The 48,197-nt window shown below is 69.1% G+C and carries 47 protein-coding genes; 17 read left to right on the plus strand and 30 right to left on the minus strand.

All coding sequences use genetic code 11. The features are described from left to right. The 4 genes from AC3WQR_RS24225 to AC3WQR_RS24240 form a co-directional block, all read left to right on the plus strand. Window positions 1-2,601, plus strand: a 2,601-nt coding sequence (locus tag AC3WQR_RS24225; protein ID WP_492744164.1) for a tannase/feruloyl esterase family alpha/beta hydrolase, incomplete at its 5' end; no start/stop codon positions are given. Continuing rightward, on the plus strand, window positions 2,598-3,950 hold the full coding sequence (locus AC3WQR_RS24230; RefSeq protein ID WP_492744168.1) for an alpha/beta hydrolase family protein: 1,353 nt from the start codon (window positions 2,598-2,600) through the stop codon (window positions 3,948-3,950). The genes AC3WQR_RS24225 and AC3WQR_RS24230, both read left to right, overlap by 4 nt. Before the next feature lie 29 nt (window positions 3,951-3,979). Continuing rightward, window positions 3,980-4,954 (plus strand): tripartite tricarboxylate transporter substrate-binding protein, encoded by a 975-nt coding sequence (locus AC3WQR_RS24235; protein ID WP_492744170.1) that lies wholly within the window; start codon window positions 3,980-3,982, stop codon window positions 4,952-4,954. Window positions 4,955-5,236: 282 nt separating this feature from the next. Beyond that, entirely contained in the window at window positions 5,237-5,650 is a 414-nt protein-coding gene (locus tag AC3WQR_RS24240) for a hypothetical protein (RefSeq protein ID WP_159275580.1), read from the plus strand. A gap of 82 nt (window positions 5,651-5,732) precedes the next feature. Here the strand turns inward: AC3WQR_RS24240 and AC3WQR_RS24245 are convergent, their stop codons facing one another. Next, entirely contained in the window at window positions 5,733-6,377 is a 645-nt protein-coding gene (locus AC3WQR_RS24245; RefSeq protein ID WP_492744174.1) for an O-methyltransferase, read from the minus strand. Window positions 6,378-6,458: 81 nt separating this feature from the next. Here AC3WQR_RS24245 and AC3WQR_RS24250 point away from each other — a divergent pair, with 81 nt between their 5' ends. Next, window positions 6,459-7,091, plus strand: a complete 633-nt coding sequence (locus AC3WQR_RS24250) for a TetR/AcrR family transcriptional regulator (RefSeq protein WP_492744176.1) — start codon at window positions 6,459-6,461, stop codon at window positions 7,089-7,091. Window positions 7,092-7,140: 49 nt separating this feature from the next. Here the strand turns inward: AC3WQR_RS24250 and AC3WQR_RS24255 are convergent, their stop codons facing one another. The 3 genes from AC3WQR_RS24255 to AC3WQR_RS24265 form a co-directional block, all read right to left on the minus strand. Next, a complete protein-coding gene (locus tag AC3WQR_RS24255; RefSeq protein WP_307694872.1) occupies window positions 7,141-8,298 on the minus strand; it encodes an alpha-hydroxy acid oxidase in 1,158 nt (385 codons plus the stop codon). Between the two features lie 137 nt (window positions 8,299-8,435). Beyond that, window positions 8,436-9,329: a LysR substrate-binding domain-containing protein gene (locus AC3WQR_RS24260; RefSeq protein ID WP_070062186.1), complete on the minus strand. Its 894-nt coding sequence runs from the start codon at window positions 9,327-9,329 to the stop codon at window positions 8,436-8,438. Window positions 9,330-9,361: 32 nt separating this feature from the next. After that, on the minus strand, window positions 9,362-9,943 hold the full coding sequence (locus AC3WQR_RS24265; RefSeq protein ID WP_062478023.1) for a TetR/AcrR family transcriptional regulator: 582 nt from the start codon (window positions 9,941-9,943) through the stop codon (window positions 9,362-9,364). Between the two features lie 88 nt (window positions 9,944-10,031). Here AC3WQR_RS24265 and AC3WQR_RS24270 point away from each other — a divergent pair, with 88 nt between their 5' ends. Both AC3WQR_RS24270 and cynS read left to right on the plus strand, forming a co-directional pair. Further along, window positions 10,032-10,454: a nuclear transport factor 2 family protein gene (locus AC3WQR_RS24270; RefSeq protein ID WP_492744179.1), complete on the plus strand. Its 423-nt coding sequence runs from the start codon at window positions 10,032-10,034 to the stop codon at window positions 10,452-10,454. A gap of 73 nt (window positions 10,455-10,527) precedes the next feature. After that, window positions 10,528-10,971: a cyanase gene (cynS, locus tag AC3WQR_RS24275; RefSeq protein ID WP_095949618.1), complete on the plus strand. Its 444-nt coding sequence runs from the start codon at window positions 10,528-10,530 to the stop codon at window positions 10,969-10,971. Between the two features lie 14 nt (window positions 10,972-10,985). Here cynS and AC3WQR_RS24280 read toward each other — a convergent pair whose 3' ends face one another. The 4 genes from AC3WQR_RS24280 to AC3WQR_RS24295 form a co-directional block, all read right to left on the minus strand. Beyond that, window positions 10,986-11,750: an SDR family oxidoreductase gene (locus tag AC3WQR_RS24280; RefSeq protein WP_492744181.1), complete on the minus strand. Its 765-nt coding sequence runs from the start codon at window positions 11,748-11,750 to the stop codon at window positions 10,986-10,988. Between the two features lie 161 nt (window positions 11,751-11,911). Beyond that, window positions 11,912-12,514 carry a Pr6Pr family membrane protein gene (locus AC3WQR_RS24285; protein ID WP_492744184.1) on the minus strand — a complete coding sequence of 201 codons (603 nt, stop codon included), beginning with the start codon at window positions 12,512-12,514 and terminating at the stop codon, window positions 11,912-11,914. 13 nt (window positions 12,515-12,527) lie between these two features. Further along, a complete protein-coding gene (locus AC3WQR_RS24290; protein ID WP_492744186.1) occupies window positions 12,528-12,887 on the minus strand; it encodes a DUF1161 domain-containing protein in 360 nt (119 codons plus the stop codon). Between the two features lie 154 nt (window positions 12,888-13,041). Then, a complete protein-coding gene (locus AC3WQR_RS24295; RefSeq protein WP_492744189.1) occupies window positions 13,042-15,276 on the minus strand; it encodes an NADP-dependent isocitrate dehydrogenase in 2,235 nt (744 codons plus the stop codon). Between the two features lie 167 nt (window positions 15,277-15,443). Here AC3WQR_RS24295 and AC3WQR_RS24300 point away from each other — a divergent pair, with 167 nt between their 5' ends. Next, the gene (locus AC3WQR_RS24300) at window positions 15,444-16,250 is read left to right on the plus strand and encodes a hypothetical protein (protein ID WP_492744192.1); all 807 of its coding nucleotides are present in this window, start codon (window positions 15,444-15,446) and stop codon (window positions 16,248-16,250) included. A 19-nt stretch (window positions 16,251-16,269) separates the two neighbouring features. On the opposite strand, the gene AC3WQR_RS24305 is transcribed toward AC3WQR_RS24300, so the two are convergent. From AC3WQR_RS24305 to AC3WQR_RS24335, 7 genes are all read right to left on the minus strand, one after another. Further along, entirely contained in the window at window positions 16,270-17,583 is a 1,314-nt protein-coding gene (locus tag AC3WQR_RS24305; protein ID WP_492744194.1) for a CynX/NimT family MFS transporter, read from the minus strand. A gap of 5 nt (window positions 17,584-17,588) precedes the next feature. Beyond that, entirely contained in the window at window positions 17,589-18,269 is a 681-nt protein-coding gene (locus tag AC3WQR_RS24310) for a FadR/GntR family transcriptional regulator (protein ID WP_095949614.1), read from the minus strand. A gap of 112 nt (window positions 18,270-18,381) precedes the next feature. Next, entirely contained in the window at window positions 18,382-19,860 is a 1,479-nt protein-coding gene (locus tag AC3WQR_RS24315; RefSeq protein WP_492744196.1) for a TPM domain-containing protein, read from the minus strand. After that, window positions 19,857-22,085, minus strand: a complete 2,229-nt coding sequence (pbpC, locus tag AC3WQR_RS24320) for a penicillin-binding protein 1C (protein WP_492744198.1) — start codon at window positions 22,083-22,085, stop codon at window positions 19,857-19,859. The genes AC3WQR_RS24315 and pbpC overlap by 4 nt, the downstream gene beginning before the upstream one ends. Window positions 22,086-22,158: 73 nt before the next feature. Next, window positions 22,159-24,561, minus strand: coding sequence for an ATP-binding cassette domain-containing protein (locus AC3WQR_RS24325; RefSeq protein WP_492744200.1), 2,403 nt, complete (start codon window positions 24,559-24,561; stop codon window positions 22,159-22,161). 86 nt (window positions 24,562-24,647) lie between these two features. Continuing rightward, complete coding sequence (locus AC3WQR_RS24330; protein WP_492744202.1) at window positions 24,648-25,058, minus strand: VOC family protein; 411 nt, start codon at window positions 25,056-25,058, stop codon at window positions 24,648-24,650. A 31-nt stretch (window positions 25,059-25,089) separates the two neighbouring features. Next, a complete protein-coding gene (locus AC3WQR_RS24335) occupies window positions 25,090-25,536 on the minus strand; it encodes a helix-turn-helix transcriptional regulator (RefSeq protein ID WP_095746499.1) in 447 nt (148 codons plus the stop codon). Window positions 25,537-25,718: 182 nt separating this feature from the next. Between AC3WQR_RS24335 and AC3WQR_RS24340 the strand changes: the two genes are divergently transcribed. Then, window positions 25,719-25,925, plus strand: a complete 207-nt coding sequence (locus AC3WQR_RS24340; protein WP_062474353.1) for a hypothetical protein — start codon at window positions 25,719-25,721, stop codon at window positions 25,923-25,925. 91 nt (window positions 25,926-26,016) lie between these two features. Here the strand turns inward: AC3WQR_RS24340 and AC3WQR_RS24345 are convergent, their stop codons facing one another. The 8 genes from AC3WQR_RS24345 to AC3WQR_RS24380 form a co-directional block, all read right to left on the minus strand. Further along, a complete protein-coding gene (locus AC3WQR_RS24345) occupies window positions 26,017-26,643 on the minus strand; it encodes a LysE family translocator (RefSeq protein WP_492744204.1) in 627 nt (208 codons plus the stop codon). A gap of 70 nt (window positions 26,644-26,713) precedes the next feature. Next, window positions 26,714-27,004, minus strand: coding sequence for a DUF2277 domain-containing protein (locus AC3WQR_RS24350; RefSeq protein WP_492744206.1), 291 nt, complete (start codon window positions 27,002-27,004; stop codon window positions 26,714-26,716). A gap of 89 nt (window positions 27,005-27,093) precedes the next feature. Next, window positions 27,094-27,531 carry a hypothetical protein gene (locus AC3WQR_RS24355; protein WP_307694858.1) on the minus strand — a complete coding sequence of 146 codons (438 nt, stop codon included), beginning with the start codon at window positions 27,529-27,531 and terminating at the stop codon, window positions 27,094-27,096. A 176-nt stretch (window positions 27,532-27,707) separates the two neighbouring features. Then, a complete protein-coding gene (locus tag AC3WQR_RS24360) occupies window positions 27,708-28,073 on the minus strand; it encodes a nuclear transport factor 2 family protein (RefSeq protein ID WP_095746497.1) in 366 nt (121 codons plus the stop codon). A gap of 75 nt (window positions 28,074-28,148) precedes the next feature. Further along, entirely contained in the window at window positions 28,149-28,496 is a 348-nt protein-coding gene (locus AC3WQR_RS24365) for an NIPSNAP family protein (RefSeq protein ID WP_159273158.1), read from the minus strand. 25 nt (window positions 28,497-28,521) lie between these two features. Further along, window positions 28,522-28,746, minus strand: coding sequence for a hypothetical protein (locus tag AC3WQR_RS24370; RefSeq protein WP_492740603.1), 225 nt, complete (start codon window positions 28,744-28,746; stop codon window positions 28,522-28,524). A gap of 40 nt (window positions 28,747-28,786) precedes the next feature. Continuing rightward, window positions 28,787-29,047, minus strand: coding sequence for a scabin-related ADP-ribosyltransferase (locus AC3WQR_RS24375; protein WP_492744209.1), 261 nt, complete (start codon window positions 29,045-29,047; stop codon window positions 28,787-28,789). Window positions 29,048-29,072: 25 nt separating this feature from the next. Then, window positions 29,073-29,477 carry a hypothetical protein gene (locus tag AC3WQR_RS24380; protein ID WP_492744211.1) on the minus strand — a complete coding sequence of 135 codons (405 nt, stop codon included), beginning with the start codon at window positions 29,475-29,477 and terminating at the stop codon, window positions 29,073-29,075. Window positions 29,478-29,852: 375 nt separating this feature from the next. On the opposite strand from AC3WQR_RS24380, the gene AC3WQR_RS24385 reads away from it, so the two are divergent. Further along, window positions 29,853-30,233, plus strand: coding sequence for a TetR-like C-terminal domain-containing protein (locus AC3WQR_RS24385; RefSeq protein WP_492744213.1), 381 nt, complete (start codon window positions 29,853-29,855; stop codon window positions 30,231-30,233). On the opposite strand, the gene AC3WQR_RS24390 is transcribed toward AC3WQR_RS24385, so the two are convergent. The 4 genes from AC3WQR_RS24390 to AC3WQR_RS24405 all read right to left on the minus strand — a co-directional run bounded on the left by AC3WQR_RS24390 (window position 30,213) and on the right by AC3WQR_RS24405 (window position 38,167). After that, window positions 30,213-30,896, minus strand: a complete 684-nt coding sequence (locus AC3WQR_RS24390; protein WP_492744215.1) for a VOC family protein — start codon at window positions 30,894-30,896, stop codon at window positions 30,213-30,215. The genes AC3WQR_RS24385 and AC3WQR_RS24390 overlap by 21 nt on opposite strands. Next, window positions 30,893-31,405 carry a phosphatase domain-containing putative toxin gene (locus AC3WQR_RS24395; protein WP_369629841.1) on the minus strand — a complete coding sequence of 171 codons (513 nt, stop codon included), beginning with the start codon at window positions 31,403-31,405 and terminating at the stop codon, window positions 30,893-30,895. The genes AC3WQR_RS24390 and AC3WQR_RS24395 overlap by 4 nt, the downstream gene beginning before the upstream one ends. Before the next feature lie 41 nt (window positions 31,406-31,446). After that, window positions 31,447-32,091: a putative DNA-mimic protein gene (locus AC3WQR_RS24400; protein ID WP_492744219.1), complete on the minus strand. Its 645-nt coding sequence runs from the start codon at window positions 32,089-32,091 to the stop codon at window positions 31,447-31,449. Between the two features lie 85 nt (window positions 32,092-32,176). Next, window positions 32,177-38,167: an alpha-2-macroglobulin family protein gene (locus AC3WQR_RS24405; RefSeq protein ID WP_492744240.1), complete on the minus strand. Its 5,991-nt coding sequence runs from the start codon at window positions 38,165-38,167 to the stop codon at window positions 32,177-32,179. A 183-nt stretch (window positions 38,168-38,350) separates the two neighbouring features. Between AC3WQR_RS24405 and opgC the strand changes: the two genes are divergently transcribed. Both opgC and AC3WQR_RS24415 read left to right on the plus strand, forming a co-directional pair. Continuing rightward, the gene (gene opgC / locus AC3WQR_RS24410) at window positions 38,351-39,493 is read left to right on the plus strand and encodes an OpgC domain-containing protein (RefSeq protein ID WP_492697241.1); all 1,143 of its coding nucleotides are present in this window, start codon (window positions 38,351-38,353) and stop codon (window positions 39,491-39,493) included. Between the two features lie 47 nt (window positions 39,494-39,540). Next, entirely contained in the window at window positions 39,541-40,353 is an 813-nt protein-coding gene (locus tag AC3WQR_RS24415; protein ID WP_492744221.1) for a hypothetical protein, read from the plus strand. On the opposite strand, the gene AC3WQR_RS24420 is transcribed toward AC3WQR_RS24415, so the two are convergent. Genes AC3WQR_RS24420 through AC3WQR_RS24430 form a run of 3 tightly spaced genes read right to left on the minus strand, consistent with a single transcriptional unit; the run spans window position 40,354 to window position 42,521 of the window. After that, a complete protein-coding gene (locus AC3WQR_RS24420) occupies window positions 40,354-41,130 on the minus strand; it encodes an SGNH/GDSL hydrolase family protein (protein WP_492744224.1) in 777 nt (258 codons plus the stop codon). It lies immediately after the preceding gene. A gap of 46 nt (window positions 41,131-41,176) precedes the next feature. Next, entirely contained in the window at window positions 41,177-41,929 is a 753-nt protein-coding gene (locus AC3WQR_RS24425) for an anti-sigma factor (protein ID WP_492744226.1), read from the minus strand. A gap of 16 nt (window positions 41,930-41,945) precedes the next feature. Continuing rightward, complete coding sequence (locus AC3WQR_RS24430; RefSeq protein WP_492744228.1) at window positions 41,946-42,521, minus strand: RNA polymerase sigma factor; 576 nt, start codon at window positions 42,519-42,521, stop codon at window positions 41,946-41,948. A 187-nt stretch (window positions 42,522-42,708) separates the two neighbouring features. Here AC3WQR_RS24430 and AC3WQR_RS24435 point away from each other — a divergent pair, with 187 nt between their 5' ends. The 5 genes from AC3WQR_RS24435 to AC3WQR_RS24455 all read left to right on the plus strand — a co-directional run bounded on the left by AC3WQR_RS24435 (window position 42,709) and on the right by AC3WQR_RS24455 (window position 48,111). Next, complete coding sequence (locus tag AC3WQR_RS24435; RefSeq protein ID WP_492744231.1) at window positions 42,709-43,269, plus strand: DUF3455 domain-containing protein; 561 nt, start codon at window positions 42,709-42,711, stop codon at window positions 43,267-43,269. 97 nt (window positions 43,270-43,366) lie between these two features. Next, window positions 43,367-43,906, plus strand: coding sequence for a hypothetical protein (locus AC3WQR_RS24440; protein ID WP_062474331.1), 540 nt, complete (start codon window positions 43,367-43,369; stop codon window positions 43,904-43,906). Between the two features lie 22 nt (window positions 43,907-43,928). Beyond that, window positions 43,929-45,230: a hypothetical protein gene (locus AC3WQR_RS24445; protein WP_492744235.1), complete on the plus strand. Its 1,302-nt coding sequence runs from the start codon at window positions 43,929-43,931 to the stop codon at window positions 45,228-45,230. 71 nt (window positions 45,231-45,301) lie between these two features. Continuing rightward, on the plus strand, window positions 45,302-47,494 hold the full coding sequence (locus tag AC3WQR_RS24450) for an ATP-binding protein (protein ID WP_492744238.1): 2,193 nt from the start codon (window positions 45,302-45,304) through the stop codon (window positions 47,492-47,494). Further along, complete coding sequence (locus tag AC3WQR_RS24455) at window positions 47,491-48,111, plus strand: response regulator transcription factor (protein ID WP_056572153.1); 621 nt, start codon at window positions 47,491-47,493, stop codon at window positions 48,109-48,111. The genes AC3WQR_RS24450 and AC3WQR_RS24455 overlap by 4 nt, the downstream gene beginning before the upstream one ends. Window positions 48,112-48,197: the final 86 nt, after the last annotated feature.

The raw sequence follows: 48,197 nt of genomic DNA on the forward strand, positions 1-48,197 counted from the left end.
CCGCCCCCGCCCGTGCTGCCCGTCGTGGCCTGCGCCGACCTGGCCGGCAAGAGCCTGCCCGCCGCGCTGATCAGCCTGCCCACGCAGGGCGCCACCGTCACCAGCGCCACGCCCGTGGCCGCCGGCGACGCGGGCAACACGCTGGGCGACTACTGCCGCGTGCGCGGCACCATCGCGCCGGTGGACCCGGCTTCGCAGCTCATCCACTTCGCGGTCAACCTGCCCGAGCAGTGGAACCAGAAGACCATCCACTTCGGCGGCGGCGGCTTCGACGGTGTGCTGATCGACGGCACCGAGGTCATCCGCTTCGGCCCCGCCGGCAAGCCCGCGCCGCTGGCGCTGGGCTACGCGACCTACGGCGACGACTCGGGCCACCAGTCGAGCAGCATCACCGACGGCAAGTTCGCGGCCAATGACGAGCAACTGGCCAACTACGGCGGCCAGTCGCTCAAGAAGACGCGCGACGTGGCGCAGGCGCTGGTGTTCGCGCGCTACGCAGTGCAGCCCAGGCACGCCTACTTCCTCGGCACTTCGACCGGCGGGCGCGACGCGCTGAGCTACATCCAGCGCTGGCCGCAGGACTACGACGGCGTGATCGCCAACGAGCCCGCGCTCAACTACACCGGCACGCGCCTGTCGAACGTGGCGGTGGGCCGCGCGCTGTACAACGACGGCGGCAAGGGCTGGCTCAACCTGACGGAGACGCTGCTGGTGCAGAAGGCCGCGATGCAGGCCTGCGACAAGCTCGACGGCGCGATCGACAACATCGTGAGCAATGTGGAGAGCTGCCGCCAGCTCAACACGCAGATCCTCGCGTCGCTGCGCTGCCCCAACGGCGCGGACACGGCCGACACCTGCCTGTCGGACGCGCAGATCGACACGGTGCACGCCATCGAATCGCCGCTGGAGTTCACGACGTACGCGCTGGCCAACGGCGTGAAGCGCGCGGGCGGCTACAACCTGCTCGAAGGTGCGCTGGTGGCCGGCCCGTACACCACGCGCGACCTCGGCACACGCAAGGTGCCGGGCAACCCTGCCACCTCGGCCGACGCCAACATGTACGTCACCGGCGACCAGTGGGTGAAGTTCTTCGTCACGCGCGATGCCGGTTTCAACACGCTGAGCTTCGATCCGCAGAACCCCGGCACGTACACGTCGCGCGTGGCCGAGGTGTCGAAGCTCACCGACGCGACCGACCCGAACCTCGCGCCCTTCTTCGCGCGCGGCGGCAAGCTGCTCATGTTGCACGGCCTGGCCGACGAGGTGATCAGCCCCAACTCGACCATCGACTACTACCGGCAGCTCGTCGCCACGCTGGGCCAGGCCGCGGTCACGCAGAACGTGCGCTTCTATACCGTGCCCGGCATGGGCCACGGCACCGGAAGCTTCATTCCCAACTGGGACTCGCTTGCCGCGCTCGAAGGCTGGGTCGAGGCCGGCCTGGCGCCCGCCACGCCCGTGGCGGTGGACGCCGTGGCCGGCAGCTACGGCCGCACGCGCCCGCTGTGCCAGTTTCCGTCGTGGCCCAAGTACCGCGGCAGCGGCAGCCTCGATGCGGCCGTCAACTACAGCTGCGTGACCGAGGTCGGCGACCCGTTGGCTTGCCCCAACCTGCCGGCGAGCGCAACGCGCTACAAAGGCGGCAACAGCTTCGGCGAGGAACTGCAGGTGCAGATCGACCCGGCCACCCTGGCCTACACCGTCACCATCGATGCGAGCCACGAACCCACGCGGGTCGGCACGCAGCGCAGCGGCTCGCTCGTGTCGCAGGGCAGCTGCAGCTACGCGAGCGGCGAGAGCGGGGCGGTGTTCAGCTTCGGCGCCGGCGGCGTGTTGCTGGGCGGCGTGAACCCGCCGAGCGGCAGTGGCTTCTCGCCGCTGGTGGCGTTCCAGAACACCTTCCAGAATGTGTCTCCGTCGACGGACTTCCGCAGCGTGTCGCTGATCTTCAACGCGGCCGGCGTGGAACAGCTCGGCGCGGGCACCACGGCGGCGTTCTCATCGGCGGGGCGGCTGCGCAATGCGGGCACCTTCCAGTTCTGCCGCAGCCCGGCGTCGAACAGCTTCATGACCTACGACCAGACCTGCAAGAACACCGAGAAGGGCTACCTCCGCTACAGCACGGCGCGCGGCGCCTTCGACATGTACACGACCTCGACCTCGTCGAGCGGCACCGCCGAGACCGAGGGCGGCACGCTCACCGGCTCGGTGGTGATCGGGCTGGTCAACGGCGTGTCCACGCCGCTGTACCTGCGGCGCGTGGCCACCGCCGTGCCGGCGGGCGACACCAGCAGCGGCGCAGCCACCGTCATCCAGCCGGGCCTGCGCCTGCTGGCGGTGCAGCAGACGCTGATGCCCGGTGCGGCCGACGGCAGCTTTGCCATGGCCAGCGTGAAGGGCGAGAGCCGCGAGGCCACCGTGGTCGGCACGGCCTTCAACCTCGGCGGCGCGGCCACCACGCTGGGCTACGACACGCCGGTGCTCGGCGTGGCGCAGGCCGGCGCCGGCCGGCCGGGCCATCTCATCTTCAACAGCGGCGTCGTGGCCTTCGTCACCACCGATGGGGCGAACGCGACGCTGGACCTCGGAGTACGCCATTGAAAAAATACCTCTCGCAACTTGCCGCCTTCGCTTGGCTGGGCGCCGCGCCGCTGCTGTCCGCGCACGCGGCACCCGCCACCGCGCCCAAGCCCACGGCCTGCCCGTCGCCCGTGCCGGAGAGCGCGCGCTGCTACACCGGTGAAGACGGCGTGGGCTCGTTCTACTGGATCGCCATTCCGAAAGACTGGCAGCGCGGCGTGCTCGTGATGCACGCGCACGGCGGGCCCGAAACCGGCGCACCCAAGCTCGCGCGCAGCGAGGAAGACCTGAAGCGCTGGGCCGTCACCGTGAAGGCCGGCTATGCCTGGGCCGGCTCCACCTACCGGCGCGGCGGCTACGGCGTGACGATGGCGGCGCAAGACACCGAGCGGCTGCGCCAGATCGTCGTGCGCCACTTCGGCACGCCCCAGCGCACGCTGCTGCATGGGCAGAGCTACGGCGCGGGCGTGGCGGCGAAGGCGGCCGAGCTCTATGCGCCGGTGGGCGATGCGAAGTCGCCCTACGACGGCCTGCTGCTCACCAGCGGCGTGCTCGGCGGCGGCAACAGCGCCTACGACTTCCGGCTCGACCTGCGCGTGGTGTACCAGTACGTCTGCCGCAACCACCCCAAGCCCGACGAGCCGCAGTACCCGCTGTGGATGGGCCTGCCGATGGACGCGAAGCTCACGCGCAGGGACCTCGCGGCGCGCGTCAAGGACTGCACCGGCGTCGGCACGCCGGCCGCGCAGCGCACGCCCGAGCAGGCGGCGCGGCTGAAGACGATTCTCTCGGTCGTGAAGATCCCCGAGCGCTCGCTCGTCGGCCATCTCAACTGGGCGACGTGGCTGTTCCAGGACCTCGTGCAGCAGCGCCTGAAGGGCCGCAACCCCTTCGGCAACATCGGCGTGGTCTACAGCGGCTCGAGCGACGATGCGGCGCTCAACGCCGGCGTGCTGCGCTACGCCGCGGACCCGCAGGCCCAGGGCGCGCTCGCGGCCGACAGCCAGCCCACCGGCCGCACCTCGCTGCCCACCGTCGGCCTGCACGCCATCGACGACCCGACGGCGTTTGTCGAACTCGAGAACGCCTACCGCCGCATCCGCGATGCGGCCGGCACCGGCGGGCACCTGGTGCAGAGCTTCAGCGCCGAGCGCGAGCACAGCTACCTCAGCGATTCGGAATACCCCGCGCTCTTCGGCGCATTGCTCGACTGGATCGACAAGGGCGAGAAGCCCACGCCCCAGAGCCTGGCGCAACGCTGCGTGGCGCTCATGCCGCGCTACGACACCGACGGCAAGAACGGCTGCCACATCCAGCCGGAGTGGCAACCACCCACGCTCGAAAGCCGCGTGCCTTCGCGCGCGCCCTGATTTTCTTTTTGACCTTGACGGAGACTTCCATGAAAAAACTGTTCGCCCTCGCGGCGCTGGCCCTTGCTGTATGCGCCCACGCGCAAGACTTTCCCGCAGGCAAGCCCGTGACCATCGTCGTGCCCTTCGCGGCCGGCGGTCCGACCGACCGCGTCGCGCGCGATCTCGCCGAGGCGCTGCGCAAGCCGCTGGGCGGCGCCAGCGTCATCATCGACAACGTGCCCGGCGCGGGCAGTTCCATCGGCGCGGCCAAGGTCGCGCGCGCCAATCCCGACGGCTACACGCTGCTGCTCAACCACATCGCGATGGCGACCGTGCCGACGCTGGTGCGCAACGTGCCGTTCAAGGTCGAGACCGACTTCGAGTACCTGGGCATCGTCAACGACGTGCCCATGACGCTCATCGCCAAGCCCAGCCTGCCGGCCACCAACTACAAGGAACTGACCGCCTGGATCGCCGCCAACAAGGGCAAGATCAACCTGGGCAACGCGGGCATCGGCTCGGCCGCGCACCTGTGCGGCCTGCTCTACCAGAGCGCCACGAAGACCGAGATGACGCCCGTGCCCTACAAGGGCACGGCACCCGCCATCACCGACCTGATCGGCGGCCAGATCGACCTCCTGTGCGACCAGAGCACCAACACCTCGCCGCAGATCGAGGCGAAGAAGGTCAAAGCCTATGCCGTGACCACGCCCAAGCGCCTGACCACGCCGCTCTTGAAAGACCTGCCCACGCTCGACGAGGCCGGCCTGAAGAACTTCCAGGTGACGATCTGGCACGGCCTGTACGCGCCCAAGGGCACGCCCGCGCCGGTGCTCAAGAAGATCAGCGACGCGCTGAAGGCGGCACTGAAGGACGCCGACTTCATCAAGCGCGAGGAAGCACTCGGCGCCGTGGTCGCCACCGACGGCCGCATCGAACCCGAGGGCCACAAGAAGTTCGTGGCGGCGGAGATTGCGAAATGGAGCCCGATCATCAAGGCGGCGGGGGTGTACGCGGACTGAGGTTGTCGGCTGGCGTCAGCCGCCCGGTGCGACGGACTCTCCGCTCCATCGGACGCGCGACGCCTGTAGGTGATGCCGCATGGCCGCGGCTGCCACTTGCAGACCGCGTGTCACCAGCGGGAGGTAGATCGTCTCTTGCTTCACGAACGCCGCTTCCCAGGCCCGCGGGGTTTCCGTGCGTTCGCTCATGTGCGGCGAGATCGGGTTGTGCACGCGCAAGTTGGGGCACCAGCCAATGTGTCACGCTATGCTGTCGCCCCCATAACCAGGAGCGAAGAGCGAATGAAATCTCGTTGGAAGATCTGGGCCTCGATCACGGCCTTGATGGCGATATCGGGCTGCACGCAGTATCCGATCGCAATGACGGCTGAGACGTTCGAGACCATCATCGAGGGGCGCTATGACCCGAGCAAACAAGGGCTTCTCGCCGACTGCATCTTCGACGGATGGGACACGGTGATGAATTACGCAGCGTTTTCTCAGGCAAGGCTCGTCAAGCGTGCATGGGGCTACCGGGTAGATTCCATCTCAATGACCAACAAGCTGATGGCTGCGGAATTGCGAGACGATGGAATCGTCACCATCTCGCGCATGAAGGAGCGGCGCATGGTCACCACGCTGGTACCTGAGACCACCGCCGCAACCGCTTGCCTCACTCGCTATGGCGCGACCTTCTCGAAGATCGGCGGCCCGTAGGATCACGAGAGACCATCGAGCTGCCGACGACCCCTCGTTTTTTTATTGCAATCTCTCTTCGATGGAGGTTGCGAAAAAAGCCTCACCCCAACCGCATCGACAACTCCACGTCACCGCCGAACGGCACCGACAGATACCCGCTGTCAGGCGAGCGCACGCGCGCCAGGTACTCCGGGCTGTGGTCGGCGTTGTCCGCCACGATCAGCACGCCCGGCCGCAGGCGCGGCTCGACCAGCGCCAGCACGTCGGGGTAGAGCGCCTTCGCGCCATCGAGCAGCAAGAGGTCGATGGAGGCTGGCAGGTCGACGGCCAGCGTCTGCAGCGCATCGCCTTCGCGGATCTCGACCAGGTCGGCCACGCCGCCTTCGGCCAGGTGCGCGCGCGCCCTGGCGACCTTCGTGGGCTCGAACTCGCTGCCGATCAGGCGGCCGCCGCCGTTGTCGCGCAGCGCCGCGGCCATGTACAGGGTGGACAGGCCGAAGGAGGTGCCGAACTCCACGATGTGGCGCGCGTTCGTGCTGCGCGCCAACTGGTACAGCAGCACGCCGGTCTCGCGCGACACCGGAAGCCACAGGTCCTTGAGCCGGCTGTAGAGCGCGATGTACTCGGTCTTGCTGTGCATCAGCCGGTGGCGTTCCTCCGGACTGACGTCGGCGATGGCCGGGCTGGCCTCCTGGAACAGGCGGTCCAGCAAGGGCGCCAGGGGTGCGGTGGTCAAGGTGGTCACGGGGTTCTTTCGTGTGAAAAGCAGATGGGAAATACTATGAAGAACCCTTCATGTTTTCCATTCGCGTTCCGCCACGCTCCCATGATCGATCGTCGAAGCACCCCGATCTCCTCTCGCAGGCAGCCCAAGCAGGCGCGCTCGGCCGACCTTCTTGGGGCCATTCTTCAGGCAGCCATTCAGGTTTTGGCGAAAGAAGGCGTGCGCCGCTTCACGACGACGCGCGTGGCCGAACGCGCGGGTGTGAGCGTGGGGTCGGTGTACCAGTACTTCCCGAACAAGGCGTTGATCCTGTTCCGCTTGCAGAGCGATGAATGGCGGCAGACCACGGAGTTGATGCGCGGCATCCTCGGGGACACGCAGCGTCCCGCGTTGGAGCGCCTGCGCCTGCTGACGCATGCGTTCGTGCGCTCCGAATGCGAAGAGGCCGATGTGCGAACGGCGCTCGACGACGCCGCGCCGTTCTACCGCGACGCACCCGAGGCACAAGAGGTGCGCGCCGCCGGTGACGAGATCGTCCGCGTGTTCATGCAGGAGGCGCTGCCAGCGGCTTCCGATGCCACGCGCCAAATGGCAGGCGACCTGATCGTGGCGACGCTCAGCGCCGTGGGGAAAGAGTTCTCGGAGCGCCCCCGCACCGACGCCGAGATCGAGGCCTGGGCGGGCGCGATGGCCGACATGTTCTGCGTCTACATGGAAAGCCTCGCGTCGCGCTGAGCACTCCGCGCCGAATCGGCCCGCCCTCGACGGGGCCTTCAGCCGCCCCTCAGAACGTCCCCGGCAACAGGATGTCCGACTTCACATCGTCGATCTGCGTGCGACCGCAGAAGGCCATCGTGATGTCCAGTTCCTTGTGGATGATCTGCAGTGCGCGCGTCACGCCTTCCTGGCCGTAGGCGCCCAGGCCGTACAGGAAGCTGCGGCCGATCAGCGTGCCGCGCGCGCCGAGCGCGCGGGCCTTGAGCACGTCCTGGCCGCTGCGCACGCCGCCGTCCATCCACACCTCGATCTGGCTGCCCACGGCATCGGCGATGGCCGGCAGCGCGGCGATGGAGGACGGCGCGCCGTCGAGCTGGCGGCCGCCATGGTTCGACACGATGAGCGCGTCGGCGCCGCTGGCCACGGCCAGGCGTGCGTCTTCCGTGTCCATGATGCCCTTGAGGATCAGCTTGCCGCCCCAGCGCTTCTTGATCCATTCGACGTCCGCCCAGCTCAGGGCCGGGTCGAACTGTTCGGCGGTCCACGACGACAGCGACGACAGGTCTTTCACGCCCTTGGCGTGGCCGGCGATGTTGCCGAAGGTGCGGCGCTTGGTGCCCAGCATGCCCATGCACCAGCGCGGCTTGGTCGCCAGGTTGATGAGGTTCTTGATCGTGGGCTTGGGCGGCGTCGACAGGCCGTTCTTGATGTCCTTGTGGCGCTGGCCGAGGATCTGCAGGTCGAGCGTGAGCTGCAGCGCCGACACGTTGGCGGCCTTGGCGCGGTCGATCAGGCGTTCGATGAAGTCGCGGTCCTTCATCACGTAGAGCTGGAACCAGAAGGGGTGGCGGTCGGTGTTCTCGGCAATGTCTTCCAGCGAGCAGATGCTCATGGTCGAGAGCGTGAACGGAATGCCGAAGGCCTTGGCCGCGCGCGCGCCCAAAATTTCGCCGTCGGCGTGCTGCATGCCGGTCAGGCCCGTGGGCGCGATGGCCACGGGCATGGCGACCTCCTGGCCGATCATGGTGGTGCGGGTGGAGCGGCCTTCCATGTTCACGGCCACGCGCTGGCGCAGCTTGATCTTCTGGAAGTCGCTCTCGTTGGCGCGGTAGGTGCCCTCGGTCCAGGCGCCGGAGTCGGCGTAGTCGTAGAACATCTTCGGCACGCGCCGCTGGGCGATCGCCCGCAGGTCTTCGATGCAGGTGATCTTGGAAAGGTCGGGCACGGGGGAGTCTCCTGGCTGGTGTTATGGGGGGCGCGGCGGGCTGCGGCCTGTGTGGGCCACGGCAGCGCCGGGGGTCGAGTCTGCAGGGGAAACGCGCCGGCGACCTGAAAAAAGCCCACACCCCGGCTGAAAATTATTCAGCCCGGCTCGCGCAGCGCCTGGCGCAGCCATTCGACGAAGGTGGCGCATTCCCAGCGTTCCATGGTGCCGGGGCGCCAGCACAGGAAGTAGGCGTTGGGCGAGGGCGCGCTGTGCGGCGACAGGCGCACCAGCCGGCCGTTGTCGAGCCAGGCGCGGCCCAGCCGCAGGTGCATGAGGACCACGCCGAAGTCTTCGGCGGCCGCATCGAGCGCCAGGCCCAGGTCGTTGAACTGGTGGCCCACGGCCGGCTCGGGAAGGCCGATGCCGCAGGCCTTGAACCAGATGCGCCACGACTCCAGCGGCGTGCGCAGCATCTGCACGCGCGCCACCTCGGCGTCGGTCGAGAAGTGCTGCTCGAAGGGTCCGTGGCGTTCCAGGTAGGCCGGGCTGCACACCGGCGAGACGTCGTCGGCCAGCAGTTGGCAGAACTCGCGGTCGTGGAACGGGCCGGTGCCGAAGCGCAGCTCGATGTCGGCGTCTTCGGCCGTGAAGTTGCGCACCGGCATGGTCACCTGCAGCATCAGCTCGATGGTCGGGTAGGCGTCGCGAAACTCGGCCAGCCGGGGCAGCAGCATCTGGCGCGAGAAGGTGGGCGTGACCGCCACGCGCAGCCGCCGCACCTGCGACGCGGGCTCGCGCCCCGGCACCTGCTGCAACGCCGCAATGGCCTCGCGCACGCGCGCCAGGTAGGCCACGCCGTCGGCGCTCAGGCCGAAGTCGTTGCCCGTGAAGAGCTTGAGCTCGAGCTGCGTCTCGAGCTGGCGGATGCGGTGGCTCACGGCGCTGGGCGTCACGCTGAGCTCCTCGGCCGCCAGGTTCACGCTGCGCAGCCGCGCGACGGCCTCGAAGGCCTGCAGGCCCTGGGTCGAGGGGAGTCGCGTCGATGCCATGTGTTTCTTGGAAGGGAGTGAGCGATGCGATGTTATCGAAGGGCGACCAGCGCATCGAGCAGCCGCCGCAGGTCGTCGACCGCCTCGCGCGCCAGGGCCGCATCGCCCATCTGCGCCTTGACGATGGCGCCGTCGACGCCGAGCGCGGCCGCCTGTGCAACGGCCATGCGTTGCGGGCCGTCGGGCAGCAGGCCGGCGATCACCTCGACCATCTCGCGCTTGTGCTCGCGCGCGATGTCGGCGGCGCCGGCCACGCTGGCCCCCACTTCCACCACCGAGTTGATGAAGGCACAGCCCCGAAACAGCGGGTCGGCGAACCACTCGGCCATCACGTCGGCCAGCACCGGCAGCGCCTGCCCCTGCGCGATGCGTTGCTGCGCGTCGCGACGGCCCAGCGCATCGACGAACCAGGCCATCCACACGCCGTGCCGGTGGTCGAGAAAGGCGCGCACCAGGTCGTCCTTCGACGGAAAGTGCCGATAGAAAGTGACCTTGGTGACGCCCGACGCGGCGATCACGCGGTCGATGCCCGTGGCGCGGATGCCATCGGCATAGAAGAGCTCGTGCGCCGTGAGCAGGATGCGCTCGCGCGCGGGCAATGCAGAGATGTCCATGCGGCGATTGTAGGCATGTAGACAGGTCTGTCTACTCGTGGCACATTGCGGACCTTCATCACTTCATTTCTTTGACTGAAAGACCGCCATGGAATCCCGCCCGCCGCTGCCGCCCTTCACCCTCGAATCCGCCCTCCAGAAAGTCCAGGCCGCCGAAGACGCCTGGAACTCGCGCGACCCCGCGCGCGTGAGCCTGGCCTACACGCCCGACACCGAATGGCGCAACCGCGCCGACTTCGTCAACGGCCGCGCGCAGGTGGTGGCGTTCCTGTCGCGCAAGTGGGAGCGCGAGCACGACTACCGCCTGAAGAAGCAGCTGTGGGCCTTCATGGACAACCGCATCGCGGTGCGCTTCGAATACGAATGGCACGACGCCGCGGGCCAGTGGTTTCGCAGTCACGGCAACGAGAACTGGGAGTTTGCGCAGAACGGGTTGATGCAAAGGCGCTACGCGAGCATCAACGACCAGCCCATCGCGGAATCGGAGCGCAAGTTCCGCTGGGAGCGCTGAGGCGCAGGGTGCGGCAACGGGCATGCCTGTTGCTTGCCCTGTCGCATCCCTTCATACCCAGGAGCCAAGCCGCATGAACCGCAACGACGTCACCGAGAAGATCATCACCGTGAAGGTGTCCAAGGGCATCCAGTGGGCCGACGTGGCCAAAAAGGTCGGCCTGTCGAAGGAGTGGACCACCGCCGCCTGCCTCGGCCAGATGACGCTCGATGACAAGCAGGCCAAGGTCATCGGCAAGATCTTCGGCCTCACGCCCGAGGAGCAGAAGTGGCTCCAGGTCGTGCCCTACAAGGGCTCGCTGCCCACGCCCGTGCCCACCGACCCGCTGATCTACCGCTGGTACGAGGTGGTGAGCGTGTACGGCACGACCATCAAGGAACTGATCCACGAGGAGTTCGGCGACGGCATCATGAGCGCCATCGACTTCAGCATGGACATCCAGCGCCAGCCCGACCCGAAGGGCGACCGCGTCAACGTGGTGCTGTCGGGCAAGTTCCTGCCGTACAAGAGCTACTGACGTTCGGCGTTCAGTCAGTACACCGGCGCCGCGGGCTTCGGCCGCGGCGTCGGGGCCGGGCGCCAGCCGGGGCCGGCCATGCCGTAGCGTGCGCCCTCGATCGCACCCGCAATGGCACGCGCCACGCCGTCGACCGGCGTCGTCAGCCGCCGCCGCGTGCGCATGCGCTCGAAGGCGTAGCTGTCGGCGATGCGCTCGGCCAGCGGGTCGGCGGCCTCGGCCACGTCGGGGCTCACCAGCGAGACGTGCACGCGCCCCGCGTGTTCCCGCCGCAGCCCTTCGGAGATCGACTGCACCGCGTACTGCGTGCCGTGGTACACGGCCGAGTCGGGCGTGGCGCCGCCCATGGCCACCGGCGCGACGTTGACGATGTGGCCCCAGCCCTGCTCCTGCATCGTGGGCAGCACGGCCGCCACGCCCAGCAGCATGCCGCGCAGGTTGACGTCGATCATCAGCTCCCACTCCTCGATCTTGCGCTGCCACAGCGGCGACAGCGGCATCACGCCGGCGGCGTTCACCAGCACGTCGATGCGGTCGTGCGTGTCGAGGGCGAACTCGGCAAAGGCCTCCATGTCGGGCCGGTGCGTCACGTCCAGCCGCCGGAAGCTCGCCGAGCCGCCGGTGGCATTGATCTCGGCAGCGAGCGCCGCGAGCCGTTCGGTGCGGCGCGCGCCGAGCACCACATGGGCGCCGCGCCGCGCGAGCCGCCGCGCCGTCGCCTCGCCGATGCCGCTGCTGGCGCCGGTGACGAGAACCACTGTGTCCTGGATTGCACTCATACAAAACTCCTCATGCGGGTCGATGCGCCACGGCGCGAAGGGTGCGCCGGGCATGCAGAGGAGTCTCGGGCCGAAGGGGCCGGAGGCGGTATCCGGATCGAACGAGGTTTTTGCCTGATCCTGCGAAATGCAGAAACAGGCGGGTCGTGCGCGGGGCCGCGTCAGGCGCGCCGGCCCAGCCGGTTCCCCAACGCCAGCAGCCCCCATCCCGTCAACCCGAAGGTCAGCGCGATGCCTGCTGCGTAGAGGGCCACGCCGCCGTAGCCGCCCACGTTGGCGGGGTTGAGGAAAGGGTAGGGGTACCAGCCCGTGCGGCTGCCGCGCACCAGCGTGTAGACCAGGTAGGCCATCGGGAAGACCAGCGTCCACAGCAGTTGCCGGCCGCCGAGGCGCGTGCGCGGCGGTTGCAGCAACCAGTCGAGCAGCACGACGCACGGCATGACGTGGTGCAGCAGCGTGTTGATCCACGGCCGCAGCGCGCCGAGGTCGACGTCGCGCAGCAGCAGCGAGAAGACGATGCCGACCACGACCATGTTCACGGCCGACAGGGCGCGCAGCCCCTCGTCGGGCCCCGTGGACGCCGGCCGCCAGAGGCGGCGCGCACCGAGCACCAGCACGATGGCCGCGAGCAGGTTCGAGAGGTTGGTGAAGAAGCTGAAGAAGTTGACGACGTCGAAACCCATGCGGACATGGATCGCCAGCTGCCAGCCGATCGCCACGAGGGTCAGCAGGCCGAAGAAGAGGCGCAGGGCGGACCAGGCCATGGGATGCCGGCCCTCAGGGCCTGCAGCTGCCGCCCATGGACACCGAGCCGTCCTTGCATTCGGTGAGGATGGGCTCGCCGCGCGATGCGGGCGCCGAGGTGGCGCTCGGGGCCGGCGAGGCCGCGCCGCCTTCGCGCTGGTAGACGATCTTCTTCGTGCCCAGCTCGCAGCTGCCCACCACCTGGCCGCTCGCCGTGGCGGCGGCATCGACGGTGACGACGCTGAAGTTCGTCACGCCCGACGCGGCGATCTTCGCTTCGATCTGGGCGCGCAGCGTTTCGCAGTTGCTCTGAGTAGGGCTCTGGGCATGGGCGCCGCCGGCGGCCATGAGCAGGGGCCAGGCGGCGGCAATAGCAAGCCAATGGCGTTTCATGAGGGGCCTGCCTTTCTTTCTTGCGTGCAGTGGGGGCGGGAGAAATCGGAGTCTAGTCGCGCACAAAGACCAACGGCCCGCCGCGCGAGCGACAGGCCGTTGGTGTGGGCACTTCCGGGCCTGGTCAGGCCCGGAAAGGTGCAACGCAGCGGAATCAGACCGCCGGTGCCAGCACCGCGTTCAGCGTGGCGCTCGGGCGCATCACGGCTTCGTACTTCTTCGGGTCGGCCAGGTAGTAGCCGCCGATGTCCACGGCCTTGCCCTGCACGGCCGCGAGTTCGTCGACGATCTTCTTCTCGTTGGCGGTGAGTGCCTCGGCCAGCTTCTTGAACTTGGCCTGCAGCTCCTTGTCCTCGGTCTGCGCGGCGAGTTCCTGGGCCCAGTACATGGCCAGGTAGAACTGGCTGCCGCGGTTGTCCAGCTGACCGGTCTTGGGCGACGGGTTCTTGTTGTTGTCCAGCAGCTGGCCGGTGGCGGCGTCGAGCGTCTTGGCCAGGATCTTGGCCTGCGCGTTGCCGGTCTTCAGGCCCAGGTCTTCCAGGCTCACGGCCAGCGCGAGGAATTCACCGAGCGAGTCCCAGCGCAGGTGGTTTTCTTCCACCAGCTGCTGCACGTGCTTGGGGGCCGAGCCGCCCGCGCCGGTCTCGTACATGCCGCCGCCGGCCATGAGCGGCACGATCGACAGCATCTTGGCCGAGGTGCCCAGTTCCATGATGGGGAACAGGTCGGTCAGGTAGTCGCGCAGGATGTTGCCGGTGGCGCTGATGGTGTCCAGGCCGCGCACGACGCGCTCCAGCGTGTAGCGCATGGCGCGCACCTGGCTCATGATCTGGATGTCCAGGCCCGTGGTGTCGTGCTCGTGCAGGTACATCTTGACCTTGGTGATCAGCTGCGCCTCGTGCGGGCGGTAGGCGTCGAGCCAGAACACGACCGGCATGCCGGAGTTGCGCGCGCGGTTCACGGCCAGCTTCACCCAGTCGCGGATCGCGGCGTCCTTGACCTGGCACATGCGCCAGATGTCGCCCTTCTCCACGTCTTCGCTCATCAGCACTTCGCCGGTGTCCAGGTCGGTGATGTTGGCCACGCCGTCTTCGGGGATCTCGAAGGTCTTGTCGTGCGAGCCGTACTCTTCGGCCTTCTGGGCCATGAGGCCGACGTTGGGCACGGTGCCCATGGTCTTGGGGTCGAAGGCGCCGTGCCACTTGCAGAAGTTGATGATCTCCTGGTAGATGCGGGCGAAGGTCGATTCGGGCATCACGGCCTTGACGTCCTTCAGGCGGCCGTCGGCGCCCCACATCTTGCCGCCGTTGCGGATCATGGCGGGCATCGAGGCGTCCACGATCACGTCGTTGGGCGAGTGGAAGTTGGTGATGCCCTTGGCCGAGTCGACCATGGCCAGCTCGGGGCGGCCTTCGTGGCAGGCGTGCAGGTCGCGCTTGATCTCGTCCTGCGTGCTCTGGGGCAGCGTGGCGATCTTGTTGTACAGGTCGACCATGCCGTTGTTGACGTTGATGCCCAGCTCGTCGAACAGCTTGCCGTGTTTCTCGAAGGCTTCCTTGTAGAAGATCTTCACGCAGTGGCCGAACACGATGGGGTGCGAGACCTTCATCATGGTGGCCTTCACGTGCAGCGAGAACATCACGCCGGTCTTGTGCGCGTCTTCGATTTCCTTTTCATAGAAGGCCAGCAGCGCCTTCTTGCTCATGAACATGGAGTCGATGATCTCGCGGTCGAGCAGGGCGACCTTGGACTTGAGCACGATGGTCTTGCCGCTCTTGGTCAGCAGTTCCATCTTGACGTTGCGCGCGCGGTCCAGGGTCATGGACTTTTCGCCGTGATAGAAGTCGCCGCCGTGCATGTGCGAGACGTGCGAGCGCGAGGCCTGGCTCCACTCGGCCATGCTGTGCGGGTTCTTGCGGGCGTATTCCTTCACGGCGCGGGGCGCGCGGCGGTCGGAGTTGCCTTCGCGCAGCACGGGGTTCACGGCGCTGCCGGTGCACTTGTTGTAGCGCGTGCGGATGTCCTTGTCCTCGTCCGAGGTCGGGTTCTCCGGGTAGTCGGGGATCTTGTAGCCCTTGCCCTGCAGTTCCTTGATGGCCGACTTGAGCTGCGACACCGAGGCGCTGATGTTGGGCAGCTTGATGATGTTGGCTTCGGGCTTGAGCGTGAGCTTGCCCAGCTCGGCCAGGTTGTCGGGCACCTTCTGGTCGTCGCTCAGGAATTCGGGGAACTCGCCCAGGATGCGGGCGGCCACCGAGATGTCGCTCGTCGTCACGTTGATGCCGGCCGGAGCCGTGAAGGCGCGCACGATGGGCAGGAAGGCGTAGGTCGCCAGCAGGGGCGCCTCGTCGGTGAGGGTGTAGACGATGGTGGGTTGCTTCGTGCTCATGCGCTTGCTTCCGTAGGTTCTGGGTTGTCGAGAGGGCTGAAATTTCATTGGGCGAAATGGACTTTCGCCGGAGCCCCCCATTGTCGCCCGGTCGGGCCGGGGCGCGGCCGGAGAAACCCCGATGACCCCTCTGCCAGGGCTTCCCGCGATGGCTACCATTGCGCCCCATGAAAAAGCTGCCTCTTGCCGGGATCGTCGGTCTTCTCGCGTCGCTGCCGGCCGGCCCCGTGCTCGCCGCGCCTGCCGCGCAGGTCTTCGTGGCCGTCAAGGCGCCCGAGGCCGTCGACGCCATGTGGCGCGCCCACCTGTGCGCCTTGCTGCCGCAGCCCTGCGATGCGCAGGCGCTGAAGCTGCATCGCCCGCGCGACGGCGGCGCACCCGACGACTACCTGCTCACCTCGGAAAAGCCCCTGGCCATGGCCCGCCTGAAGCGCGACGCCGGCGCCGGTGGCTGGCAACTCGCGCAGCTGCACGATTTCTCGACCTACGTGGCCTCGCAGCAGCGCGACCGCCCCAGCACCGACCCCGAGCTGCACCTGGCCCTCGCGCCGGTGCTCTACCCGCTGGCCGAGGGCCGTTGGGCCGTGGCCGTGACCCAGCACGAATCGGAAAGCTATTCGGGCGGCGGCGCGTCCTATGTGACGGCCGACTTCGTGCCGCTGGACACGCCGCCCGGGCAGCGCGCCAAGGCCGCGCGCGAGGGCATCCCGTACTGGTGCTCGCGGTCGATCCGCGCCTGCTTCAGCGAGAAGGAATACAAGACCTCGAAGCACTGCCACGACGAAAGCCGCGGCAGCTTGCGCATCGCCTACGACGCGCCGGCGAAGGCCGGCGGTCCCTATGTGTGGCGCTACACCTGGCTGCAGAGCGAGTGGCCGGCGCACACGGGGCCGGCCGGCAACAAGCGCACCAGCGTCGACTTCACGGACGACAGCGCGCAGAAACCGACCGCCTGCGACGGCGGGCTGCAGTAAGCAGGCAGCAGACTGCGGCTCAGTGCCGCGGCACCGTCACCGCGCCCACGTGCAGCGTGCGCCCTGCGCCCAGCCCCGCCATGACCAGCACCACGCCCAGGCCGACGAACAGCCACGCCGAGGCGCGGAAGTTGCCGGTCCAGCCGTGCAGCAGCCCGGCCAGCAGCGGGCCGAAGGCCGCCACCATGTAGCCCACGCCCTGCGCCATGCCCGACAGGTGAGCGGCAATGTGCGAATCGGGCGAGCGCAGCACGATCATCGTGAGCGCCAGCGCGAAGGTGCCGCCCTGCGAAATGCCCAGCACCACGGCCCAGGTCCACATGCCGCCGGGGGCGTCCAGCGGCGCGAACAGCATGGCCAGCATGGCCGCCACCGTCATCGCCGACAGCACCACCGCCAGCGCGCGCTGGTTGCGCAGCTTCACGGCCAGCGCCGGCACCACCAGGCAGGTCACGACCTGCGTCATGACCGACAGCGACACCACGTAGCCGGCCATTTCGCCGCTGAGCCCGCGCTCGCGCAGGATCGGCGCCAGCCAGCCCATCACGATGTACGCCAGGGCCGACTGCAGCCCCATGAAGAAGGTCACCTGCCAGGCCAGCCGGTCGCGCCACAGGCCGCGCACGGTGAAGCCCGATTCGCTCGCCACCGGCTTGAGCGGCAGCGCCTGCGGCGCCCAGATGAACGTGACCAGCGCGGCCGGCACGGCCCACATGGCGAGCGCCAGCGTCCAGCCGCCGCCCAGCGCGTGCTCCAGCGGCACCGTCAGGCCCGCGGCGCTGGCGGCGCCGCCGCACACGGCCATGGTGTACAGGCCCATCATCAGCGCGGCCTGCTTGGCGAAGTCGCGCTTCACCAGGCCCGAGAGCAGCACGTTCGACACCGCGATGCCGCTGCCCGCGATGGCCGAGGCCAGAAACAGCAGCGGGATGTTGCCGGTGCCGCGCAGCACCGTGCCCACGCCGATCAGCACCATGCAGCCCAGCAGCGTGCGCTCGGTGCCGAAGCGGCGCCCGAGCCAGGGCGCCATCGGCGCGAACACGCCCAGGCAGACGATGGGCAGCGTGGTCAGCAGGCTGGCGGCGGTGGCCGACAGGCCGGTGGCGCGGATGATTTCCGGCAGCACCACCGACAGGCTGGCGAACACCGGGCGCAGGTTGAAGGCGATGAGCACCACCGTCAGGCCCAGCAGCAGCCGGCGGCCCCGGCTGGGCGTCGGCGTGGGGCGCGGCGCGGGCAGGCTGTCGACTTCGGCGTCGATCAGCAGTTCTTCGGCGCCCGATGGCGCCGCCTGGGTGCGCGCGACGGTGGCAGCACCCGTGGGCAAGGTCATCGCGCTCATGCCGTGCCCAATGCGAGCGCGTTGAGCGTCGGCGCCATCAGCTCGCGCACGGCGGCGGCGGCGCGCTCGGGGTCGCGGCTGGCAATGCCTTCGACGATGGCGCGGTGCGCCGCCTCGTCGGGCTCGGGCAGGCTGGCGCTCAGCGTGCTGGCGATGGTTTCCTTGATGTAGCCGGTGATGAAACGGCAGGTCTCGACCAGCGCCAGGTTGCCCGACACATCGACGATGGCCAGGTGAAAGGCCAGGTCGCGCTCGATGAAGGCCGCGCCGCCGTCGGCCAGGTCGGGCTGGCCGCGCTTGTCGAGCAGGGCGTTCAGCCGGCGCAGGTCTTTCGCGGTGTGGCGCACGGCGGCGAGCCGGGCGGCCTCGACCTCGAGCGCGCGGCGCACCTCGAACTGGTCGCGCAGGCTGGCCAGGCGCAGCTTCTGCAGGCTGGCCGAGGGGTCGAAGCCCGAGCGCACGTAGGTGCCCGAACCCTGCCGCACCTCGAGCAGGCCGCGCGACACCAGCGTCTTCACCGCCTCGCGCACCGTGCCGCGGCTCACGCCCAGCAGCTGCGCCAGCTGGGGCTCGATCGGAATGCGCGAGCCGATGGGCCAGCGGCCCGCCGCGATTTCGGTGCGGATGCTGTTCGCGGCGGCGTCGGCCAGGGAGGTGCGGGGCGGTTGGACGAGCATGGGATCAGGGCGACTTATTCATTCAATGATTGGATGAATTTAACCATTGTCAAAAAGACGCGGTCGGCGGGAGGGGCATGAAGGCGGCGCGGCGGGTGTCCGGCCGCCCGCTTTACCAGCTGCCCGAGGCGCCGCCGCCGCTGCTCGAACCGCCGCTGTCCGAGGAGGACGAAGACGACGAGGAAGAGGATGAGGAGGACGACGAACTGCTGCTGCTCCAGCCGCTGTCCCCATCGTCGTCGCTGCTGCCCGATTCCCAGACGCCGGGCGGCAGGAAGCCGATCAGCATCGAGAAGAACGCCGCCAGCGCAATGGGAATCCACGAGGTGTCCGGTACCGGGCCGGGCGAGGTGATGTGGAACACGTAGCCGCAGATGCCAGCCACGATGACCAGCCGGACGACGAAGCTGATCACGCTGCGCTGAAAGGTGTTGACCATGCAGCGCACGATGATCACCGCGAACAGCGTCACGCCGCCGATGCACAGCGCCCACAAAAAGCCCCACCAGAAGCGGTCGGCGCCGACCGTCCACGCGATGGCGACCAGCGACGCGATCACGAGCACGAAGCCGCCCATGAAGATGGCGGCCGTGCGCGACATGCCGCAGAGAAAGCCCAGGCCGTAGCCGAAGATCGCCGGCATCGCCAGCACCAGCGCGATGGCCGGATTCAGCAGCGCCGCGCCGGCTGCCAGCGGGCCGGCCCCGAGCAGGCCGAGCACCAGGCGAAGGTCGCGTGGGGCAGGGCGCGCACGCGCCGGTTCGGGCTTCATTGCCGCCAGGGCGTCGGCCCAGGGTTCGGGGCCCGCGCCGGCGTTGCGCCGACCCTTGCGTTTTTTCTCTTCGGCGCGCCGCGAGGCCGAGCTGCCGCGCGGCGGGTCGCGCTCGATGCCGCGGCCGTGGTAGATGCCCAGGCCCAGGCCCCACAGCACCACGCCCAGCAGGCCCCAGCCCTCGGGCGTGACGTGGCCGCCGCGCGTCAGGCTGGTGACCTTCTCGTCGTCGGGTGCGGGTGCGGCGGCGTGGTCCACGACGATCTGCTGCGACTCGGGCGCGATGACGCCCACCTCGCCGTCGAGCAGCCGCGCGAGCGCGCCCACGGCCGCCTGCACGCCGCCGGCGAAGTCGCCCTCGCGAAAGCGCGGCGCCATCTCGCGGTCGATGATGCGGGCCGCCTGGATGTCGGTCACCGTGCCTTCGAGCCCGGTGCCGACCTCGATGCGCATGCGGCGGTCTTTCTGCGCCACGAGCAGCAGGATGCCGTCGTCGGCATCGCTGCGGCCCAGCCGCCACTTCGCGAACACGCGCGTGGCGTAGCCCTCGATGGTGTCCTCGCCCGTGGTCGGCACGATGAGCACTGCGAGCTGGGCCTGGGTGCGGCCCTGGATGTCGGCGATCTGCGCGCGCAGCGCCTCGGCCTCGCCGGCCGGCAGCGCCTGCGCGAGGTCGACCACGCGCGAACTCATCGGCGGCACCGGCACGGGCTTGGCCTGCGCGGCGCGCGGGCCGGCCAGGCACAGCACCAGCAGCAGGCCCAGGCACAGCGACAGCCAGCGGGGCAGCGACAACGGCGCGCGCATCGGCGCGTTCATCGGCGTGCGCCCTTCGCCGCCACCACGCCCGCGCCGCGCACCTCCACCCGGCGCTGGTCGACCACCTTGCCGCTGGCGTCGACCAGCTCGATCAGGTGCCGGCCCGGCCACGGCAGCCACTGCGCGCTGTTGCCGCGCGCGTGGAACTTGCCATCGATGCGCCACTGCACGCCGCGTCCTTCGGCTTCGAAGCGCACGCGCTGGCGCTGCGGCGGAATGTCGGGGTCGAGCGCGAGGATCGTGCCGTCGGACGGCGCCGTGATGCGCGCCGAGGCGGCGTCGCTCGCCATGCCGGTGTCGAGCGCGAACAGCGGTTGCTCGGTGCCCTGCAAAAACCATTCGCTGCGTGCCGCTTCGAGCGGGCTGCCGTCGGCGCCCGGACCGAAGCTCACGCGCGCCTCGACCAGCCCGGCGGGCGGCGCGGGCGCGCGGCTAGGTTCGCGTGCGTGCAGGAAGCGCATCACCTCGGCCCACACGGGCGCGGCGCCGCTGGTGCCGCTCACGTCCCACATCGAGGCGCCGCTGGCGTTGCCGACCCACACGCCGACCGTGTAGCGCTGCGACCAGCCCACGGCCCAGTTGTCGCGCATGTCCTTGCTGGTGCCGGTCTTCACGGCGGTCCAGAAGCGGGTGGACAGGATGCTGTCCAGGCCGAAGGTGCGCGTGCGCGCGTTCGGGTCGGAGAGGATGTCGCCGACGATGAAGGCGGCGCGCGGATCGAGCAGCGGCGCTGCTTCTGCAGGCTTCACCTTGGTGGCCGGGGCAGGGCGCGCCGTGAGCGTCGTCGCGCCGAAGCGCCCGCCGTTGGCCACCATGCGGTAGGCATTGGCCAGCGACAGCAGCGACACCTCGGCGCTGCCCAGCGCCAGGCTGTAGCCGTAGTAGTCGCCGCTTTCGCGCAGCGGCAGGCCGGCGGCGCGCAGCTCGCGCGCGAAGGCTTCGGGCGACACCATCACCAGCGTGCGCACGGCTGGCACGTTGAGCGAGGCGGCCAGCGCGGTGCGCGCCGACACCGGGCCCTTGAAGCGGCGGTCGTAGTTCTGCGGAATGTAGAGGCCGCTCGCGGTGCTGATCTGCGCCGACGAGTCCTCGATGAGCGAGGCCGCCGTGATGCGCTTCTCGGCCAGGGCCTGCGCGTACAGCAGCGGCTTGAGCGTGGAGCCGGGCTGGCGCAGCGCGGTCACGCCGTCGACCTCGGCGGCCTGGCTCAGCGGGCCCGAGGAACCGACCCAGGCCAGCACCTCGCCGCTCGCGTTGTCGAGCACCACGAGCGCGCCGTCTTCCACGTGGCGGTCGCGCAGTTCGCGCAGGTGGCGCTGCAGGCTGTCGAGCGCGTAGCGCTGCAGCGGCGCGCGCAGCGTGGTGCGCACGCTGGTGGGGGCGGTGGCCTTGTCGTTCCCCGCATCACGCAACTCGCGCAGCACCCGCCGCGCGGCATGCGGCGCGATGCCTTCGTTGGGCTCGAACGCACGCCGCTGCACCACCGCGCTGGTGAACATGTCGAGCGCCTCGCAGTCGGTCTTGGCGCCGGGCTCCATCACGCGCAGCACCTCGCAGGCGCGCTGCGCCACCAGGGCGGGGCGGGCGTTGGGCGCGCGCACCAGCGCGGCGGCCACGGCGGCTTCGCGCGCGTCGAGCCCGCTCGGGGCCTTGCTGAAGAGCGTGCGCGAGAGCGCGTCGATGCCGACGATCTCGCCGCGGAAGGGCACCGTGTTCAGGTAGGCCTCGAGGATCTGGTCCTTGCGCCAGCGGCGCTCCAGCTGGGTGGCCGCCACCGTCTGGCCGATCTTCTGCGTGAAGCTGCGCCCGCCCGCTGCGCGGCGCAGGTCGTCGTCGAGCAGGCCCGCCAGCTGCATGGTGATGGTCGAGGCGCCGCGCGTGCGCGTGTTCCACAGGTTGCCCCAGGCGGCGGCCGAGGCGGCGCGCCAGTCGACGCCGCTGTGTTCGTAGAAGCGCTTGTCCTCGCTCAGCACCATGGCCGCGCGCAGCGCGGGCGACACGTCCGCCAGCGCGGTCCACTGGCCGCGCCGCACCGTGGGGTCGGTGCGTACGCGCTGCAGCAGCTCGCCCTGGCGGTCGAGCACGGCGGTCTCGGAGGAACGGAAGTCGCGCTTCACCTCCTCGAAGCTGGCCAGCGCCCAGGCCGAGGGTGCGGCGGCTGCCGTCAGCAGGACCACGGCCAGGGTGTGCCGGGCGGTGGAAGAAAACGAGAACGCAAGAGGCATCGCAGCAGACGGGGCCGCGGGGCGGCAGGCAAAGCGGAGACGGCCCATTCTCCGCCATGCCTTCCGGGACGCGTCAGGTGCCCACGTACGCAGCGAGATGCTGTCCTGTGAGCGTGGCGCGCTTGGCGACCAGCTCGGCCGGCGTGCCCTCGAAGACCACGCGCCCGCCGTCGTGGCCGGCGCCGGGGCCCAGGTCGATGATCCAGTCGGCGTGCGCCATCACCGCCTGGTGATGCTCGATGACGATGACCGACTTGCCCGCATCCACCAACCGGTCGAGCAGGGCCAGCAGCTGCGCCACGTCGGCCAGGTGCAGGCCGGTGGTCGGCTCGTCGAGCACGTACACGCCGCCCTTTTCGGCCATGTGCGTGGCCAGCTTGAGCCGCTGGCGCTCGCCGCCCGACAGCGTGGTGAGCGGCTGGCCCAGGCTCAGGTAGCCCAGGCCCACGTCGGCCAGCCGTTGCAGGATGGCGTGCGCGGCCGGCGTGCGCGCCGGGCCTTCGCCGAAGAAGGCCGCGGCCTCGGTCACCGGCATCGCGAGCACCTCGCTGATGTCGCGCCCGCCGAAGCGGTGCTCGAGCACCGAGGCGTGGAAGCGCTTGCCCTCGCACTCTTCGCAAATGGTGGCCACGCCGGCCATCATCGCCAGGTCGGTGTAGATCACGCCCGCGCCGTTGCAGGTGGGGCAGGCGCCCTCGGAGTTGGCGCTGAACAGCGCCGGCTTCACGCCGTTGGCCTTGGCGAAGGCATTGCGGATCGGGTCGAGCAGGCCGGTGTAGGTGGCCGGGTTGCTGCGCCGCGAGCCGCGGATGGCGCCCTGGTCGACCGCCACCACGCCCGCGCCGGCGGGAATCGATCCGTGCACCAGCGAGCTCTTGCCCGAGCCCGCCACGCCGGTCACGACCACCAGCACGCCCAGCGGAATGTCGACATCGACGTTGCGCAGGTTGTGCGCCTTGGCGCCGCGGATCGGCAGCGCGCCGGTGGGCTGGCGCAGCTTCTTCTTGAGCGCGGCCCGGTCGTCCAGGTGCCGGCCCGTGAGCGTGCCGCTGGTGCGCAGCGCTGCCACGCTGCCTTCGAAGCAGACCGTGCCGCCCGCCGAGCCCGCGCCGGGGCCGAGGTCGACGACATGGTCGGCGATGGCGATCGCCTCGGGCTTGTGTTCCACCACCAGCACCGTGTTGCCCTTGTCGCGCAGGCGCAGCAGCAGCTCGTTCATGCGCTGGATGTCGTGCGGGTGCAGACCGATGGTGGGCTCGTCGAACACGTAGGTCACGTCGGTGAGCGAGGAGCCCAGGTGGCGGATCATCTTCACGCGCTGCGCCTCGCCGCCCGAGAGCGTGCCGGAGGGGCGGTCGAGGCTGAGGTACCCGAGGCCGATCTCGACGAAGGAATCGAGCGTGTGCGCCAGCTTGGCCAGCAGCGGCGCCACCGAGGGCTCGTTCAGGCCGCCGACCCACGCGGCGAGGTCGCTGATCTGCATCGCGCAGGCCTCGGCGATGTTGAGCTTCTTGATGCGCGACGAACGCGCCGCCTCGCTCAGCCGCGTGCCTTCGCATTCGGGGCAGGTGGTGAAGGTCACGGCCCGCTCCACGAAGGCGCGGATGTGCGGCTGCATCGCCTCGACGTCCTTGGCCAGGAACGACTTCTGCACCTGCGGAATGAGGCCCTGGTAGGTGAGGTTGATGCCGTCGATCTTGATCTTGGTCGGCTCCTTGTGGAGCAGGGCGTCGAGCTCCTTCTTGGTGAACTTGCGGATCGGCTTGTCGGGGTCGAAGAAGCCGCAGCCGTTGAAGATGCGCCCGTACCAGCCTTCCATGCTGAAGCCCGGGATGGTGAGCGCGCCTTCGTTGAGCGACTTGCTGTCGTCGTAGAACGCGGTGAGGTCGAAGTCGGTGACCGCGCCCCGGCCTTCGCAGCGCGGGCACATGCCGCCGGTGCGGCTGAAGGTCTGCTTCACCGTCTTGGCGGCGCCGCGCTCCACCGTGATGGCGCCGGTGGCTTTCACCGAGGGCACGTTGAACGCGAAGGCGCTGGGCGAGCCGATGTGCGGCTTGCCCAGGCGGCTGAAGAGAATGCGCAGCATCGCGTTGGCATCGGTCGCGGTGCCGACGGTGGAGCGCGGGTCGCCGCCCATGCGCTCCTGGTCCACGATGATCGCGGTGGTCAGGCCGTCGAGCACGTCGACCTCGGGCCGCGCCAGCGTCGGCATGAAGCCCTGCACGAAGGCACTGTAGGTTTCGTTGATGAGCCGCTGCGATTCGGCCGCGATGGTGCCGAACACCAGCGAACTCTTGCCCGAGCCCGAGACGCCCGTGAACACCGTGAGCCGGCGCTTGGGCAGCTCGACACTGATGTCCTTCAGGTTGTTCACGCGCGCACCCTGCACGCGGATGAGGTCGTGGTGATCGGCGGCGTGCCTGCCGTTCGCGTCCTTCGTGCTCTTTGTTTCCTTCTTCGGGGCCTTGCTGCTCATCGGGTCTTTCTCTGGAAGGGACACGGGGCCGCCACGGCGGCGGTGCCCGTGCAGGAGGTCAGGGGGCTGCGGCGCCGGAGGCCGGCTCAGCGTGTCTGCTGGATGCGGATCAGGTTGCCCGCCGGGTCGCGCACCGCGCAGTCGCGCACGCCGTAGGGCTGGTCGGTGGGCTCCTGCACGATCTCGGTGTTGCGGGCCTGCAGGCGCTCGAAGGTGCCTTCCAGGTCGGGCGTGGCCAGCAGCAGCGAGGCGAAGGTGCCCTTGGCCATCATCTCGGCGACGGTGCGGCGTTCGTCGTCGGTGAGCCCGGGCGTGGCGGCCGGCGGGTACAGCACGATGGAGGTGGCGGGCTGGCCGGCCGGGCCGACCGTGATCCAGTGCATGCCGCCGTAGGCGACGTCGTTGCGCACCTCGAAGCCCAGGGTGTCGCGGTAGAAGGCCAGCGAGGCCTGCGCGTCGGTGTGCGGGAGAAAGCTCGAGTGGATGCTGAGGTTCATGGTGACGATGGTCCGAAGTGTGTACGGGCCGTCATGCTAGGTGCGACTCGGGGTTTCGCGCTTCTCGATTCCTGATCGGGCGCGTCACTTGTTTGGCCACGCACGCCGGCATGCCCGCCGTCGCCTGCGCCGCCTCGCGCCGGTAGACGCCGGGCGACACGCCCACCAGCTCGGTGAAGCGCGTGGTGAAGGTGCCCAGCGAGGCGCAGCCGACCTCGAAGCAGACCTCGGTCACGCTCAGGTCGCCGCGGCGCAGCAGCGCCATCGCGCGCTCGATGCGCCGCGTCATCAGGTAGGCGTAGGGCGACTCGCCATAGGCCAGGCGGAACTGGCGGCTGAGGTGCCCGGCCGACATGTTCGCGTCGCGCGCGAGCGCTTCCACGTCCAGCGGCTGCGCGTGTTCGCGGTCGATGCGGTCGCGCACGCGGCGCAGCCGTGCGAGGTCGGGCAGAGAGGGCTGGGGCTGCGTGGCGGTCATCGGCGGGATCGTGCCACGTCGCTACGGCGTGCTCAAGCGCAGGCAAAGGTTCCACATCCGGTAACGAACTTCACACAAGCGCCTGCATCTGGACACCCGATGCGCACGCAGCGGGGCTTCAATACGGTACGGGCTCGCAGGAGGCGCGCCCGACCGTACAGCCCACCCAAGGAGAACTCCGCATGACGAAAACACTCGCGCTTCTGCTGGCCGCCTCGGCCATCCTGGCTGGTTGCGTGGTCGCCCCCTACGACCGGGGCCCGCCCCCGCGCGGCCACGGCTACGACCGCGACCGCGACGGCGTGCCCAACCGCTACGACCGTGACCGCGACAACGACGGCGTGCCCAATCGCTACGACCGCCGGCCGAACAACCCCTACCGCTACTGACACCGGGGCCGAGGGCCCCCAAAGAAAAAGACCGCGAGGCACGCAGCCCCGCGGTCTTTTTTCTTTCTTTCTTGTGCGTGTGTGGATGTGCTCAGGCAGCGCGGCGCGCCATCAGCGCCCACAGGCCGGCCGCGCTCAGCAGCGAGCCGCCCGCCAGGTGGAAGCGCCGCTGCGCGCGCGGCGAGGCGAGCAGCCGGCCGGCCGAACTCGCGAACACCGCATAGAGCGTGGCGTTGAGCGTGGCCAGCGCCACGAAGGTCAGGGCCAGCACCCACAGCTGGTGCGACACGTCGGCGCCCGGGCGGATGAACTGCGGCAGGAAGGCCACGAAGAACACGATGCCCTTGGGGTTCAGGGCCGTCACCAGGTAGGTGTTGGCGAACAGGCGCCAGCGCGAGGCCGGTGCGGCCGGCGCGGCGGTCTCGGTGGACGAGATGCCGGCGCGCAGCAGCTTGATGCCCAGGTACAGCAGGTACAGGCCGCCGACCCACTTCACCACCGTGAACCAGAAGGCCGACGCGGCCAGCAGCGCGCCCAGCCCCAGCAGCGACACCACCAGCGCGGTCGAATCGCCCAGCGCCACGGCGGCCACCAGCGGCACGTTGGCGCGGCGGCCGTGCGACATCGAATAGCTGATCACCGTGAGGATGGTCGGCCCCGGAATGATCAGCAGCAGCGCGGACGCGGCGACGAAGGCGAGCCAGAGTTCGATGGGCATGGGTGTTCCTGAAAGAGGGAGGAAGAGAGGGAAGGGCGGTGCGCCGTTCAGCGCGGGAACGAAGTCTTTTTCATGCGTCCGAGGCCGAAGCAGGTGCGCCGAAACGCAGCGCGGACCGCGCCTTGGCGCGCTCGGCCTCGATGGCCCGGTCGCGCGGCTCGGCCGTGGTGACCAGCGAGTCGATCAGCCGCGCGGCCGTGGCGGCCACCTCGTCCACGGCGCGCTCGAAGGCCTGCTCGTTGGCGCGCGAGGGCACGCTGAAGCCGCTGAGCTTGCGCACGAACTGCAGGGCGGCAGCGCGGATCTCCTGCTCGGTGGCAGGGGGCTCGAAGTTGTAGAGGGTCTTGATGCTGCGGCACATGGCGAATGCTCCGGTCGGGCGCGGCGCAGGGGCCGCGCGGCCAGTCTAGCGAAATCGCGTTTTCTTGCGCAGCACCCGCCGGGCAAAGGCTACTTCAGGCTCAGGACACCCAGCCCCAACCCGATGACACCCAGCACGAAGCTCACGAGGCTGAGCTGCAGCGGGATGCGGTAGGCGGGATCGGGGTGATCCCAGTGCGCGCGCAGCACCTCGAGCGCGGTGGCCCGGCGGATTTCCATCGCGCAACCGTGAAAGCCCTGCATGTTGATGCTGCTCTTGGGAATCTGCAGCGCGAGCCGGGTCTCGTAGTCGATCTCGATGCCGTCTTCGGGGAAGCCCGGGTCGCGGCCGATGCCCCGGATCATGCGGCAGCAGCGCTTGCCGGCGTTCGTCTTCAGCACCACCCAGGCGTTGCGCCCGCCCAAGGGCGCGAGCCGCTGGTTGTGCACGCGGATCAGCGAGAAAGCCTCGTAGTCCGCCGGGTTGGTGAACGAGCGTTGTTGCGTGACGTGGAGTCCTGTGACCATGATTTCCTCCCTCTGTGAATGAACGCCGGTGCGCCTGCCGGACAGCCCGTGCAGGCGTCGGTTTCGACGTTAGTTCAGAAGGCGGGAGGTGCCCATTGGCGTTGCCATGGAGAGAACGATTCAATCGTCAACAATGGTGAAGCAGGCGGGCGATCCGGCCGCGCGTCGGCCCGGGCTCAGTCGCCCTCGTAGAAGAACTCTTCGCGCACGATCTTGCCGTCCTTGACGGTGTACAGCGCCATCTCTTCCATCGTGAAGCGCTGGCCCGTGGGCTTCATGGTCACGTCGAAGCGAAAGCCCACGATGAAGCGGTCGTCGTGCGGCCAGGGGCCGGCCACCTGGAACGAATGCACCTCGTGGTTGGCCACCCACCATTCACCCTTGGCGCGGATGGCCGACAGACCCACCGACTCGCGCGACATCCCGGGCGGCGCGCTGGCCTCGACGCTGACGGCCTCGGGCGCGTAGAGCGCCTGGGCTTCATCGAATGTCCCTGCTTTGCACAGCGCCACGAGCTTGGCGGCGATTTCCTGGGTGTTCATGCGTTTCTCCAGTGAGTTGGGGGGATGACGGGAGGCGCAGTGTAGGCCCGCGCACCGTGCGTCGTCGACCGATGTTCAACGCGCTGGTTCGTTGAGCGCGCGCAGGCTGTCGACGCCCTCCGGCGAGAGCCACAGCAGCGTGTTCAGGTAGGTCTCGATGCGGTCGACCAGCGCGCTGCGCGGGCCCTCGCGCCATTCGGTGGAACCGTAGAACGCCGCCTGCTCGGCCTCCAGCGCCTCGCGGCTCGCGTAGGCGCGCACGAGGTGGTAGCTCTCTTCCTCGTGGTCCGACCGGCCATAGCTCACCACGTCCATGCCCTTGCTGCGCAGCATGGGCACCGCGCGTTCATGCATCGCGCGGTGGAAGTCGTCGAGGGTGCCGGGCTTGAGGCGGTAGGTGCGGATTTCGAGGAGGCGGGTCATGAGGCGTCTTTCGCTGCAGCGTGAGCTACGCGTAGAGAAACGTAACCACCGTGAAATACAGAACCAGGAGACATGCCAGGATGCCCTTGGCGTTCTTCGTGACGAAATCAATGTAGCGTGACATGGCCTCGTCCGTGAGCCGAGCCTGCAGCGCATGTTCTGCAGGCAGAACAGCACGTAGCAGATAGCCGCCGAAGAAGATGATGGCCACGAGCACGACCATGAGGAGCAGTGGCAGAAGGAGGAACATGAGGGCTTGAGCGTATTCCGCTGGTTTCTACAGCCGGTCGTCAGAGGTCGACGAAGTCATCGGGCGTTGCGGCGTGCGTAGCGACACAGTACCGCACGATGCTCTCGGGTGGAATGTTCCGGGAGAACAGGACTTCTGATTCCAGCTCGAATGTCGGGACCGTCTTCCCCCAGGACACCACGTCAACTCCGCCTCGAGACTTGATCTTGTAGAAAAAGCCGCGTCCGTTCAATGCATGGTCAAGTGCAATTTCAAAACGTGTGGATGTGCTCACGTAGATGCTCGCACCCGTCTCTCGCATTGGAATTCGTCGCGGATATCGACCACTATCCCTCGCGGTGCTTGCTCAAGCAGGCCTTGATACTCGTCTCTTCGCGATTGAACTTCACGACGCCACTGTAGTCCGATGTGTCGAGTTGGAAGCGACCGTCGTCGCGGATATAGGCGACCAGAAACTGCGAAGCGGCGACGACAAGGTCCACGCGGTAGCCGTCGGCGCGTTTCGTCTGCCGAACGTGTGGCAGCAGGATGTTCTCCGAGGGGGAGGCCATCGCATCGTTGACGCAATCCACCATTGCTGCCTGCTCTGACTTTCGATAGCGACCATCCACGATGGTCCGAAACTTTGACGGAGTCGCGACGGTGTTTACGCTCGTGGTGAACTCCCCGGTGGACACGGTGGTACAGCCAGACAAAAGGGCCACGATGGTGAGGGAGGCGGCAAGTTTCACAGGTTCCTTCGCTTGATTGCTGGACGTTGGTACTTCATGCCAGGAAAAGTGCGTCGAGCACGCATTTCTGACGTTGCTCAGTCTACCCACGTGCCGACGGCGGCAACGAGCACTTTGAGCTTCCGGCGAATCGGATCGTGAGTGGGGCGGGGGCGTGAATCACTGTTGCTCTTGTCGAGACCTCAAGAGCCATTCATTGCGGTAGTCCAGCTGACAATGCTGCCGCGGCTGTTGAGCGGTGCGCGTGTCTGTGGAGCAGCAGATCAGGCTTCCTTCATCGGAACTGCGCTCGGCATCGCTAGGACGGTTGCGTACGGAGTACGCAAGAGCTGATGTTGGGGCGCTTCGGACAGGCATGTCTGTCGGCTTGAGACAGTGAACCCGCTCAGCACGGTGGTGCGCACGCTGTCGTCGCACATGGGGCGCCACATCACGACGATCATTGCGGCCGCGGACCCCGACACCGAGCTGTCGAAGGCCCTTCGCAACCACTTCATCCTGTCGCGCCGCGACGAAGGGCGGGTGCTGTTGCAGCAAGCGGCCGAGGCGGGCGAGATCCGGCCGGATGCCGACCTCGAGATCGAGCTCGACCAGATCTACGGGCCGTTGTTCTTCAGGCCGCTGATGGGGCACGCGCCGCTCGATGCGGGCTTTGTCGAAGGGCTGATCGGCAGCCTGCTCGTCGGGCTTGGCACGAGCCCCGCGAGCGGCAAGCGCAAGCCCGCAACGCGTGCGTCACGGAGCAAGGCGGCCTGAAGCGGTGGGGGTGTCGGTGGGCTGAAGCAGGTCCCACTTGTTGCCGCAAAGATCGAGGAAGACGGCAACCGTACCGTGCGGCTCGTGGCGTGGCGCTTCGAGAAAGCGCACGCCGCGGGATGTCATGTGTTCGTGGTCGGACGCGAAGTCCGTGGTGTGCAGGAACAGGAAGACACGCCCGCCGGCCTGCTTGCCGACGCTGGCACTCTGCTCGTCGGTCACGGCCTTGGCCAGCAGCAGCGCGGTGCCGGCATTGCCGGTGTTGCGTGCTGGCGCAACCACCACCCATCGCTTGCCCGTACCGCGCGGCGTGTCTTCGACCAACTCGAAGCGCAGCGCCTCGGTGAAGAAGCGGATGGCTTCGTCGTAGTCGTGGACGAGGAGGGTGACGGTGGCGAGTTGACGGGTCATGGGAGGCGTTTGCGTTGCGCTGTCGTCCGCGACCGCGATGCAGCGCGCCAGCAGGCCGGCCTCGCGCACCTCTTCGGTGGTGTTCACCTGGAACACGTTCTGGCCGCAGTCGCTGCAATACCGGACGCCGGGCGTGGCGGTGGCTTCGAGTGCGTCCCAGGGCTTGGGGCACGAGAGCGATCCGTCGTGTTCGCTTCCCGACGGCGCCTGTGGATCGACTGGCGCGCGACCGATGCGGATCGACTTCTTCATGGGGGCGGTGGGCGGTGGGTGCCGAGGATGTACTGCGCGACCCATTCCGCCTGTTCCGGTGTGTCGGGCATGTCGACGCCCCGCGAGCGGCTCAGCAGGTGAAAGATGTTCTGGCGCGGAACGCCGAGCCCGTGCAGCAGGCTGCCCGCGATGAGGCCCGTGCGGCCGATGCCTGCGCGGCAGTGGATGGCGATGGCCTTTCCGCTCGCGAGTTCGGCGCCCAGTTCGGCAATGAAGGCCGCCGCGTCCCGCTGCGAGGCCGGCAGGCCTCGGTCCGGAATCGGGAAATGCCGGAACGCGATGCCATGTTCGGCGCACAGCGCAGGCTCTTCCCGGAGTTCAAGTGCCCTGATTTCCTGCGCCTCGAGCAGGGAGACCACCATGTCCAGCGAGGCACGCTGCCAGGCCGCCACCTCCTCGCGCAGCTGGTCGCCGCCGCGCGGGCGTGCCATCAGGCCCAGCCGATGCGGCTGTATGTCGCGGACCCAGTGGATGGTGGTCTCGAACATGGTCTGCGGACCTTACAGCCGATCGATCAGCCGCATCGCCCTCAGGTGAAAACGATCGCCGTCTTGTGCGCGATGCTCAGCCGCGCCGATTCGTACAGCAGCAGCCACGATTCGGTCTCGCGGTAGAGGCCTTCGTCCTCGCCCATGCTGTCGGCGATCCGCGCGGCTTCCTCGTCGGACAGCTCGCCGTCCGAAAGCGTGATGCCGAGGGCGGGCGCCACCAGCACCAGTTCCTCGAGCAGGCGGTACGACGAGCCGAGCATGCCGCCGGGCAGGTCGGTCTCGTCTTCCTCGGCAAAGATCACTTCGTCGAAGTCGACCGGCAGGTAGAAACCTTCCGCGTCGGAGTGGCACAGCAGGTGGCTTTCGAACATGTTGGCCACGTCTTCGAGCGTCTCGTCTTCCGTGGGATCGGTGTCTTCCGGCAAGGGCGTGGCGATCCAGCCGGGCGTCGTCACGCGGTGTGCGTAGGCGCGGCGCAGGTAGTGGATGAACGAATAGGGCAGGCCGTCCAGCGGCGCGCGGGATTCGAGCGGCGGCAGCGTGCGAGGCTCGACGTGCGGCGGCAGGCCGGCTTCGGCGAGCTTGCGGTTCGCGGCGGCGAAATCTGCCTCGAAGTGTTCGGCGCTCTCGGGATCGTTCTCGATCAGGTCGGCGAGGATGCCGACGCAAATGGCCAGGCCCATGGGGTTCTCCAGGTAGTGGGTTCGCCGCGATGGTGACGAGAAGCGGTGAAGGCGGGATGACGGCCCGCCTTCACCGTGGCCCCTGCTACTTCGCCGCCTCCACCTTCACCCGCGCATTCGGCGTCTCGCCGAACATCTCGGGCGCGTACATCGCTTCCACGCGGCTGGGCGGCAGCGCGAAGTCGCCGACGTTGTTCAGGCGCACGGTGTATTCCATCTTCACGACGCCCTTGGGCAGGTACTCGTAGTAGCTGCGGAAGGCCTCGAAGCTGCGCTCCTCGAACGCCGGCCAGCCGGAACCGCTCTTCTTCTCGCCCTGCGTGGCGATCTGCGAGTCGCGGCCCAGGCCGCTGCCCAGGATGGTGGCGCCGCCCGGGACCGGGTCGGTGATCACGACCCAGGTCATGTCGGTGCTGGCGTTGACCTCGATGCTCACGCGCAGCACGTCGCCGCGCGTGTACTTGCCGGCCACGGCCTGCTCGACCGGCGTGACGGTCTTCTTCAGCGCGTAGCCCGCCGCAAACGGTGCCTTCAGCTGCACGGCGGCCAGCGACTGCAGCGTGAGCCACGGCTTGCCGGTGCCCTGCTGCGTGACCAGCAGCGTGTCGCGCACGGGCGCACCCGTGGGCGATGCGGACCAGGGCAGGAACATCGTGTTGTTGCGCAGGTTGCCCGGCGAGGCGGGGGCGCCGAACATCGTGGTCTGGTTCGGGGCGCCGGTTGCGTCGCTGGCCTTCACGCGCTCCACCTTGCTCCAGTCGACCTGCGCCTTCACCGCGCCCAGCGTGGCGGCGGTGACGCCGGCCACCGGCGTGCTCTCGAACACCTTGCTGAACTTCTCCAGCGCCAGCCCGCCCCACAGGTTGGCGGTGGTGGTGTGCCAGGCGCCGTTCTGCTGGCGGCCGATGAAGCCGTTGGCGAGCTTGCCGATGTCGTCCTTCCAGGCCGGGTCGTCCATCACCGTGAGCAGCAGGCGCGCGGTGTTGACGTCGCCGTTGGTCATGAGCCACCACCAGTAGTCGTCCTGCTCGGTGCTGAAGATGAGCTTGGTGCCCTGGTACGACAGGCGCGCCTTCAGCACGTTGTTGGCCTCGTCCAGGCGCTGCTGGCGCTGCGGCACGTCGTTCACGCGCTTCAAGATGTTGACCCAGTCGATCACCGCGCTGGTGGGCCACTGGTTCGGCGCGATGGTGATGCTGCCGAGCATGCTGCCCTTGGCCTTGCCGTAGCGCGACAAGGCTTCGAGCGCGGCGAGCTTGCGCACGTCCAGGTCCTTGCGCGGGCTCCAGAACTCGCGCGTGACGCGGCCTTCGACGAACGCGATCAGGCCCGACTCCATCGGTGCGCGCGCGTCGTCGGCGAGCGCGAAGGCCGGGTTGAGCTGGGCCGCTTCGTGCGTGGCCGCGAGCAGGTACGACGTGAGGATGTCGCTGCCGCGGTTGGCTTCGCCGTCGCGCGGCGGGAAGTAGCTGGCCAGGCCGTCGCTGTCCAGGTAGGTGGGCAGCGTGGCCAGCACGCCCTGCCACATCTTCGCGTCGCGCAGGCCGACCGCCTTGCTGGTCTTCTGTTCGAGGCAGCTGAAGGGGTAGTTGGCGAACCAGTCGCGCACGCCCGGCAGGCCTTCGGCCAGCTTGGGTTGCAGCGATATCTTCAGGCCGCCGCGGCCGGGCAGGGCGTCGGCGGGCGGTGCCACGTCGAGCGTGAACGGCCCGTCGACCTGCACCAGCGTGGCCTGCTGCACCGTGAGCGGCACGGCGGGCACGATGCGCTGGCGCACCTTGAGCGCGTCGCGCGCGCCACCGACCGTGTCTTTCGCCTCGATCTCCCACAGGATGGCTTCGGCGCGCGTCTGCGCGAGCTGCGCGGGCGCGGTCACGTTCCAGGCCACCTCGCGCGATTCGCCGGCGGGAATGTCGACGGTCTGCGTTTCGAGCGTGAGCAGCGTGGCGCGCGGCGTGGCTTCCACCTTCATCGGTTTCTGCGTGGTGTTGCGCAAGGTGATCTGCGCGCGGAACTGGTCGTCCTCGCGCACCAGCGGCGGCAGGCCGCTGATGATCTGCAGGTCTTGCGTGGCCTGGATGCTGGCCTGGCCGGTGCCGAACAGGCTGGTGCCCGCATCGGCCACGGCCACGATCTTGAAGGTGGTGAGCGCGTCGTTCAGCGGCACCGTCACCACGGCCTGACCGTTGGCGTCGAGCACGATCTTCGGGTTCCACACCAGCAGGGTGTCGAGCAGCTCGCGCGTCTGGCCCTTGCCGCCGCCGCCGCCCGCGGGCACGGCCTTGCGCCCGTAGTGGCGCCGGCCGACGATTTCCATCTGCGCGGTGGAGGTGCTCACGCCCCAGCTGCGCCGCTGCAGCATCGCGTTGAGCAGGTTCCAGCTGTCGTTGGGCATGAGCTCCAGCAGGGCCTGGTCGACCGCGGCCAGCGCCACTTCGGCGCCGGCGGCCGGCTTGCCGTCGGGCAGCTTGGCGGTGATGGTGACCTGCGCCTTGCTGCGGATCGGGTAGCTGGGCTTGTCGCTGGTGACGGTCACGTCGATCTGGTGCGCGCGCGTGCCGACGCGGATCTCGGCCATGCCCAGGCGGTAGGCGGGCTTGCTCAGGTCGACCATCGCGGTGGGCGCGACGTATTCCTTGCCCTCGTACCAGAAGGCGGTCCACCACTCGCGCGGCGCCTTGAAGCCCCAGGTGAAGAAGCTGTACCACGGCACTTCGCGCAGGCGCCCGCGCAGCGCGAGCACGCTCACGTAGGCGTTCGGGCCCCACTCGGGCTTGACCTGCAGGCTGACCGTCGGGTCCTTGCCGTCCAGCTGCACCACGTGCGTCTCGATGATGCCTTCGCGTTCCACCGCCACCAGCGCGGTGGCAAAGCGGAACGGGCTGCGCACCTGGAACTTGGCGACCTCGCCGGGCTGGTAGCTCTTCTTCTCGGGCAGCACGTCGATGCGGTCGTTGTCCTCGCCGCCGAACCACAGTTCGCCCTGCTTGGTCACGTAGACCGAGCTCACGGCGCTGGCGCTGCGGCCGTCGCTGTCGGTGGCGCTGGCCACCAGCTCGACCTCGCCGGCCTCCTTCAGCTCCGACTCGCACAGCAGCAGGCCGCGCGAGTCGCTCTTGCCGGAGCAGACGGTGCCGATGTCCTTCGTTTCGGTCTTGTTGTCGTAGGTGTAGAAGCCGCCCACCATGCGCTTGCGGCTGGTGGTGGTGATGCGCGCCACGGCGCGCACGTTGAGCGTCACGCCGGCCTGGGGCTTGCCCGTGAGGTCGAGCGCGAGCGCCTGGAACTTGAGCTTCTGGCTGGTCGAGACCCAGCCCTCGGTCTTGATGCCGGCGATGACCGACGCGGGCCACAGCGTCTGCGTGCTGCGAATGGTCTGCACCTCGCCGTTCGGGTCGGCGTAGGTGGCTTCGAGCAGCAGCTCGCGCGCGGCCTTCACCTTGGGCACCTTGTCGATCGTGACCTTGCCGGCGCCGTCCTTGTTCAGCGTGAGCGGCAGCTTGTCGGCGATCACGCGGGTGTCGTTCACGCTGTTGAGGTCTTCCTCGCCGGCGCTCGTGTCGGCGGCGGTGGCGGCTTCGCTGCCGTCGCCGGCGGCGCGCGGCGGGTTGAAGCTGAAGGCGTCGTAGTCGGAAAAGCTCAGGCCCTTGCCGCGCACCATGGCCGACACGCGCACCGGCAGGTTGGCGGCGCCGCCGCCGGCCACGTAGTTGATCTGCACGTCGGTGGGCACGCTCGTGGCGGCCACCAGCGGCTTCTTCTCGGTGGGCGCGATGCGGCCTTCGAGGACCGGCAGGCGGAACTCCTCGACGCGGAAGATGCCGGTCGAGTAGGTGCGGTTGTTGCCTTCGTCATTGGTGCCGTCGCCGCTGCGCAGCTCGACCTGGTACACGCCGAGCTTGGCGGCCGGCGGAATGGCAAAGCTGTTCTCTGCGCTCAGGCCGCCGGTGGCGGTCTTGCGCCAGGCCAGCGGCTGGGTGAAGCGCTGGCCGCTGCCCATGTGGGTCACGACCAGCGTGTCGGGCCGGTCTGCCGGCAGGCCGAAGCCCTTGCTGGTCTGCGTGCGCAGCAGGCTCTTCATCGACACCGTCTCGCCGGCGCGCAGCAGCGTGCGGTCGAAGATGGTGTGGGCGATGCCATCGGGGCGCACGTCCAGGCTGGTGGGCACGTTGAAGCGCCAGGGCTCGATGCCGCGCTGCCAGTCGCTCCAGGTGAAGGCGAGGTCTTCCACGCCCTTGTCGTCCTTGGCGCGCGCGCTCACGAACCAGGCGCTGGTCTCGTACTCGTTCGGGCCGTTGCAGCTGGGTGCATCGGGCGACACGCCGTTGAGCATCACGATGCCGCTGGCGTCGGTGGTGCCGGTGGCCACGGCCTTGCCGTCGCAGCTGGACACGCGCACCTCGGCGCCCGCCACCACCTTGCCCTTGTCGAGCGTGGTGACCCAGGCCATCGAGTTCTCGCGGCCCAGCTTGAAGTGCACCGCCAGGTTGGTGGCCAGCGCGGTGGTGCGCACGTACATCGTGCGCCCGGCGTTGTAGCGCTCGTCGAGCAGGGCTTCGCCGAGTTTCTGCGAGGCGATCTCCAGCACGTGGAAGCCCGGCGTGAGCGGGATGCCGACCACTTCGAAGGGGCGCGGGTCGCCGCTCTCGGCCTTGGGCATGTCCAGGGCCTTCACGCCCGGCTGGCCGCCGAGCAGCGACACCATGCGCGCCTGCACGTGCGAGCGTTCGTTCTTGTCGATCACCGGGGGCAGGGCGCCCTTCACGTCGCGGCGCGCGGTGTCGCGGCTGACCGTGTAGCTGTCGTAGCGGCGCACCTTGCGGTACCACGCGATGATCTCGGCGTCGGTCTTGGGGTTGAGGTCGCTCACCTTGCCGGGCGTGAGCGCCTGCACCATGAGTTGCGGCTCCACGCGGCGCACGGTGACCGGCATCATCGCCGGGGTGCCGGGCTCGGCCAGGCGCTCGATCACGCCGAAGGGCGAGGCCGCGAACTTGGCCAGCGGCGGCATCGCGCCGGTCGCCACCTTCAGCGGAAAGCTGCCGGGCGTGCCCAGCGGGCGGCCCGAGGCGTCCTGGAAGCCGGAAGGCAGCTCGATGCTGAACTGCGTGCTCTCGGCCAGCGGCGGGCCGAAGCTCGCGCTGTTGACCACGTCGTCGTCGTTCTGCGAGCCGCCGCCGCTTTCGAGCGTGGCCTTGAGCGTCTTGCCGTCGCCCTTGAGCACGATCTGCGACGCCACCTTGCGCGTCACCGGCGCATTGAACTGCAGCTGCATCGGGCGCAGCGGCAGGCAGGCGGCCTGCGCGTTCTCGCGCTCGCAGGTGAAGGACACGGCGAAGGGCTCGCGCACCTGGTAGTCGAAACGGCGTTCCACGTTGTTGGCGACGCCCGACGGCGTGGCCACGCCCTTGCCGTAGACGACCTGCACCTTGGCGCCCGGCGTGAGCGTGCGGTTGCACTGCATCGTGATGAAGCGCAGCGGGTCTTTCGCGGCTTCCTTCTCACGGTGGAAGGCCTTGAGCAGCTCGGTGCGCGCCTCGCCCTCGAGCAGCTTGGCCGGAATGCGTTCGCCGACACCGTCGGCCGCGCACCAGACGTTCTGGCGCACGCTGTCGATGGTGGCTGCGCCGTTGAGCTCGAGCACGAACATCTGCTGCTCGTCGATGCGGGCGTAGGTGCCCGGCATGTAGTTGCGCACGAACGGGCCGCCGCTATTGAATTGATAGCGCTCGGGGCCGGTCAGCTCGCCGCCGCCGGCCGGCTTGAAGGTGGGAACGCGGGTGACCGAGCAGCGCACGCCGGGCGGCAGGTCGTTCTCGAAGTCGTAGACCCAGGCCTTGGCGTCGGTCCAGCGGCCGGTGCCCTTGCCGGCCTGCGCGTCGGAGCAGCTCACGGTGAGCGGGGCGGGCGCCTTGGGGTCGCCGAAGTTGACCGCCGCCTGATCGAATTTGGCGACGACCTGGCGCACGCGCGCCACTTCGCCCTGCGGGGTCAGGCTGGTGATCTGAAGTGCATGGCCCGGGCCCGCCGCGAGCGCGCCGGCGGCCAGTAGCAATGTCGGAATGAAACGGTTCACGGAGTTCTCCACCTTGAGGCAGCGCGCAGCGTAGCCGATTTGCATGGCGCTTCGGGAGTGCCAAGCGTCATAGGCCGTGCGTGTTTGAAGCGCGCGTTCGGTCGACGTACGCCGGTCTTCTTACAATCGCTGACGTCGTGCGTGCGCTGCGCAGACCGCCACCAAGACCTCGCCGCCGACCGAATGAAACGCTACTGGGAAATAGACGCCTTGCGCGGGCTGATGCTCGTGCTGATGACCGTCACCCACCTGCCCACGCGGCTGACCGATCCACTGGGTCAGCCTTTCGGCTTCGTGTCGGCCGCCGAGGGCTTCGTGTTGCTGTCGGCCTTCGTGGCGGGGCTGGTCTACAGCCGCATTGGCCACGTGCGCGGCGTCGACTCGATGCGCCAGGCCTTCTGGCGGCGCGTGCTCAAGGTCTACCTGTGCCAGGCGGCGATCCTGCTGTTTTTGTTCACCGTGATCGCCGCGCTCGGCGTGCACATCGACCAGCCGGCGGTCAAGAACCTCGTGTCGTACTACCTGGCCGAGCCGCGCGACGGCTTTTTGTTCGGGCTGCTGCTGATCTACGAGCCGCCGCTGCTGGACATCCTGCCGATGTACATCTTCTTCATGCTCATGAGCCCCTGGGTGCTGGCCTTCGCCATGCGCCACGGCTGGACGCTCGTGATGGTGGCCAGCGCCACGGTCTGGGCGATGGCGCAGTTCGGGCTCAGCGAATGGGTCTACGGACTGGCGGTGCGTTACCTCGGCGTGCCGGTGCCGTTCCACGAGATGGGCGCCTTCAACACCTACGCCTGGCAGTTCCTGTGGTTCGCCGGCCTGTGCCTGGGCGCCAGCCGCAACGCGCCCGACGCCCGGCCGCTGCGCTTTCCGGCCTGGCTGCTGGTGCTGGCGGCGGGCATCGCGCTGTACGGTTTCTACTGGCGCCACACCGGCATCAACGGCCAGGCGCCGTTCGGCGGCGATGTGGAAATGAACCTGCTGTTCGACAAGTGGCAGCTCGGCCCGCTGCGGATCGTGAACCTGGTGGCGCTGGGCATCCTGGCGGTGCGCTTCGGGCCCTGGCTCATGCGCAAGATCCCGCGCCTGCACTGGCTCGAAGCCATGGGCTCGGCCTCGCTGCCGGTGTTCTGCGCGCACCTCGTGGCGGTGCTGCTGGTGCTGGCCTTCTACGGCGACAACCAGATGGCGCGGCCCTGGTGGGGCGACGGCCTGCTGCTGGCGGCGGTGTTCGCGGGGATGTACTTCGTGGCACGCTTCACGCGCGGCGCCGACGTACCGCCGCCGGCGGACGATGTGCCTTCGGAGCCCGCGCCGGCTTAGACGGCGGCTGGGTGCGCCGCTCGATTTTTGAGAAGAGGGAGAGGGCGATGATCGATTCCATTGTTTGGCAACGTGCACTGGCGGCCTGCGTGCTGGCGTGGGGGGCGGCGGCGCAGGCGGCCTTGCCGCAGGCAGCGCAGCAGGACGTGCAACGGCGGCTGGATTGCTACGGCGCCGCCAACCCATCGGCCTGCGAAATCACGCTGGCCGACAGCGGCACCCCGTTCGGCCGCGTGTTCCGCGGCTCGGCGCTCCTGCTCGGCTCGGAGGTCGATGCCGCGACCCGTGCCCGGGCGATGGAAGACCTCCGCTCGGCGGCGGAGGAAGGCTATACGCCGGCCTATGAATCTCTCGCGGTCTTTCTCAGGCGCGGTGCCGGTCGAAGCGAGAGCCTGCAATGGCGCTGGCTGGCCGCTGAGCACGGCCACGCCGCTGCGGCGAAACATCTGGGCGGAAGCATCGACTTCGACGGGACAGACCGCCAATCGGCGGCCGACCGGATGTTCCTGTCGTGGGTCCACTGCCACCCGGCCTCCTTCGACAGCGACGGTCCCGTGATGAGCGAATTGAACACGGCGCGCAAGGCCTCACCGGGCACGGACCTGACGCAGGTGATCGCCCAGGTCCACGCGAAACGGCTGAACGAAGCCAAGGCCAGGGCCGAGAACTTCCTGCACGGCTGCGTGCCGGGCGCCTACTACCTGGCCAGCCTGTCGCTCGACGACCAGGCCTGGGTGCGCAAGACGGTGCGCGCCCGCATGGCGCAGACGCTGAAGAACATCAAGGAGGCGGTGCGCAAGTTCCCCGACCTGGAGCTGCTCACGCTCCCCGAATACCAGGACCTGCTGCCGCCGCCCTGATCAGGGCGCGTTGGAAGGCGAGGTCGGCACCGCAGGCGGCATCGGCAGGTGCGGCGCCACCACCGACTGCCACAGCCGGTAGCCCTCGTCCGTCAGGTGCAGCCGGTCGCCGCGGAACAGCTCGGGGCGCGGGCGGCCGTCTGCACCGAGCATCGGCGTGTGGATGTCGATGTACTCGCTGTTGGGCAGCAGGTTCAGGTAGGCCGAGATCACGTGGTTGGTCTCGCGGATCTGCGGCATCAGCTGCTCGCGCGACGGGCTGGGCTTGACCGAGATGAAGCTGATGCGCACATCGGGCAGCTCGGCGCGCACCGCGTTGGCAAAGCGCGCGAAGCTGTCGAGCACCTGCAGCGGCGTGCGGCCTTCGGCCAGGTCGTTGTCGCCCGCATAGAGCACCACCTGCCGGGGCTTGTAGCGCACCACGAGGTCCCGTGCGAACAGGGCGCAGTCGGCCAGCGTCGAGCCGCCGAAGCCGCGGTTGACGATGCCACCCGGCACGCGGGAAAAGTCCTGCGACAGGCGCGTCCACATGCGCACCGTGGAGCTGCCCACGAACACCACGCCACCGGGTTGCGGAAAGCGCTCCTGGTCGGCGCGCGCGAAGGCGGCCAGCTCGTTGTGCCAGCGGGCCTTGGCGGCGAGGTATGCGGAGGCGGTGTCGGCGGCCGCGGCGCCGTCGGCTTCGTAGGGGAAGGCGGCGGCCGCGGTCTGGGCCTGGGCGGTGAAGGCGGCGGTTGCCAGCAGCAGGGCGGCGGTGGCCGCCAGCGCGGATTTCATCGAAGGCATCGGAAAGAGAACGGAAGCGGAGAAATTCAGGACAAGGTCAGAGCATTTTTTCGATCAGCGGCCCATGGAACAGCACCGGCCCGGTCGGGCCGCCCGCGCTCGGCACGCCGCCCTTGGGCTCCAGGCTGATCGCCAGCGCCGGCACGCGCACATCGGATTCCGAGGCGGCCAGCCGCAGCGCCGGTGCATTGTCCAGCACGCCGAGCGAGCGCGGCGCGCCGCCGGGCGGCAGGGCCCACAGCTGCAGCGACTTGTCGGCGCCTTCGCGGAAGCTGCCCACGCGCTGCAGCACGAGCTGCTTCTTCTTCGGGTCGAAGGTCACGAGCATGGAGGCGGCGGCCTTGTCGTCGGACAGCACGGCCACGTACTGCACGGCGGGCGCGTTGATCAGCTGCTCGCGCAGGTTCAGGCCCACGCCCACGGCCAGCACGGCCACGAGCGCGCCGGCCGCGGCCGCGCCGCGCCACAGCGCGAGGCTGCGCAGCCAGCCGCCCGTCGATGCAGACGCAATGGGCGCGGCGTTGTCGCGCTGCCGCGCGAGGGCCTGCTGCGCCTGCTCGGCGTCGATCAGGTTGCGGATGCGGGTCCAGACGGCCGGGTCGGGCGCGACGGGTTGCTGCAGCTCGGTCATGCCGGCCAGCCGGCCCTGCCAGACCAGCGCGGCGGCGCGCACGGGCGCCTGCTCGCGCGCCAGGGTTTCGAAGCGGCGGCGGGCGCCGCCGCGCAGCGTGCCCAGCGCATGGCTGGCGGCCAGCAGTTCGAGCAGTTCGGGGTGGGCAAGGAGGTTCATGGGGCGGGTCTCGTGATCAGGCGAAGCGGCCCATGCAGGTGCGCAGCTTGTCGAGCCCGCGCCGGATCCAGGTCTTCACGGTGCCCAGCGGCAGCTTGAGCTGCTCGGCCAGCTCGCTGTGGCTCATCTCGCGCAGGTAGGCCAGGCTGACCACCTCGCGCTGGCGGCCCTCGAGCTGGCTCAGGCACTGGTGCAGCGCCCAGGCCTGCTCGCTCGCATCGGCCATGTCGGCCGGGTTGGGCGTGTCGGATTCGAAGGTGTCGGCCATCAGCTCGTCGAATTCCTGCGTGAGCTGGGCGCGGTCGGCGGTGCGGCGGCGCAGCAGGTCGAGCGAGCGGCTGCGCACGATGAGCCCCAGCCAGGCCAGCGGCGGACTCAGCGAGGCGCGGTAGTCGCCGGCCACGCGCCAGACGGTGAGGAAGGACTCCTGCAGCACGTCTTCGGCCCACTCGCGCTGGCGCACCACGCGCATCGCCAGGCCCATGAGGCGGGGCGCGGTGCGGTCGTACAGCTGCCGCAGGGCGGCTTCGTCGTGATGGCCGATCCGGTCGATCAGCGCCATCAGTTCGGCGTCGGGGCTGGGTGCGGTCATCGGCGGATTGTGGGGCATCGGTGCGCATGTCCGAGGTACGGCCCGGCGGTGCGGGCGGATTCAGCGCGACCGGTCTGAATCCAACAGCCCTCGGGCTGCGTACAGGGGGCAGGGGGGCGTCGACATGCAGAACTCCAGACGGCGGCTCTTTCTCTTTCACCACCGATCCGACACCGAGGAAACGACCATGCACATCCGCACCCTGACCGTCCTGGCCTCCACCACCGCAGCGGCGCTTGGCCTGGCCGCCTGTTCCGGCATGGGCGCCCAGCCCCTGCCGGTGTTTTCGCAGGCCAGCCTGCCCGACGCCGTGAAAGTGCCCGCCGGCCACCGCGTGGCCATGGAAACCGTGGGCGCGGGCGACATCACCTACGAGTGCCGCGCCAAGGCCAACGCGCCGGGCGAGCACGAATGGGTCTTCGTCGGCCCCGACGCCAAGCTGATGGACCGCGCCGGCAAGCAGGTCGGCAAGTACTACGGCCCGCCCGCCACCTGGGAGAACGCGGACGGCTCGAAGGTCACGGCCACGCAGGTGGCGGTGGCGCCGAACGGCACCGGCAACATTCCCCACCAATTGGTGAAGGCCAACCCCGCCACCGGCATGGGCGTCATGCAGGGCGTGAGCTACATCCAGCGCGTCGCCACGCAGGGCGGCGTGGCCCCCGCCGCCGCCTGCGGCGCCACGAACATGGGCCAGAAACAGGTCGTGAAGTACCAGGCCGACTACATCTTCTACCGCGCCAGCTGACGCGTTAAGCGCCCTCATCCCGCCGCCGTTTGGAAACATTCGGCAACGTATACTGCGCCGCAAAACGGAGCGGGACCGCGTGCGCGCGGGGGCGGGAATGAAGCAAATTGCGATCGTGATCGCGCTCTGCGTGGGCGCGTGGTATTTCTTTATCGGCGGCCGCAAGCTCGACGAGGCGATGGCGCGCGACTACTACCGCAAGGAAGCGCACGCCATCTATTCGCGCGATGCGCAAGCGCTGTGCAAGCAGCTCAGCCGCAAGGCTGTGATCGAGAGCAAGGTCACGATGATGGGCCGCACCGTCGAGAGCAGCCACAACCGCGAGGAAGCCTGCGAGGCGGTCGAGAAGACCTTCGAGCTGTTCCGCACCGTGGGCGACCGCATGGGCGGCATCCTCACCATCGAGTACGAGTACCACATCGACGCCGTCGAGGTGGCCACCGACCGCAAGAGCGCCATCGTCACGGGCACCAGCGTGCTCAAGATGGGCGAGGCCGCGCTCCAGTACAAGACCAGTTTCAGCCAGCGCCTGGAGCGCGAGCTCGGCCAGATGCGCCTCGTGCATTCCAGCGACGCCACGGTCGTGCGCATGGGCGGCGCGGGCGCCATGAGCCAGAGCGACTTCTTCCGCAAGTAGCCGCAGCACCCCAGGCCCCGCCATGATCGACCGCGACTCCCTGCCGCCGCCTCCGCCGTTCTGGCACCGCCTCAACAGCTTCTTCGCCTTTCCGCTCCAGCTGCGGCCGCTGGCCTACGGCCTGGTGCTGTCGTTCTGCAGCCTGCTGTTCGAGGCCGTGTTCTTCCTGCCCGATGCGCTGGCCTTCATCGTCATCGAGGTCGGCATCATCCTGGCGGCCAGCCGCTACGGCTTCAAGGTCATTGCGCTGGGCGCGCGCGGCATCCGCGACTCGGCTGATTTCGGACGTGAATCGAGCGACGAGTGGACCTACCTGCCGTGGAAGCTCTTCGCCATCTCGCTGGTGCAGACGATGCTCATCGGCTGGCTCGCCTGGTACGAGCCGGTGCTGGGCACGGTGGGGCTGTTCATCATGTCCTTCACCTTCCCGGCGGCGGTGATCGTGCTGGTGCAGTCGGGCAGCTTCTTCCAGGCCATGAACCCGGGCTACGTGATGGACGCGATGCGCACCATCGGCTGGCCCTATGCGCTGCTGTGCTTCTTCCTGTTCCTGCTGAGCACGGGCGCGCAGGTGGCGATCTCGATGGTGCTGCCGGTGTTCGACGGACGCATCGTGCTGCCGATCGTCAACTTCGCGTTCATCTACTTCGGCTGGGTGATGGCCAGCCTCCTGGGCTACGTGATGTACCAGCACCACGACGCCTTCGGCATCGACCTCGTGCCCGGCGCGGGCGCCGACATCGGCGCGCCGGTCGACCGCCGCACGCCCGCGCAGATCGCCGCGCAGCGCACCGACGCCGAGGTGGCGCAGTGCATCACCGACGGCGACCTGGCCGCCGCACTGGGCATTGCCTACGAGGCGCAGCGCACCGCCGACGCCGACGACCTGGCCGCGCAGCGCCGCTACCACCGCGTGCTGGCGCTCATGCCCGAGAAGAAGGACACGCTGTTCGACCACGCGCGCCGCTTCATTCCCCTGCTGATGCGGCGCGACCTCGCATCGGACGCGCTGAAAGTCTTCAAGGCCTGCCGCGCCATCGACAAGACCTTCGTGCTCGACGACCCGGCGATGGTCATCGCGATGGCGCGCGCCGAATGGCGCGGCGGCGACGCGCACGGCACGCTGGCGCTGCTGTCGGGCTTCGACAAGCGCTTCCGCGGCCACGCGGCGATCCCGCAGGCCTACGAACTCGCGGCCCGCGTGCTGGTGCAGGGGCTGGGCCGCACGGACATGGCGCAGCCGATCCTGACCACGCTCGAGGCCCGCTACCCCGAGAGCGAGCAGACGCAGGAAGTGCGCTGGCTGCTGCGGCCGGCGGCCTGAGAGAGGGCCGGCCCGCGGATCAGGGCAAAATTCCGCACGCCGCGCCGGCCGGACCTGCGGACCTGCCTCCCATGCCGCCCCTTTCGCCCGAACCGTCCCTTCCTGCTCCCTCATCTTCTGCATCGCCGGCGCGTTCCCGCCGCCGCGCGCTGGCGGCCTGGGCGGGCGCCGTGGCGCTGGCGCTGCTGCTGATCGCCGTGGCCGGCCAGTGGGCCGCGCGGCGCGAGGCGAACTTCCAGGCCGACTCGATCCGCCGCGCCATGGAAGTGCACGTGCTCGGCCTGCGCGACGCCGCCGGCAAGTACGGCTACCTGCCGTTCACCGCCGGCATGCACCCCGACGTGCTGGCCGTGCTGGCCCACCCGCAGGACCCCGCCGCGCGGCAGCGCGCCAACCACCACATCGAGGAAGTGAACCGCCTCGCGGGCTCCGACGCGCTGTACCTCACCGACCCGCAGGGCCTCACGCTGGCCGCGAGCAACTGGGCCACGCCGCAGAGCTTCGTGGGCGAGTCGTACGCCAACCGGCCGTACTTTCTCGACGCGCGGGCCGGGCGGCGCGGCCTGTTCTACGGCGTGGGCCAGACCACGGGCGAGCCGGGGCTGTTCATGTCGGCGCCGGTGCGCGCCGAGGGCGGCGGCGAGGTGCTGGGCGTGGTCACCGTCAAGGTCAGCCTGCGCCAGCTGCACGACGCCTGGGCCTTCGTGCGCGATCCGATTTTGCTGACCGATGCGCGCGGCATCGTGTTCCTGAGCTCGGTGCCGGGCTGGATGTACCAGGCCACGCGGGCGCTGAGCCCCGCCGACCTGGCCGGCATCGAGCACGACCAGCAGTACGGCACGCGCACCCGCTTCGCGCCGCTGCCCTGGCGCGTCGAGCACATCGAAGGCGCGCCGGGCTACCTGGTGCGCACCACGGTCGGCGGCAAGGCACGCCGTTTTCTCGCCGTCGACGAGCCCTTGCCCGACCTGGGCTGGACCCTGACGGTGATGGCCGACCACGCCGAAGTCACCCGCGCGCGCGAGCGCACCTGGATGCTCGGCCTGCTGGGCGCCGGCGTGCTGTTGCTGGGCGCGCTGTACTGGCGGCTGCGCGAGCGCCGCTTCGCCGAGCAGCGCGACGCGCGGCGCGACCTGGAACTGCGCGTGCGCGAGCGCACCCACGAGCTGGACCAGGCCCACGCCTTCCGCAAGGCGATGGAAGACTCGCTGCTGGTCGGCATGCGTGCGCGCGACCTGCAGGGCCGCATCATCTACGTCAACCCGGCCTTCTGCGAGATGACCGGCTACGGCGCCGACGAGCTGCTGGGGCGACTGCCGCCGTACCCCTACTGGCACCCCGACGACGTGACGCAGCACTGGTTCCACTACGAGGCCATGATGAGCGGGCAGCCCACGCGCTCGGGCTTCGAGTCGCGCCTGCGGCACCGCGACGGGCACGAGGTCATCACCATGGTCTACACCGCGCGGCTCATCGACGCCGACGGCCGCCACAGCGGCTGGATGAGCTCGGTGGTCGACATCACCGAGCAGAAGCGCGCCGAGCTGCGCCAGCGCCAGAACGACGAGCAGCTGCAGCACGCGCAGCGCCTGGCCAGCCTGGGCGAGATGGCCTCCACGCTGGCGCACGAACTCAACCAGCCGCTGATGGCGTTGAGCAACTTCGCCAGCGCCGCCAAGGCCTTCGCCGCGCAGGGCAACCAGCCGCTGCTGGCCAGCAGCCTCGACGAGACCGTGGCGCAGGCCAAGCGCAGCGCCGAGATCGTGCGGCGCATCCGCGGCTTCGTGCGCCAGCGCACCGCCGGCACCGAGGACTGCGCGGTGGCCGCGCTGGTGGCCAATGCGCTGGCGCTGCTGCAGGGCGAGATGCGTCAGCGGCAGGTGCGCGCCGAGGTGCGCATTCCGCCCGCGCTGCCGCCCGTGCGCGGCGACCGCGTGCTGCTCGAGCAGGTGCTGCTGAACCTGCTGTCCAACAGCCTGCAGGCGATGCAGCAGGGCACGCCGCCCGAGCGGCGCGTGGTCGAGGTCGAGGCCGAACTGCGCGAAGGCCGTGTGCACATCCGCATCGCCGACCACGGCCCCGGCATCGACGCTGCGCTGGCCGAGCAGGTCTTCGCGCCCTTCTTCACCACCAAGGCCGGCGGCCTCGGGCTGGGCCTGAACATCTGCCGCACCATCGTGGAGGCCCACCGCGGCCGCTTGTCGTTCGCCGACCGACCCGGCGGCGGCACGGTCTTCACCCTCGAACTGGAGGCTTCCCCGTGAACGCACCCCTGCTTGCCAACCACCTGTGCGTCGTCGACGACGACGAGGCCGTGCGCCGCTCTCTGGGCCTGCTGCTGCTGTCGCGCGGCCATGCGGTGCAGGCCTTCGCCTCGGGCGAGGCCTTCCTGGCCGGTGCCGACCTGCAGCGCCCGGGCTGCGCCATCCTCGACCTGCGCATGGAGGGCATGAGCGGGCTGCAGGTGTTCGACGCGCTGCGCGCGCAGGACAGCCCGCTGGTCGTGATCTTCCTGTCCGGGCACGGCGACATCCCGATGGCGGTCGAGGCGGTGCAGAACGGCGCCTTCGGCTGGCTGGAAAAGCCCTGCAACGACGAGCGCCTGCTCGACAGCATCGCCAAGGCGTTGCAGAAAGCCGAAGAGATCGCCGTGCGCCGCCAGGCCCGGCAGGCCGCGCAGGCGCTGTGGGCCAAGCTCACGCCGCGCGAGATGCAGGTCGCGCGGCTCGTGGCCGAGGGGCTGCCCAACAAGCGCATCGCGCAGGAACTCGCGCCGTTGGAGCTGCGCACGGTGGAAACGCACCGGGCGCACATGTTCGCGAAGCTGGGCTTTTCGAGCAGCCTGGAGCTGGATCGCTTCCTGCGCGAGCACGGGTTGTAGGTCTGTTCGGGGCGCGTGCCCAGGCCACCGGGTACTTCCCTCCGCGAATGTCCCCCGGCCTGCGGCCTCCTCCTTGATTTCGCTGC

This window comes from Variovorax sp. FW305-3-2-15-B-LB1 (genome assembly GCF_058787635.1).

Coding starts and splice junctions, on each gene's coding strand:
- AC3WQR_RS24295 (WP_492744189.1), bottom strand. CDS start 15,276: ATGAGCACGAAGCAACCCACCATCGTCTACACCCTCACCGACGAGGCG.
- AC3WQR_RS24305 (WP_492744194.1), bottom strand. CDS start 17,583: ATGACCTTGCCCACGGGTGCTGCCACCGTCGCGCGCACCCAGGCGGCG.
- AC3WQR_RS24285 (WP_492744184.1), bottom strand. CDS start 12,514: ATGGCCTGGTCCGCCCTGCGCCTCTTCTTCGGCCTGCTGACCCTCGTG.
- AC3WQR_RS24390 (WP_492744215.1), bottom strand. CDS start 30,896: ATGAAGAAGTCGATCCGCATCGGTCGCGCGCCAGTCGATCCACAGGCG.
- AC3WQR_RS24330 (WP_492744202.1), bottom strand. CDS start 25,058: ATGAACCTCAGCATCCACTCGAGCTTTCTCCCGCACACCGACGCGCAG.
- AC3WQR_RS24345 (WP_492744204.1), bottom strand. CDS start 26,643: ATGCCCATCGAACTCTGGCTCGCCTTCGTCGCCGCGTCCGCGCTGCTG.
- AC3WQR_RS24395 (WP_369629841.1), bottom strand. CDS start 31,405: ATGTTCGAGACCACCATCCACTGGGTCCGCGACATACAGCCGCATCGG.
- AC3WQR_RS24400 (WP_492744219.1), bottom strand. CDS start 32,091: ATGGGCCTGGCCATTTGCGTCGGCATCCTCGCCGACCTGATCGAGAAC.
- AC3WQR_RS24375 (WP_492744209.1), bottom strand. CDS start 29,047: ATGCGAGAGACGGGTGCGAGCATCTACGTGAGCACATCCACACGTTTT.
- AC3WQR_RS24335 (WP_095746499.1), bottom strand. CDS start 25,536: ATGACCGCCACGCAGCCCCAGCCCTCTCTGCCCGACCTCGCACGGCTG.
- AC3WQR_RS24290 (WP_492744186.1), bottom strand. CDS start 12,887: ATGAAACGCCATTGGCTTGCTATTGCCGCCGCCTGGCCCCTGCTCATG.
- AC3WQR_RS24435 (WP_492744231.1), top strand. CDS start 42,709: ATGCACATCCGCACCCTGACCGTCCTGGCCTCCACCACCGCAGCGGCG.
- AC3WQR_RS24365 (WP_159273158.1), bottom strand. CDS start 28,496: ATGACCCGCCTCCTCGAAATCCGCACCTACCGCCTCAAGCCCGGCACC.
- AC3WQR_RS24340 (WP_062474353.1), top strand. CDS start 25,719: ATGACGAAAACACTCGCGCTTCTGCTGGCCGCCTCGGCCATCCTGGCT.
- AC3WQR_RS24445 (WP_492744235.1), top strand. CDS start 43,929: ATGATCGACCGCGACTCCCTGCCGCCGCCTCCGCCGTTCTGGCACCGC.
- AC3WQR_RS24265 (WP_062478023.1), bottom strand. CDS start 9,943: ATGGACATCTCTGCATTGCCCGCGCGCGAGCGCATCCTGCTCACGGCG.
- AC3WQR_RS24300 (WP_492744192.1), top strand. CDS start 15,444: ATGAAAAAGCTGCCTCTTGCCGGGATCGTCGGTCTTCTCGCGTCGCTG.
- AC3WQR_RS24260 (WP_070062186.1), bottom strand. CDS start 9,329: ATGGCATCGACGCGACTCCCCTCGACCCAGGGCCTGCAGGCCTTCGAG.
- AC3WQR_RS24415 (WP_492744221.1), top strand. CDS start 39,541: ATGATCGATTCCATTGTTTGGCAACGTGCACTGGCGGCCTGCGTGCTG.
- AC3WQR_RS24280 (WP_492744181.1), bottom strand. CDS start 11,750: ATGAGTGCAATCCAGGACACAGTGGTTCTCGTCACCGGCGCCAGCAGC.
- AC3WQR_RS24325 (WP_492744200.1), bottom strand. CDS start 24,561: ATGAGCAGCAAGGCCCCGAAGAAGGAAACAAAGAGCACGAAGGACGCG.
- opgC (WP_492697241.1), top strand. CDS start 38,351: ATGAAACGCTACTGGGAAATAGACGCCTTGCGCGGGCTGATGCTCGTG.
- AC3WQR_RS24250 (WP_492744176.1), top strand. CDS start 6,459: ATGATCGATCGTCGAAGCACCCCGATCTCCTCTCGCAGGCAGCCCAAG.
- AC3WQR_RS24440 (WP_062474331.1), top strand. CDS start 43,367: ATGAAGCAAATTGCGATCGTGATCGCGCTCTGCGTGGGCGCGTGGTAT.
- AC3WQR_RS24430 (WP_492744228.1), bottom strand. CDS start 42,521: ATGACCGCACCCAGCCCCGACGCCGAACTGATGGCGCTGATCGACCGG.
- AC3WQR_RS24350 (WP_492744206.1), bottom strand. CDS start 27,004: ATGTGCCGCAGCATCAAGACCCTCTACAACTTCGAGCCCCCTGCCACC.
- pbpC (WP_492744198.1), bottom strand. CDS start 22,085: ATGCCTCTTGCGTTCTCGTTTTCTTCCACCGCCCGGCACACCCTGGCC.
- cynS (WP_095949618.1), top strand. CDS start 10,528: ATGAACCGCAACGACGTCACCGAGAAGATCATCACCGTGAAGGTGTCC.
- AC3WQR_RS24425 (WP_492744226.1), bottom strand. CDS start 41,929: ATGAACCTCCTTGCCCACCCCGAACTGCTCGAACTGCTGGCCGCCAGC.
- AC3WQR_RS24450 (WP_492744238.1), top strand. CDS start 45,302: ATGCCGCCCCTTTCGCCCGAACCGTCCCTTCCTGCTCCCTCATCTTCT.
- AC3WQR_RS24235 (WP_492744170.1), top strand. CDS start 3,980: ATGAAAAAACTGTTCGCCCTCGCGGCGCTGGCCCTTGCTGTATGCGCC.
- AC3WQR_RS24370 (WP_492740603.1), bottom strand. CDS start 28,746: ATGTTCCTCCTTCTGCCACTGCTCCTCATGGTCGTGCTCGTGGCCATC.
- AC3WQR_RS24310 (WP_095949614.1), bottom strand. CDS start 18,269: ATGCTCGTCCAACCGCCCCGCACCTCCCTGGCCGACGCCGCCGCGAAC.
- AC3WQR_RS24240 (WP_159275580.1), top strand. CDS start 5,237: ATGAAATCTCGTTGGAAGATCTGGGCCTCGATCACGGCCTTGATGGCG.
- AC3WQR_RS24360 (WP_095746497.1), bottom strand. CDS start 28,073: ATGAACACCCAGGAAATCGCCGCCAAGCTCGTGGCGCTGTGCAAAGCA.
- AC3WQR_RS24420 (WP_492744224.1), bottom strand. CDS start 41,130: ATGAAATCCGCGCTGGCGGCCACCGCCGCCCTGCTGCTGGCAACCGCC.
- AC3WQR_RS24315 (WP_492744196.1), bottom strand. CDS start 19,860: ATGAACGCGCCGATGCGCGCGCCGTTGTCGCTGCCCCGCTGGCTGTCG.
- AC3WQR_RS24270 (WP_492744179.1), top strand. CDS start 10,032: ATGGAATCCCGCCCGCCGCTGCCGCCCTTCACCCTCGAATCCGCCCTC.
- AC3WQR_RS24355 (WP_307694858.1), bottom strand. CDS start 27,531: ATGGTCACAGGACTCCACGTCACGCAACAACGCTCGTTCACCAACCCG.